The organism is Luteolibacter sp., from assembly GCF_039920825.1.
In the GTDB taxonomy this organism is placed as follows: domain Bacteria; phylum Verrucomicrobiota; class Verrucomicrobiia; order Verrucomicrobiales; family Akkermansiaceae; genus Luteolibacter.
In genome coordinates this window covers 1-56,996 of the sequence record NZ_JBDSCX010000084.1, presented here as the reverse complement: position 1 = coordinate 56,996, position 56,996 = coordinate 1, and the positions used below count along the sequence as shown (strand labels likewise).

50 protein-coding genes and 1 pseudogene (1 of these 51 running past the window's edge) are annotated in these 56,996 nt (G+C 59.2%); 28 read left to right on the top strand and 23 right to left on the bottom strand.

Annotation, left to right across the window (positions count from 1 at the left end):
* From ABIQ96_RS24240 to ABIQ96_RS24210, 7 genes are all read left to right on the top strand, one after another.
* A protein-coding gene (locus tag ABIQ96_RS24240; RefSeq protein WP_348217242.1) for a tyrosine-protein phosphatase crosses the window boundary here: on the top strand, positions 1–243 show its end. Its footprint begins 330 nt before the window's first position; the window shows 243 of its 573 coding nt (coding positions 331–573); the start codon falls outside the window, past its left edge; the stop codon is at positions 241–243.
* Positions 244–284: 41 nt separating this feature from the next.
* Positions 285–470, top strand: coding sequence for a CPXCG motif-containing cysteine-rich protein (locus ABIQ96_RS24235; RefSeq protein WP_348217241.1), 186 nt, complete (start codon positions 285–287; stop codon positions 468–470).
* A gap of 77 nt (positions 471–547) precedes the next feature.
* Entirely contained in the window at positions 548–2,941 is a 2,394-nt protein-coding gene (locus ABIQ96_RS24230; protein ID WP_348217240.1) for a beta-L-arabinofuranosidase domain-containing protein, read from the top strand.
* A gap of 85 nt (positions 2,942–3,026) precedes the next feature.
* The gene (locus tag ABIQ96_RS24225; RefSeq protein ID WP_348217239.1) at positions 3,027–7,793 is read left to right on the top strand and encodes a LamG-like jellyroll fold domain-containing protein; all 4,767 of its coding nucleotides are present in this window, start codon (positions 3,027–3,029) and stop codon (positions 7,791–7,793) included.
* A gap of 93 nt (positions 7,794–7,886) precedes the next feature.
* Positions 7,887–8,507, top strand: a complete 621-nt coding sequence (locus ABIQ96_RS24220; RefSeq protein WP_348217238.1) for a hypothetical protein — start codon at positions 7,887–7,889, stop codon at positions 8,505–8,507.
* Between the two features lie 57 nt (positions 8,508–8,564).
* A complete protein-coding gene (locus ABIQ96_RS24215; protein ID WP_348217237.1) occupies positions 8,565–8,834 on the top strand; it encodes an AbrB/MazE/SpoVT family DNA-binding domain-containing protein in 270 nt (89 codons plus the stop codon).
* On the top strand, positions 8,834–9,241 hold the full coding sequence (locus ABIQ96_RS24210; protein ID WP_348217236.1) for a type II toxin-antitoxin system VapC family toxin: 408 nt from the start codon (positions 8,834–8,836) through the stop codon (positions 9,239–9,241). Before ABIQ96_RS24215 ends, ABIQ96_RS24210 begins: the two co-directional genes overlap by 1 nt.
* 25 nt (positions 9,242–9,266) lie before the next feature.
* Here the strand turns inward: ABIQ96_RS24210 and ABIQ96_RS24205 are convergent, their stop codons facing one another.
* The gene (locus ABIQ96_RS24205) at positions 9,267–9,932 is read right to left on the bottom strand and encodes an HNH endonuclease (protein ID WP_348217235.1); all 666 of its coding nucleotides are present in this window, start codon (positions 9,930–9,932) and stop codon (positions 9,267–9,269) included.
* A gap of 44 nt (positions 9,933–9,976) precedes the next feature.
* Positions 9,977–10,909, bottom strand: a complete 933-nt coding sequence (locus ABIQ96_RS24200) for an ABC transporter ATP-binding protein (protein WP_348217234.1) — start codon at positions 10,907–10,909, stop codon at positions 9,977–9,979.
* A 139-nt stretch (positions 10,910–11,048) separates the two neighbouring features.
* Between ABIQ96_RS24200 and ABIQ96_RS24195 the strand changes: the two genes are divergently transcribed.
* Together ABIQ96_RS24195 and odhB are read left to right on the top strand one after the other, a co-directional pair.
* Complete coding sequence (locus tag ABIQ96_RS24195; RefSeq protein WP_348217233.1) at positions 11,049–13,823, top strand: 2-oxoglutarate dehydrogenase E1 component; 2,775 nt, start codon at positions 11,049–11,051, stop codon at positions 13,821–13,823.
* 39 nt (positions 13,824–13,862) lie between these two features.
* A complete protein-coding gene (gene odhB, locus ABIQ96_RS24190; protein WP_348217232.1) occupies positions 13,863–15,338 on the top strand; it encodes a 2-oxoglutarate dehydrogenase complex dihydrolipoyllysine-residue succinyltransferase in 1,476 nt (491 codons plus the stop codon).
* A gap of 20 nt (positions 15,339–15,358) precedes the next feature.
* Here the strand turns inward: odhB and ABIQ96_RS24185 are convergent, their stop codons facing one another.
* The 8 genes from ABIQ96_RS24185 to ABIQ96_RS24150 form a co-directional block, all read right to left on the bottom strand.
* Complete coding sequence (locus ABIQ96_RS24185) at positions 15,359–15,739, bottom strand: hypothetical protein (RefSeq protein ID WP_348217231.1); 381 nt, start codon at positions 15,737–15,739, stop codon at positions 15,359–15,361.
* Positions 15,740–15,898: 159 nt separating this feature from the next.
* Positions 15,899–16,300, bottom strand: coding sequence for a type II toxin-antitoxin system VapC family toxin (locus ABIQ96_RS24180; protein WP_348217230.1), 402 nt, complete (start codon positions 16,298–16,300; stop codon positions 15,899–15,901).
* Entirely contained in the window at positions 16,297–16,590 is a 294-nt protein-coding gene (locus ABIQ96_RS24175; RefSeq protein WP_348217229.1) for a hypothetical protein, read from the bottom strand. The genes ABIQ96_RS24180 and ABIQ96_RS24175 overlap by 4 nt, the downstream gene beginning before the upstream one ends.
* Positions 16,591–16,598: 8 nt before the next feature.
* Positions 16,599–19,721, bottom strand: coding sequence for an error-prone DNA polymerase (locus ABIQ96_RS24170; RefSeq protein WP_348217228.1), 3,123 nt, complete (start codon positions 19,719–19,721; stop codon positions 16,599–16,601).
* 5 nt (positions 19,722–19,726) lie between these two features.
* Positions 19,727–21,199, bottom strand: coding sequence for a DNA polymerase Y family protein (locus tag ABIQ96_RS24165; RefSeq protein WP_348217227.1), 1,473 nt, complete (start codon positions 21,197–21,199; stop codon positions 19,727–19,729).
* Between the two features lie 3 nt (positions 21,200–21,202).
* Positions 21,203–21,841 (bottom strand): hypothetical protein, encoded by a 639-nt coding sequence (locus tag ABIQ96_RS24160; RefSeq protein ID WP_348217226.1) that lies wholly within the window; start codon positions 21,839–21,841, stop codon positions 21,203–21,205.
* Positions 21,842–21,884: 43 nt separating this feature from the next.
* Positions 21,885–22,355, bottom strand: a complete 471-nt coding sequence (locus ABIQ96_RS24155) for a hypothetical protein (protein ID WP_348217225.1) — start codon at positions 22,353–22,355, stop codon at positions 21,885–21,887.
* A 160-nt stretch (positions 22,356–22,515) separates the two neighbouring features.
* Positions 22,516–23,451: a ThuA domain-containing protein gene (locus ABIQ96_RS24150; protein WP_348217224.1), complete on the bottom strand. Its 936-nt coding sequence runs from the start codon at positions 23,449–23,451 to the stop codon at positions 22,516–22,518.
* Between the two features lie 131 nt (positions 23,452–23,582).
* On the opposite strand from ABIQ96_RS24150, the gene purD reads away from it, so the two are divergent.
* From purD to ABIQ96_RS24110, 8 genes are all read left to right on the top strand, one after another.
* Positions 23,583–24,833, top strand: a complete 1,251-nt coding sequence (gene purD, locus ABIQ96_RS24145) for a phosphoribosylamine--glycine ligase (RefSeq protein ID WP_348217223.1) — start codon at positions 23,583–23,585, stop codon at positions 24,831–24,833.
* 3 nt (positions 24,834–24,836) lie between these two features.
* Positions 24,837–25,367 (top strand): bifunctional pyr operon transcriptional regulator/uracil phosphoribosyltransferase PyrR, encoded by a 531-nt coding sequence (pyrR, locus tag ABIQ96_RS24140; RefSeq protein ID WP_348217222.1) that lies wholly within the window; start codon positions 24,837–24,839, stop codon positions 25,365–25,367.
* Positions 25,364–26,167, top strand: a complete 804-nt coding sequence (locus ABIQ96_RS24135) for a hypothetical protein (RefSeq protein ID WP_348217221.1) — start codon at positions 25,364–25,366, stop codon at positions 26,165–26,167. Before pyrR ends, ABIQ96_RS24135 begins: the two co-directional genes overlap by 4 nt.
* Positions 26,157–27,092, top strand: a complete 936-nt coding sequence (locus ABIQ96_RS24130) for an aspartate carbamoyltransferase catalytic subunit (RefSeq protein ID WP_348217220.1) — start codon at positions 26,157–26,159, stop codon at positions 27,090–27,092. The genes ABIQ96_RS24135 and ABIQ96_RS24130 overlap by 11 nt, the downstream gene beginning before the upstream one ends.
* 36 nt (positions 27,093–27,128) lie before the next feature.
* Positions 27,129–28,310: a DUF418 domain-containing protein gene (locus tag ABIQ96_RS24125; RefSeq protein WP_348217219.1), complete on the top strand. Its 1,182-nt coding sequence runs from the start codon at positions 27,129–27,131 to the stop codon at positions 28,308–28,310.
* A 230-nt stretch (positions 28,311–28,540) separates the two neighbouring features.
* Positions 28,541–28,780 carry an addiction module protein gene (locus ABIQ96_RS24120; protein WP_348217218.1) on the top strand — a complete coding sequence of 80 codons (240 nt, stop codon included), beginning with the start codon at positions 28,541–28,543 and terminating at the stop codon, positions 28,778–28,780.
* On the top strand, positions 28,777–29,097 hold the full coding sequence (locus tag ABIQ96_RS24115; protein ID WP_348217217.1) for a type II toxin-antitoxin system RelE/ParE family toxin: 321 nt from the start codon (positions 28,777–28,779) through the stop codon (positions 29,095–29,097). Before ABIQ96_RS24120 ends, ABIQ96_RS24115 begins: the two co-directional genes overlap by 4 nt.
* Positions 29,098–29,109: 12 nt before the next feature.
* Positions 29,110–30,387: a dihydroorotase gene (locus ABIQ96_RS24110; RefSeq protein WP_348217216.1), complete on the top strand. Its 1,278-nt coding sequence runs from the start codon at positions 29,110–29,112 to the stop codon at positions 30,385–30,387.
* Positions 30,388–30,406: 19 nt separating this feature from the next.
* Here the strand turns inward: ABIQ96_RS24110 and ABIQ96_RS24105 are convergent, their stop codons facing one another.
* From ABIQ96_RS24105 to ABIQ96_RS24085, 5 genes are all read right to left on the bottom strand, one after another.
* On the bottom strand, positions 30,407–31,777 hold the full coding sequence (locus tag ABIQ96_RS24105; RefSeq protein WP_348217215.1) for an L-serine ammonia-lyase: 1,371 nt from the start codon (positions 31,775–31,777) through the stop codon (positions 30,407–30,409).
* A gap of 166 nt (positions 31,778–31,943) precedes the next feature.
* Positions 31,944–33,296 (bottom strand): ATP-binding protein, encoded by a 1,353-nt coding sequence (locus ABIQ96_RS24100; RefSeq protein WP_348217214.1) that lies wholly within the window; start codon positions 33,294–33,296, stop codon positions 31,944–31,946.
* A gap of 42 nt (positions 33,297–33,338) precedes the next feature.
* Complete coding sequence (gene folK, locus ABIQ96_RS24095) at positions 33,339–33,809, bottom strand: 2-amino-4-hydroxy-6-hydroxymethyldihydropteridine diphosphokinase (RefSeq protein WP_348217213.1); 471 nt, start codon at positions 33,807–33,809, stop codon at positions 33,339–33,341.
* Between the two features lie 2 nt (positions 33,810–33,811).
* Positions 33,812–35,272, bottom strand: a complete 1,461-nt coding sequence (locus ABIQ96_RS24090) for a trypsin-like peptidase domain-containing protein (RefSeq protein ID WP_348217212.1) — start codon at positions 35,270–35,272, stop codon at positions 33,812–33,814.
* A 63-nt stretch (positions 35,273–35,335) separates the two neighbouring features.
* Positions 35,336–35,896 (bottom strand): pyroglutamyl-peptidase I, encoded by a 561-nt coding sequence (locus tag ABIQ96_RS24085; protein ID WP_348217211.1) that lies wholly within the window; start codon positions 35,894–35,896, stop codon positions 35,336–35,338.
* A gap of 75 nt (positions 35,897–35,971) precedes the next feature.
* Between ABIQ96_RS24085 and ABIQ96_RS24080 the strand changes: the two genes are divergently transcribed.
* Entirely contained in the window at positions 35,972–36,196 is a 225-nt protein-coding gene (locus ABIQ96_RS24080; protein WP_348217210.1) for a cysteine-rich CWC family protein, read from the top strand.
* Here the strand turns inward: ABIQ96_RS24080 and ABIQ96_RS24075 are convergent.
* Positions 36,174–37,832: a glycoside hydrolase family 5 protein gene (locus ABIQ96_RS24075; RefSeq protein WP_348217209.1), complete on the bottom strand. Its 1,659-nt coding sequence runs from the start codon at positions 37,830–37,832 to the stop codon at positions 36,174–36,176. The genes ABIQ96_RS24080 and ABIQ96_RS24075 overlap by 23 nt on opposite strands.
* Before the next feature lie 63 nt (positions 37,833–37,895).
* Here ABIQ96_RS24075 and ABIQ96_RS24070 point away from each other — a divergent pair, with 63 nt between their 5' ends.
* Positions 37,896–38,195, top strand: coding sequence for a Dabb family protein (locus ABIQ96_RS24070; protein WP_348217208.1), 300 nt, complete (start codon positions 37,896–37,898; stop codon positions 38,193–38,195).
* A 3-nt stretch (positions 38,196–38,198) separates the two neighbouring features.
* On the opposite strand, the gene ABIQ96_RS24065 is transcribed toward ABIQ96_RS24070, so the two are convergent.
* The gene (locus tag ABIQ96_RS24065; RefSeq protein ID WP_348217207.1) at positions 38,199–40,970 is read right to left on the bottom strand and encodes a tetratricopeptide repeat protein; all 2,772 of its coding nucleotides are present in this window, start codon (positions 40,968–40,970) and stop codon (positions 38,199–38,201) included.
* Between the two features lie 52 nt (positions 40,971–41,022).
* Positions 41,023–41,547 (bottom strand): hypothetical protein, encoded by a 525-nt coding sequence (locus tag ABIQ96_RS24060; protein WP_348217206.1) that lies wholly within the window; start codon positions 41,545–41,547, stop codon positions 41,023–41,025.
* A 39-nt stretch (positions 41,548–41,586) separates the two neighbouring features.
* On the opposite strand from ABIQ96_RS24060, the gene ABIQ96_RS24055 reads away from it, so the two are divergent.
* The 3 genes from ABIQ96_RS24055 (at position 41,587) to ABIQ96_RS24045 (ending at position 46,080) form a co-directional block, all read left to right on the top strand.
* A complete protein-coding gene (locus tag ABIQ96_RS24055; RefSeq protein WP_348217205.1) occupies positions 41,587–43,353 on the top strand; it encodes an ABC transporter transmembrane domain-containing protein in 1,767 nt (588 codons plus the stop codon).
* Positions 43,354–43,431: 78 nt separating this feature from the next.
* A complete protein-coding gene (locus tag ABIQ96_RS24050) occupies positions 43,432–44,835 on the top strand; it encodes a hypothetical protein (RefSeq protein WP_348217204.1) in 1,404 nt (467 codons plus the stop codon).
* 168 nt (positions 44,836–45,003) lie between these two features.
* Positions 45,004–46,080: a putative zinc-binding peptidase gene (locus ABIQ96_RS24045; RefSeq protein ID WP_348217203.1), complete on the top strand. Its 1,077-nt coding sequence runs from the start codon at positions 45,004–45,006 to the stop codon at positions 46,078–46,080.
* An 11-nt stretch (positions 46,081–46,091) separates the two neighbouring features.
* Here the strand turns inward: ABIQ96_RS24045 and ABIQ96_RS24040 are convergent, their stop codons facing one another.
* The gene (locus ABIQ96_RS24040) at positions 46,092–46,481 is read right to left on the bottom strand and encodes a hypothetical protein (protein WP_348217202.1); all 390 of its coding nucleotides are present in this window, start codon (positions 46,479–46,481) and stop codon (positions 46,092–46,094) included.
* Between the two features lie 222 nt (positions 46,482–46,703).
* Between ABIQ96_RS24040 and ABIQ96_RS24035 the strand changes: the two genes are divergently transcribed.
* Together ABIQ96_RS24035 and ABIQ96_RS24030 are read left to right on the top strand one after the other, a co-directional pair.
* Positions 46,704–50,195: a hypothetical protein gene (locus ABIQ96_RS24035; protein ID WP_348217201.1), complete on the top strand. Its 3,492-nt coding sequence runs from the start codon at positions 46,704–46,706 to the stop codon at positions 50,193–50,195.
* A complete protein-coding gene (locus ABIQ96_RS24030; protein WP_348217200.1) occupies positions 50,185–50,970 on the top strand; it encodes a hypothetical protein in 786 nt (261 codons plus the stop codon). The genes ABIQ96_RS24035 and ABIQ96_RS24030 overlap by 11 nt, the downstream gene beginning before the upstream one ends.
* 4 nt (positions 50,971–50,974) lie before the next feature.
* Here ABIQ96_RS24030 and ABIQ96_RS24025 read toward each other — a convergent pair whose 3' ends face one another.
* The 4 genes from ABIQ96_RS24025 to ABIQ96_RS24010 are packed head-to-tail and all read right to left on the bottom strand — an operon-like array spanning position 50,975 to position 54,442.
* On the bottom strand, positions 50,975–51,541 hold the full coding sequence (locus ABIQ96_RS24025; protein ID WP_348217199.1) for a PqiC family protein: 567 nt from the start codon (positions 51,539–51,541) through the stop codon (positions 50,975–50,977).
* Positions 51,538–52,548: an MlaD family protein gene (locus ABIQ96_RS24020; protein ID WP_348217198.1), complete on the bottom strand. Its 1,011-nt coding sequence runs from the start codon at positions 52,546–52,548 to the stop codon at positions 51,538–51,540. Before ABIQ96_RS24020 ends, ABIQ96_RS24025 begins: the two co-directional genes overlap by 4 nt.
* Positions 52,545–53,306, bottom strand: a complete 762-nt coding sequence (locus tag ABIQ96_RS24015) for an ATP-binding cassette domain-containing protein (RefSeq protein WP_348217197.1) — start codon at positions 53,304–53,306, stop codon at positions 52,545–52,547. Before ABIQ96_RS24015 ends, ABIQ96_RS24020 begins: the two co-directional genes overlap by 4 nt.
* A gap of 2 nt (positions 53,307–53,308) precedes the next feature.
* Entirely contained in the window at positions 53,309–54,442 is a 1,134-nt protein-coding gene (locus ABIQ96_RS24010) for an ABC transporter permease (RefSeq protein WP_348217196.1), read from the bottom strand.
* A gap of 310 nt (positions 54,443–54,752) precedes the next feature.
* Between ABIQ96_RS24010 and ABIQ96_RS24005 the strand changes: the two genes are divergently transcribed.
* The 4 genes and pseudogenes from ABIQ96_RS24005 to pyrG all read left to right on the top strand — a co-directional run.
* Complete coding sequence (locus tag ABIQ96_RS24005; protein ID WP_348217195.1) at positions 54,753–55,292, top strand: DUF3341 domain-containing protein; 540 nt, start codon at positions 54,753–54,755, stop codon at positions 55,290–55,292.
* Positions 55,289–55,870: a DUF892 family protein gene (locus ABIQ96_RS24000; protein ID WP_348217194.1), complete on the top strand. Its 582-nt coding sequence runs from the start codon at positions 55,289–55,291 to the stop codon at positions 55,868–55,870. The genes ABIQ96_RS24005 and ABIQ96_RS24000 overlap by 4 nt, the downstream gene beginning before the upstream one ends.
* 155 nt (positions 55,871–56,025) lie before the next feature.
* Entirely contained in the window at positions 56,026–56,799 is a 774-nt protein-coding gene (gene kdsB, locus ABIQ96_RS23995) for a 3-deoxy-manno-octulosonate cytidylyltransferase (protein ID WP_348217193.1), read from the top strand.
* A pseudogene (pyrG, locus tag ABIQ96_RS23990) lies at positions 56,796–56,996 on the top strand (CTP synthetase); the annotation flags it as partial. The gene kdsB and the pseudogene pyrG, both read left to right, overlap by 4 nt.

The following is a 56,996-nucleotide window of genomic DNA, read 5'->3' as shown; positions in this document are numbered from 1 at the left end:
ATCGTCACCGACCCGACCCGGACGCCTGTGTTGCTGCATTGTCAGCACGGTGCGGATCGCACCGGAACGATGTCGGCGATCTATCGGATCGTGGTCCAGGGGTGGACCAAGGAGGAGGCTGTCCGCGAAATGACGACCGGCGACTTCGGATTTCATGAAGTGTGGAAGAACCTGCCGCCGTGGATCATGGCGCTGGATGTCGAAGCCCTGAAAAAGGCGTCGGGACTCACGCACGGGCCTTGACGGGAAATCGACAACTCCGCGATTGGAAATTTTCCCGGGCAATGCGAATCTCCGACATGGAACTCGCCCAAGTCACCTGCCCGACCTGTTTCGAAGTCTTCGAAGTCGCCGTCCCGCACCCGGATGAAATGCCCGCCGAGGTGGACTACGATTGTGAAATCTGTTGCCGCCCAATGATCATCGTTTTCACTGAAAACGAGGTCTACGCCAAAGGGCTGGGCGAGTAGCCCGCGTGGAAAATGGAATAGGTTCTGGTGCATCGGGAATATTCCCAACGGGTGGATTTGCTTCATAGTTCATCTGCTTGAAGATCAAAACCCATCGCTGCGCAGGCATCTTCGCCGCCATTGGATCCGTGTTGTCCGCGTGGCTTCCCGCGTTTGCCGCGGAGCTTTCATCCGATGGCGCGACCAATCGTCCGCCGCTTCAGCCGACACCATTTGTCGCGCTTGACCTCGGTTCTGTCAAAGCGCGCGGATGGCTGGAGAATCAGCTCCGCCTTCAGACCGACGGTCTAACTGGTAACGCCGAGGAGGTCATCCCCGAGCTCGGCCCTGAAAACGGCTGGCGCGGTGGCAACGGCGAAGGTTGGGAAAAGGGTCCGTATTATCTCCGCGGACTCGTCAGCCTCGCGTATGTCAGCGGCGATCCGAAATTGAAAAAGCAGGCGCAGGTATGGATCGATTCGCTGCTCGATACGCAGCGCGAGGACGGACAGATCGGGCCAAAATCCAACAACGACTGGTGGCCGCGCATGGTCATCACTTGGACACTGCGCGACTATTACGAGGCGACCAAAGATCCGCGCGTGATTCCGGCGCTGTTGAAATACTCGCGCTTCATGCTGGCTAGGCTACCGCAGCAACCGCTTCAGGAATGGGCGAAGGCGCGGGCCGGCGATCAGATCGACACACTTTACTGGCTCTACAACCGCACGGGCGAAAGTTTCCTGCTAGAGGTCGTCGATCTTCTCCGCAAGCAGGCGAACCAATGGAATTCTTTTTTCACTTCCCTGCACGGCTCGCCCGGAGACTTCCGCATCGATCATGGCGTGAATGTTTCGCAGGCGATGAAATATCCCGTGGTCAACTTCGAGCGCACCGGTGATCCTGCTGATAGAACTGTGTTTGCCGAAGCATGGAACCTGCTGCCGCAGAAACACGGCCTGCCCATCGGCATGTGGAGCGGCACCGAGGCGCTGGCCGGGCGTTCCACCACCCAGGGCGTGGAAATGTGCTCGATCGTCGAGCAGATGCTCAGCAGCGAGGTCGCGATGAAAGTGCTGGGCGATCCGTTGATCGGCGATCAACTCGAACGCATCGCCTTCAATCTCCTTCCCGGCGGCACCACCAAGGATTTCAAGCAATTTCAATACTACACGCTTCCCAATGTCCCGGCCGCCCGCCACGGGCCGAAGGGCGAACTTCCATTCTTCGACGATCACGGCGACGATTTGTTAGTCAGTCCGCATTCGGGGTTTCATTGCTGCTGTTATAACCTGCATATGGGTTGGCCGAAATACGTGCAACATTCTTGGATGGCCACCAGCGATGGCGGGATCGCCGCCGTTGCCTACGGACCGACCGAAGTTTCTGCGAAACTCGGCGGCACTCCGGTTACCATTCTTGAGGAAACGGATTATCCTTTCGGCGATGTGCTTCGTTTCACGATCAATCCCGCCAAGCCGACAACCTTCCCATTCAAATTGCGCATCCCCGGTTGGAGCGTGAAGCCCCGTGTGGCGGTGAACGGCGAATTCATTTCCGATATCAAGACCGGAGGATTTCTAACGATCAGCCGGACTTGGAAACCGGGTGACAAGATCACCGCCGAGTTTCCCGCCGCGCTTGAAACGCAGAACAGCGTTAAAGGTTCCGCCGCGATCTGGCGCGGGCCGCTCGTTTTCTCACTCCGCATCGGAGAAAATCGCCGGTCTGTCACCAGGATCGCCGGCGGGTTTGACGAGATGGATTTCCTGCCAACGACACCATGGAACTACGCCCTCGATATCGACCGCAAGGACCCCGCTGCGAACGTAAAACTCAGCCGGGGAAAAATGCCGGAGAATCCATGGCTGCCGGAGACGACACCGCTCAAACTTACCGTCCCGGCGAAGCGGCTGCCCGGTTGGGGCCTCGTCCGCAACGATCGTATGGCCGACGAAGTTCCGGAAAGCCCGGCTTCCAGCGATCAACCGCTTGAGCAGGTGACGCTCGTGCCGTTTGGCGCGCAGACCCTGCGGATCACGGCATTTCCGCTCCTGCGCGGCGAGGCGGTTCCTGACCCGGGCTTTGCGGTTTCGTTTGAGGGACATGTCGCGCCGATCGACGCGATTGTAGGGAAATCCCAGCCCTCATCATCGCGAGGCGAGGGCGTTCCGCGTTTTACTTTCTGGGACCATACCGCCACCAGCGAATGGATCGAATGGAATTTCGAGCGTCCGGAGAAAGTTTCCTCCGTCTCTATTTACTGGTTCGACGATACGGGTTTCGGCCGCTGTCGGGTGCCCGCTTCGTGGAGGCTGCTTTGCCGCAAGGGCGGAAAGTGGGTCCCCATTTCCAATCCCCCCGAATGTGGTGTGGAACAAAACCGCTTGAATGTGGTAAACTTCACTCCGTTGGAAACCAGTGCCCTTCGGATCGAAGTGCATTTGCAACCCGGCTTTTCCGCCGGACTTCTCCAGCTCACGCGCGAGTAAGTGCGCGGGAGAACATCGTGAAATCATCACCCGCAATGGTGATTTCGGCTCCTTGCCCCCAAGGAGGAATGAAAAACCCCTATCCATGAAAATCCCCCGGTTCGGCCTTCCCATTGCCGTTGTCATTCTCGCAGGAGCGCTCGTCTGGAACGCTGACCGGAATTACCATGTGAAAATCAAACCGGTCCCCGTGGCGGGTCCGCAACCATCGCGGCCGGAAGCAGCTTCCGAGGTTGTGGCGGTGCCGGAGTCGGCGGTTCCATCTCCGGAAACCGTCACCACTTCCACCGCTTCTCAACCTTTGAGTGGTGAAAAACTCCGCGAATGGGTTGCTGGTCTTGCGGTGCCAAACAGCCCGTCCACGCCCGCTGAAGTTGTGATGCCCGATGGCAGGTTGTTCCGTTTGCTCGTCAAGCCCGGCTCATCGTCTAACAGAATTCAGGGCGATGTGCTTTCGCCATCACCGGGGCATTTCGCATTCACCACCCATCCTGTCACGGGTGCCGTGACGTCCGGCGTTTTGTTAGCGAACGATCGTTCCTACTCCTACCACACCGAGCGCTCGGACGATGGCGTAGTCACCCTGGTCAACGCGCCGCTCGGCAAGGTCATTTGTGCCACCGACGACGGCGTGGGGATGCCGCTTCCTCCCGCTGCGCAGGAAATCCCAATTCCCGAGGACCATCCCGACACTTCGGGAAATATCCCGGACTCGCAGAACGGCATCATCTCTCTCCAAAGCAATCCCGGTGCTCCGGCGGTCGTTTATCTCGACTTCGACGGCCAATCCGGCCCGCACGGCGGTTGGGGCGACTTCGAAGCCGCGCCCGCCGGCTTCACCAACGCGGAGATCAAGGAGGTGTGGCAGGGCGTCGCCGAGGCCTATCTAACATTCTCTATCAACGTTACGACCGACCAGACCGTCTACGACAACGCGACCTTCCGTCAGCGCTGCATCATTACCGATACGAAAAATGCAATCGGCACTGCCGGTGGCATCGCCTTCCTCAACTCGTTTGATTCGGGCGGAAACAATCCCTGCTGGGCGCTTCCGTATCGGGGGGAAGCAGGCGTCGCCGTCATCACCCACGAGGTTGGTCATACCCTCGGCCTCAGCCATGATGGGACATTGGCACATGACACCACCGCTGCGTCGGAGTATCTCGGTGGCAACGGCAACTCTGTCGAATCCTGGGCGCCGATCATGGGTGCCGCCTATGGAACGGTATTCAAACATTGGTCGAATGGCGATTACCAATATGCCTCGCAAACGCAGGACGACTATACGGTCATGGCAGGCGGGCATTGGCCGCAAGTCACCTTCAGGGCCGATCAGATAGGAAACACCATCGCGACTGCGGAAGCCTTGCGCGTGTTCTCGGGAGGAAATGTAGATGACAGCCAGATCCTCGAAAACCGGACGGACAAGGACTTCTTCTATTTCCGGACTAACGGAGGAAACGCCACCCTGAATTTCTCCCGCGGTGCTCTGAGTGGCGCGGTCAATTGCGAGGCGACATTGTATAACTCCGCGGGCACGGTCATCACCACCGTCAACGATCCCAACTTTCCGGACGCCACCATCAACGCCAGCCTCGCGGCGGGTGACTATTTCATCTCCATCGACGGAGCCGCCCGCACGGGAACCGGCGCCTTCAGTGACTACGGTTGCATCGGTGCCTATAACATTACGGGCACCATCGCCAACGTCGTCGCGCCACAGCGTTTCACGGTCAATGAAGGCACCGCGCCGGGCACCGTCATCGGCACGGCCACCCCGTGGCTGAACCACTCGCCCTCGGCTCCGACCTACAGCATCGCCAGCGGAAACACGGCGAATCTGTTTGTCATCAATTCCTCGACGGGATCGATCAGCGTGGCACCCGGAGCCGTGATCGATTACGAAACCCTTGCCGCGAACTGGCGCACGCCGCCGGAGTATCTGCTTCACATCCTCATCACCGATGCCACGGCGACGGAAACCCGCACGGTCTTCGCGGTGGTGCTGAACGTCAACGAAGCACCCGTGCTCGTCTCGAGCTTCTCAGCGGATCTGCTCAATCTAACGAAGTCGGGTGCTGCCATCGGCACCATCGTCACCACCGACCCGGACCTGCTGACAACGATGAGCTATGGCATCACCGCGGGTGATCCCGGCGGTGGCACTCCGTTTTTCACCGTCGATTCGAAAGGCGTCGTCCGCACCGCGCGGCAGACGCAGTTGGCGACGGGGACCGTGGTTACTCTCGGCATCACCGCCACCGATAACGGCACTCCGGCGCTGGGCGTCAGCACGACGGCAACCATCACGGTGAAGGCGAATCCCGGCTCCTATGGGATTGGATTCATCAAGGAGCGTTTCTATCGAAACATCACCGGCGACACGCTGGCCACGCTGTATGCGGCCGCGGCCTATCCCGGATTTCCGGATACCGTTCTCCTGCGCGACCGGGCGGACTGGCTGGGCTACTCCACCAACACCAGCAAATACGGCACGGTGATGAGCGGCCAGTTCATCGCCCCGTCCTCCGGCTCGCATCAATTCTGGATCGCCGGTGACGACCAGACCGAGTTCTACCTCAGCACGGACGGCACTCCCGCCAATATGCAGTTGAAGGCGTCGTTCACTCCCTACACCGCCTATCAGAATTTCGACACGGGTGCGGGACAGGCCACCGGACTGATTTCCATGGTTGCCGGACAACCGTATTATTTCGAAGCGCGGATGAAACAGGGCTACTACGGAAATCATCTATCTGTCGCGTGGCAGGAGCCCGGGAAATCCCGGATCATTCTTCCCGCCCGCTTCGTGGCCCAGCCTGCGGACAACATCGACGTTCGCTATGATTTCGATGGAAACACGAATGACGCGCTGGGATCGGCGAACGCCATTTCCGCAGGAGGGCCGGTGTATGTCGCCGGGAAAAGCGCGCAGGCTATCGACTTGGACGGTGTGGATGACGTGGTCACCGCTCCTTACAATGTTGGAAATTCCGCTGACATCACCGTGGCGGCTTGGATCAATTGGGATGGGACCGCCAGTTGGCAGCGTGTTTTCGATTTCGGTAACAGCACTTCGCAAAACATGATGCTGACTCCCAAATCCTCGGACAACACGATGCGTTTCGTCATTGTCAACGGAGGAGCCGAGCAACGTTTGAATACGACCGTGCCCGCCACCGGCCAGTGGGTTCATGTCGCGGTGACATTGAGTGGCGACACTGGAAAACTCTATGTCAATGGCGTGGTCAAGGACACCCAGACGATCACGATCAACCCGACGGATTTCGCGCCAACGAAAAACTACATTGGCAAAAGCCAATGGCCGGATCCACTCTACAACGGTCGGATCGAAGACTTCCGGGTTTATAGCAGGGCGCTCTCCGGCACCGAGATTCTCGCGCTCCAGACGGTGAATCAGCCGCCGGCGTTCACCAGCAACCCGATCGTAAAAACCGCTGCCACCCGCGGTCAGTCTTACAGCGGGACGCTAACCGACAGCGCCACCGATCCTGACAACACTATCGCATCGCTCATATTTGCGAAAACCTCCGGACCGGCGTGGTTGAAGGTGGCTTCCAATGGTCAGCTCTCCGGCACGCCCGGGGAAGGGGACATAGGCTCGGACAGCTTCACCGTGACCGTTAAGGACCCGCAACTGGCGACCGCGACCGCTACGCTCAAGGTGCCGGTCAACGGCGCCGGCATGGCCGCGCATTATGAATTCAGCGATAATGTGGCTGATAGAACCGGCGCGTTCAACGGTACGGCGGTCGGCTCGCCGGTGTATGCCGCCGGACAAGTCGGCCGTTCCATCGCTTTCGACGGCGTCGATGACACGGTGACGCTGCCCGCCGGGGTGGCGAACACAGCGGACATCACCATCGCCACGAAATTCATGTGGGACGGAGGAAATCAATGGCAGCGTGTCTTCGATTTCGGCAAGGGCAACACCACGCAATATTTTTTTCTAACGCCGAGATCCGGTGGTGAGACCATGCGCTTCGGCATCGTCAACGGAGGAGGCGAGCAGCAGTTGAACACCACCGTCCCCGCCACCGGTACGTGGGTGCATGTCGTGGTGACGCTCATCGGCAACACCGGAACGATGTATGTGAATGGCACACAGGCCGCTACGGGCACCATCAACATTGATCCGTCCGCCTTCAACCCGACGGTGAATTATATTGGTGACAGCCAATGGGCGGCTGATCCGTTCTTCAAGGGCAGGGTCGATGACCTCCGCATCTATCACCGCGGTCTATCTGTTTTCGAGGTCACGACCTTGGCCAACCCCGCCACCGACACGGACGGCGACGGTTTCTCCGACGGCGCGGAAGGCAATGCCGACACGGATGGCGATGGTATGGCAAATTACCTCGATCTCGACAGTGACAACGACGGCATCAACGACAGCGCCGAGCTGTTTGTCGATACCGACGGAGACGGAAAGATGAACATCGTTGATTCCGACAGCGACAACGACCATGCTCCGGACGGCTGGGAAGTGGCCAACGGTTTCAATCCGCTCAACGCCGCCGATGGTGCCTTGGACCTCGATGGCGACGGCCAGACAAACGCCGCGGAATATGCCGCCGGCACAAATCCCAACCAGGCAAGCAGTGTTCTGAAAGTGACCTCGGCCACACGGACACCCTCGAATTTCACCCTAACTGTGAGTGGGATCGCGGGCCGAACTTACGTGCTGCAACGCCGCGCCAATCTCACGCCGGGCGTTTGGACGAACATCACCACGCAAGGCCCGTTGGTATCGAATGCGGTCGTCACGTTGACTGATTCCACTCCGCCGGCAGGGCAGGGGTTCTATCGAGTTCTCGTGAGTTTTCCCTGATCGAATGTCGTCGTCCTCCCGACGGGTTGGATTTTCTCCTCGTCTTTCCTAACGAAAGGATTCAGCTTTGAAAGTCAATCCTCCCTGAAACCCATGAAAACCCTATCACTGATCTCGATGGCCGCGGCGTGCGGCCTGCTGGCGAATTGCAAATCCACAGTCGCGATGAGCAGCGGGGAACTGGCAACCGTCATGAAACAAAGTCCGCTGGGCGCGAAACGCGTTTCGGTTTCCGTTCAGATCAAATCACCCGGTGAAAAAGCGGTGAGCTTCCCCGCGAAGACGGTCCGGCTGGGCGAGGATTTCTGCATCCGTTCCACCCGCGAGTTCATCTATCCGGCGGCGTATGACCCGGCCGAATCCGCTGGCGGGAACGGCGCGGTCACACCGGCGACTCCCCGCGACTTCACAAAGTTCGATACCGGACTCACGCTGAATCTGAAGGCGGAAAGCAAGGGACAGGTGGTGATCCTCAGCGGTAAGGCGACCTATGTGAATTTCGACCGCTTCATCCCGATGGGTGGGGAAATCGGACGCCCGATTGTCAATGATCGGGGTGCCTTGATCACAGAAAACCGTGTCGAACTTCCGGCGATCCGCACCTATGAAACGCCGGTGTTTTACGGAGTGAAGCCGGGCGAATCCGGCACGTTTGAAATTGACCACCCGAAAAAAGGCACGCGCATGACGGTGACGGTCAAGGAGGTGAGGTGATGTCGCTTGTCCGACCGTTTCCTTGACGCGAGGAGAATCATGGATCAATTTATTTCCATGATTACCACCGTGACAGGAAAAAACCAGATTTCCATCCCGACAGCGTTGGCGAATGAGCTCGGCCTCAAGCCGGGAAGTCGGATCGACTGGAGTTTGTCCGATCAACCGGACCAACTGGTGTGCCGCATCCTGCCGGATCCCGCGACCGTTGCCGCCGGGCTGCGTGGTGCGGGCCGGAAGTATCTGAAAGCGGGCAAACCGCATCCCTTGAAAGCCTTGAGGGATGAGCGAAGCGCCGGGGACAAACAGCGTATGGATGTTTTGTAATGACCCATCTGCTGGATACCTCGGCCCTGCTCACCCATTATCTCGACGAATCGGGAGCGGAGGAATTGGACCAGTTGTTTGCAGGTGGTCCGTCCAGGATCGCAGTGAGCGTGATCACCTGGGTGGAGCTGGAACGGCGACTGGCGGAATTGGTGGATGACGTGAAGGAGCGGAACCGCGTCTTCCATCTCTACACCGAAGTGCTAACAAGCGCGGTGCCGGTGAGTGCCGATGTTGCGCGAGAGGCGATCCGTGTGCGGGCCGCCTGTCCGTCAAGGATCCCGATGGTGGATTGCCTGATCGCAGCAAGCGCGGTTAGCTTGGGACTGGTTCTCGTCCATCGCGACAAGCATATGGACGGCATCTCTAGCAAAAATCTGAAAGTGACGAGATTGCCGGAGAAGTGACGCGGAATTGCTTACTCATCTTCCCTTACCTCTTCAACAAAAGTGTAAGCCCATCCCATGTTTCAAATCCGGTGGGAACAATAGGTGAACGTAATCTTGGGTCAGCTAATCCCATCTCAAACAACGTGTGGCTTCCTCTGCCACAATTGCAGGGCGCGCAAGTAACTACGAGATTATCAAGTGTGTTCTCTCCCCCGAGGCTTCGCGCGAGGATGTGGTCCAAGTCAAGGTCTAGCGCTTGAAACGTAGCATGCTTGTCGACGTTTCGCGGCCCCCAACGTAATGCATCTGGATAGGCTTTTCGGAAAAGCAATTGGGCCTTCTGTTCGATGACGGGCACACCGCAGAATCTGCAAAAATAACCGTCTCGATTTACAACTTCAGTAGCTATCTGTTTGACTATTGTTCCAGATGCGCGCTGATCGGACGTGACCGAAGCTGGCTTTTCAGGATCATCCGTATATTTGAAGATTGAGTTTTTGATGTCTGCTGCAATCTGTTTTCCTCCCGAAAGTCTGTTTCCACCAAAAAGTGACTCGCTCCAATCAAAGATCACGGGCATGTCTGATTTTCTGATCAACGCTTTCGCACTCGTGTGATCTCCGCATTTATGAGCAAGCGCCGCTTGGTGCAGAAGCTCGGCAGCCTCGAAAAGTTCCGGGATCGGGGCAAGAAGATGATTACGTAGCATGGGTAGGTTTTTGTAATCGTTCTGATTCGCCTGTTTCCTGAATCCTAATCCTTCCGCGTCAGCTCCACGAACACATCCTCCAACGTCGCGACGTGGCGGAAGAGCGAGCGCAGCGGCCAGCCGTATTGGGCGGCGAGTTGGGCGATGCGTTCGCGCGAGTCGGTGCCGGAATCGACCCAGACGGTGTAGCGGGTCCAGTTGTCATCGAGTGGCTCGGGGGTGACTTTTTTGACTTTTTCCAACCGGTTGAGGGCGCCGGCGACAACTTCCGGGTCGGCTTGGATTTCCACCTGGATGCGGCCGGCGGCACGCATTTCGCCGATGAGATTGGCGGGGGTGTCGGCGGCCTTGATGACGCCGCCGTCGATGATGATCACGCGGTTGCAGATCATTTCCACTTCGGAAAGGATGTGGGTGGAGACTAGCACGGTGTGGGTCTCGGCGAGCTGGCGGATGAGCTGGCGGATCTGCCGGATTTGGTTCGGGTCCAGACCGTTGGTGGGTTCGTCGAGGATCAGCAGTTCGGGATCGTGGACGAGGGCATCGGCGAGGCCGACGCGCTGGCGGTAACCTTTGGAGAGGGTTTTGATCATCTTGCGGCGGACGCTTTCGAGCCCGCAGGTGTCGATGACGTCGCCGACCCGGCGGCGGCTGTCGCTGTTGCCGAGTCCCTTGAGCTGGGCGCGGAATTTCAGATATTCCTTCACGCGCATGTCTTCGTAGAGCGGGACGTTTTCCGGCATGTAGCCGATTTTCCGGCGGGCCTGGATGGACTGGCGGAAGATGTCGAAATCCGCGATGGTGGCGGTGCCGGACGTGGGTGGCAGGTAGCCGGTGAGCATGCGCAGCGTGGTCGTCTTACCCGCGCCGTTGGGGCCCAAAAACCCGACGATTTCTCCCTGTTTCACGGAAAAAGTGATGCCGCGGACCGCTTCGTGGCGGGCGTATCGTTTGGTGAGCTGATTGACTTCGATCATGATTCCTATGGGCCCGGCGTATGGGTGAAATTCACGCTTGTACGGTTGACGTGGCGTGGCGTGCCCTTTAATGAAGCCCCGTGCGTGGCGGGCCAAGCGGGAAATTCGCGGGCTCGCCACATCATTCTACCCATTTCTCATGAACTCTTCGGTTTCGGCGCGACACAACGCAGACTTGATGGAAGCAAAATATGCCCAGTGGTGCGAGGACCCGAAATCGGTCGATGCGACATGGGCGGCCTTTTTTGAAGGATTTGAATTGGGATCCGCGCAACTGAAGCGCAAAGACGAAGCACCTGCCGCCACCTCCGTGGTCTCGCATCCGGTCATGGACGGGGACACGGCATTTTACGGCCGGGTCACGAGCCTGATTTACAACTACCGGACGCTCGGCCACACGCAGGCCCACATCAATCCGCTGGAGGAAAGCCCCGAGCGGAATCCGCGGTTGCGCTTCGAGCAATTCGGACTCTCCGAAAGTGATCTCGACCGCGAGGTGTCCAACTCGTTTTTCCGCCACGGCGACAAGATGAAACTGCGCGACATGGTCGCCGGACTGGAAGCGACCTACTCTTCGAAGATCGGTTTCGAGTTCATGCACATCAACAACACGACCGTCCGCCATTGGATTCGCGAACGGATCGAAATGCATGCGCTGCGCTCGACCGCCACTCCGGAAAAGAAGCTCAACTGCCTTTGCTGGGTGCTCGAGTCGGAGGCATTTGAAAATTTCCTCGGCAAGCGTTTCCTCGGTGAAAAGCGTTTCTCTAACGAAGGTGGCGAGGGCGCGATGATCATCCTCAACGCCCTGCTCGAATCCTGCCCGTCCAATGGCGTGAAGGAAATCGAAATGGGCATGTCCCACCGCGGACGGATGAACGTGCTCGCTAATTTCGTTAGAAAGGCGCTCACCACGGTGCTCTACGAATTCACGCCGAACTACGAGCCCGGCCTCGTCGCGGGTGATGGCGATGTGAAATACCATCTCGGCTACGAGAGCGTCCGCGAACTGGCAGACGGAAAGGTCCGCATTAGTTTGGCGGCAAATCCCAGCCACCTTGAAGCCGTCAATTCCATCGTCGAGGGCAAGGCCCGCGCCCGCCAGCGGGTCCTCTCCGAGATCGACGGTGGTGAGATCGATCGCAACCAGGTGCTTCCGATCCTGCTTCATGGCGACGCCGCATTTGCCGGACAAGGCTCCGTCGCGGAGGTTCTCAATCTCTCCCAGCTCAAGGGCTATCGCACCGGAGGCACGATCCATCTCATCATCAACAACCAGATCGGATTCACCACCTCGCCGGCCGACGCGCGGTCATCCGACTACGCGACCGACATCGCGAAAATGATCGACGCGCCGATCCTCCACGTGAATGGCGAGGAGCCGATGGAGCTTTACTGGACCGCGATGTTCGCCCTCGAGTTCCGCCAGAAGTTCGGCCGCGACATCGTCATCGACATGTATTGCTACCGTCGCCAGGGCCACAACGAGGCGGACCAGGCGGCATTCACCCAGCCGATCGTCGCGAAGAAAATCGCGGAGCGCCCGACGTTCGGGAAAATTTACAAACAGCAGCTCATCAGCGAGGGCGTCATTCCCCAAGCCGATGTCGAGGAACTGGAAACCGCGATCTGGGGGCGCTTCGAGGCGGGCTATCAGAAAATGCTGCAGCTTCAGGAAGCCGGCGACCGGACCGCTTTCAGCGGATCGACCGGCGTCGTCCAGCAGCCGTATTCGCACGCTCCGGTTCCCACCGGCATCGACCGCGATATGCTGCAGAAAATCGGCAGTGTCCTCACGACGATTCCCGCAGGATTCAATCTGCACCCCACGTTGGAGAAACGTTTCATTCCGCGGCGCGTGGAAGCGCTTGCCAACGGCGGCCCGATCGATTGGGCGTTCGCCGAGTCGCTCGCATTCGGCTCGCTGCTGATGGAAGGCATTCCCGTCCGTCTATCCGGTCAGGATTGCCGCCGCGGAACGTTCTCCCAGCGTCATGCGGTTTTCTACGACTACGAGACTCGCGACCGCTACATTCCCTTGGAAAACCTCGATGGCGCGCAGGCGAAATTCTGCGTGCACAATTCATTTCTATCGGAATTCGCGGTGCTTGGCTTCGACTACGGCTACTCGCTTTCCTATCCGACGATGCTCACGCTGTGGGAAGCGCAGTTCGGCGATTTTGCGAACGGCGCGCAGGTCATCATCGACCAGTTCATTTCCTCCGCCGAGTCGAAGTGGCAGACTCCGACCGACCTCGTGATGCTGCTGCCGCACGGCTACGAAGGCATGGGCCCCGAGCACTCCAGCGCCCGCCTCGAACGTTTCCTCCAGCTTTGCGCGGAGAAAAACCTCGTCGTGGGAAACTTCACCACGCCCGCCCAATACTTCCACGCGCTGCGTCGCCAGAAGCACCGGGATTTCCGCAAGCCGCTCATTCTGATGACGCCCAAGAGCTTGCTCGGCCGTCCCGAAGCCGTCTCCCAGGATTTCGATTTCCTCGAAGGCACCTGCTTCCAGGAAATCCTGCCGGACACCAAAATCTTCGCGAACCCCGCGGATGTCAGCCGCGTCATTTTCTGCAGCGGCAAGGTTTATTACGACCTCATGGCCAAGCGCCAGGAAGACGGCATCGAAAATGCGGCCATTGTCCGCATCGAGCAGCTTTATCCCTTCCACGACGAGATGGTCCAGGCCATCATCAGCCAATATTCGAATGCCAACAGCTTCGTCTGGTGTCAGGAAGAGCCGCTTAACATGGGTGCCTGGTCCTACATTTTCCCGCGTCTCGAACAGGCCGTCGGCGCGAAAATCCACTATGCTGGCCGGGGGACTGCTTCCAGTCCCGCACCCGGCTCCAAGGCCATCCACTACCGCGAGCAAAAGGCTCTTCTCGTCCAGGCCTTCGAAGTCTAACATCGAATTCGTTTTCCCAACTCTCAACACGCCTCATCCATGTCACTCGACGTCAAAGTCCCCGCCGCCGGCGAATCCATCACTTCCGCCAATGTCGCCCGCTGGCACAAGAAGAACGGCGATTCCGTCGCCAAGGGAGAGATTCTCGTCACTCTTGAAACGGACAAGGTTTCCACCGAGCTCGAAGCCGCCACCGATGGCACGCTCGAGATCCTCGTCGGCGAAGGTGAGGAAGTTTCCATCGGCACCGTGATCGCCCGCATCTCGGGTGAAATCGCCGCCGCCGCTGCTGCCGCACCCGTGGCTGCCCCGGCACCCGTGGCCGCTCCTGCCGCAGCTTCCGGTGGAGTTATCGAACTCAAGGTCCCCGCCGCCGGCGAATCCATCACCTCCGCGAACGTCGCGCAATGGCGCAAGAAAGACGGCGAGCAAGTCACCCAGGGCGAAATCCTCGTCACGCTTGAAACCGACAAGGTCTCTAACGAACTGGAAGCGCCTGCTTCCGGGCGCTTGAAAATCCTCACCCCTGAAGGTGAGGAAGTTTCCATCGGGGCGATCATCGCCACCATCGATACCGGTGCCACGGCCGCTGCCGCTCCTGCGACTCCAGCCCCGCAGCCCCCCGCACCTGCTCCCGCGCAACCTGCTCCTGCGCAACCTGTTGTCCCGGCACCCGCGCCGGTTGTTTCCACTCCGGTCGCCGCTCCCGTTTCCGCGTCTGCGCCGGTTGCCGCTCCGGCTGCGGCTGCGGCCAAGCCTGATTTCACCGCTCCGATCACTCCGGTCGAGCGTGTTTCCACCGAAGCTGTTAGCGACGGCCGCACCACGCGCAGGAAGATGTCGATGCTGCGCCGCAAGATCGCGACGCACCTCGTCAACGCCCAGCAAACCGCGGCGATTCTAACGACTTTCAACGAGGTGGACATGACCGCCGTGATGGATCTCCGCAAGGCGGTCCAGGACGAGTTCATGAAAAAGCACGGTGTGAAGCTCGGCTTCATGTCGTTCTTCGTCAAAGCCGTCGCCCAGGCGCTCAAGGATGTGCCATCCGTCAACGGCCGCATCGACGGCACCGACATCATTGAAAACCATTTCTACGACATCGGCGTCGCCATCGGCACCGACAAGGGCCTGATGGTTCCCGTCCTCCGCGACACCGATAAGAAGTCCTTCGCCCAGATCGAAAAGGATATCCTCGACTACGCCAAGAAGGCCAAGGACGGGAAAATGACCATCGACGACCTCAACGGCGGCGTCTTCACCATTTCCAACGGGGGCACCTACGGTTCGCTGCTCAGCACACCAATCCTCAACCCGCCCCAAAGCGGCATCCTCGGCATGCACACCATCCAGCAGCGTCCCGTCGCGCTCAACGGTCAGGTCGTCATCCGTCCGATGATGTATCTCGCCCTCAGCTACGACCACCGCCTTGTTGATGGCAAGGAAGCCGTCACCTTCCTCATCCGCATCAAGGACTGCCTCGAAAGTCCGGCGCGGCTTCTGTTGGAAATGTGATCCTAACTGGAGCGCGGAATTTATTCCGCCCGCTTGTTCTTCACACAGCTCACATACACCCATGCGATCATTACCGCTTGCAATGGCAGCCTCACCCACAGGACCCACTCCGGAACGATCTTCCCGTTCAGTGGCACCTGATGGGTCAGCATCTGAACATTCGCCGGGAAAACCGCGACCAGCAGCGCGATCAAGCCCCACCCCGCCAGCTTCCGCCACTTCGGAAAGCAAATGCCGATGCCTCCTAACACTTCGGCCGCTCCGCTGAGATAGATGAGCCCCAGGTGCCATGGCAAATAATCCGGCATCATCGGCAGATAGGTCCCGGGCGAAATGAAATGGTTCACCCCGGCCACCGTGAAGAAGACTGCTAGAATGGCGATGGAAACTTTTCTAAACATGACTGTTTTACCCTAGTGCCGATTTTGCCAAGCGCAAAACGGGTTTGAAAATCGAGACGAACGAACCTCGCATCCCGGGGCGGACGAATAGATTGATAGGTCGCCGCGTGCGGTGACGCGCAATCGCACGGATCGTCTCCGATATCCGCAGGGGCGGATTCACCAGATCGCCATCACCGGAGAATCCGTTTCGTGAAAACGCCGGTCCTTGGTTAGGATCGGAACGCTATGTCCAAGACCGGTGGCCGCGATGATGCGGTCCGCCGGATCGCGGTGCTGCCAGTCGAGTCCGGCAGCCTCCAGCCAGATTTCCGGAGTCGTTTCAAGCAACCGCATCCAGGGAATTTCGGCGATTTCCGGAAGCCAGGTTCTGACGGAGGATTGCAATTCCAGTTTTCCGCGCAGCCTTTTGTCCTCCAACTCCCAAAGGCTGACTCCGCAAATCAACGCCTCACCTGAACCGCTTTCCCAACTTTTGAAACACTCCGCTGCCTGGGTTGAGAGGGAATCGGGCGCACTCAGCCACCACAGAAGGGCGTGGGTATCGACGACCGCCGTCATTTGGCGTCCTCCACCCAGATTTCGGAACCATCCGCATCCCAATCCTTGCTGGCGGCCATCAATTCGGATTCATCCGGGAGTTTTGACAGGCGCGCTTTCTCACGGAGCCGTGAAATGACTTCATTCACATTTGCCTTTGGCCTCAAAGCTTTGATTTCCAATACTTCCCGCCCCCGATCCGTGACGATCAACGTCTCGCCGGTCTCTTCCACCTGCCGGAAATACTCCAGCATTTTCCCTTTTAATTTTCCCTTGGGAACCACCATGGTAAATTTTGTAACCGTGGTCACGACCATGGTCAATGGAAATCATGAGAAGTCACCGCGTGGTCTGGATTCGTTCCTGCCAATGGGGCGACTGCGGTGACATAGACGGTGGGCTGGTCGCCACGGGAACGTTGCAAGCGGCCGGCGACTAACAAGAATGCCTCGGTCACGATGATTTGCCGGAAATGATGGAAGGTGTCTCTCGGAACGAACAGGTTTGCGATGCCGGTTTCGTCTTCCAGCGAGATGAAGCAGTGGCCTTTTGCCGTGCCAGGACGTTGTCGGCAAATCGCCATGCCGCCGACAACGACGGGAATGCCTCCCGGAAGATTTTGGAGATCGGACGCGCGTTGGATTTTCCGGCTGGCCACGGAGGTCCGCCAGAGTTTCATCGGGTGGGGGCCGGAACTCGCGTCTTGGACGGCGAAATCCGAGGTCAAGCGCTCGGCAAGAGTCATGGCCGGAATCATGTCGGGAAACGCGCCGGCAGATCCTTGAAACAAATCATCGTGGAGCGGCAGTTCCGCCTGCCACATCGCCTGCCGCCGATGGATGACTTGCGGCAGTTCGTTGAGAGCGCCGGCGCGGGCGAGCGAGCGACGTTCCTTTTCCCCGGGCTTCACGCGGCGAAGGAAATTTTCCAGCGATTCGAAATCATGTTTTTCTCGCTCTCTAACGATTCTCCGGATCGTCGCGGTGCCGAGATTTTTCAAACGGTTCAGACCGAGCCGGATCGTCCGGTCATCGATAACTTGTGTTAGTTCCGCGCTGTGGATGCAGCACACCGGGAGGATCCGCAGGCCGTGGTGCTTCGCGTCCTGCAGCAACGTGTTCACCGAATAGAATCCCATCGGCTGGTTGTTGATGAGGCCGGTGTAGAACTCGGCGGCATGGTTCACCTTCAGCCAGCATGACGCATAAGCAAGGTAGGCGAAGGAAATCGCGTGGCTCTCCGGAAACCCATAGAGCGCGAAATTGCCGGTGGCCTGGATAATTCTTTCCTGCACGACTTCATCGATGCCCTTCGCCGTCATCCGCTCGCGCAGCTTCGTGGTGGCCCGCTGCATCTTGATGTGGGATCGGTTGAACGAAATCGCCCGCCGCAGGTCATCCAGTTCCGCGCTGGTGAAGTCCGCCATCACCTTGGCGATGCTCAGCATTTGTTCCTGAAACAACGGCACACCGAGCGTGCGTTTGAGAATATCCTTACAGTCGTCGTGAATCCATTCAACAGTTTCCAGTTTTAGCCGCCGGTTCAGATAGGGATGCATCAGATCGCCGGTGATGGGGCCCGGCCGGATGATGGCGACCTCGATGGCGATATCGTAAAAATTTATTGGCTTGAGAATCGGCAGCGTCGCCATCTGCGCGCGGGACTCGACTTGAAACGTGCCGATGGTATCCGCCTCATGGAGCATCTTGTAAACCTTCGGATCATCCGCGGGAATCGTCGCCAGATCGAAGTCCTTGCCGCGGGTTTGGCAAATGGAGATCGATTCCTGCATCGCGGCGAGAATTCCAAGTCCTAACAAATCGATCTTCACGATGCCTAGTTCTTCGCAATCGTTCTTGTCCCATTGGACGATGGTTCTTTTGGGCATGGTGGCGGGTTGGATCGGAACCACCGCATCCAGCCGGTTATCGCAAATGATGATGCCGCCGGAATGCTGGCCGAGATGCCGCGGCATTCCCAACACGCCGTCATATAATTTGAACAAGGCGGGCAGTCGCGGGTGGGACGGCGGTAGCAGACTTGCCATCCGATTTTCAAATTCGGCCTCCCGTTCCGGTTTCTTTCCTTCCTCGGCGAAATGGCGGAAGCCGGAGCTTTCCTTAGAGAACCTGTCGGCGAGCGAAGCGGGAAATCCCAACACCTTCGACATCTCGCGAAATGCCGAGCGCGGCCGGTAGGTGATCACGTTCGCTGTCATCGCCGCACCCCGCGCGCCGTATTTGCCGAAGACGTATTGAATGACTTTTTCCCGCAGTTCGCCTGATGGAAAATCGATGTCGATGTCCGGCCACGATTCGGATTTCTCATTGAGAAAACGCTCAAACACCAGCTTGTAGCCGATGGGATCGACCTTGGTGATACCGAGGGAAAAGCAGACGATGGAATTAGCGGCGGATCCCCGGCCTTGGCAAAGCATGCCCTCTCCTTTGGCATATTTGACGAGGTCGTGGACGATGAGGAAATAGCCGGGGAAGCCGAGCTTGTCGATCAGCCGGATCTCGTCATCAAGCTGCCTGCCAACCTTTTGCGGCAAGTCGGTGCCATAGAATTTTCGCGCGCCAACATAAGCCAATTCGCGCAACATCTGCGTTTGCCCCGTTTTACTCATGGGCTTGCCATGCTCATCGGGGAAATCGGGAAACGAGTAACCGAGGTTTTCCAAAGTGAAACCGACCCGATCTGATAGGACTCGGGTGTTTCTGATGGCTTCCGGCAAGTCGGCGAAGAGATCCATCATTTCCGCCGGTGATCTCAGGTGGCGTTCGCCGTTCGGAGTGAGCAATCCACCGGCTTGATCCAGCGTCACGTGATGGCGGAGGCAGGTGAACGCATCGGCCAACATGCGGTCGGCGCGGGTGGCGTGCAGTGGCGCGTTGCTGGCCAGCAATGGAAGCCGCAGATGGGCTGCCAGATCGACGAGATAGCGGTTCAACCGCCCGTCATCCCGCAGCCGGTGGCGGTTGATTTCCACATACACGTTGTTGCTGCCGAAGGTGGTGATCAAGCTCTGGGCGGCGGCGAGGGCCGCGGATTTGTCGTCGCGCAACAGGGGACGGATGAGAGGACCGTCGCGATCCCCGGTTAGGGCGATGAGTCCGGAGTTTTTCAAATCACGGGCTTTCCCCGCACCCTCGAGATGCAGGTCGGTCAGGTGGCGGCTTAGGATCTGATAGGCGATTTGATCCGTGCAAAGTACGGGGAGATGCGAACCGTCCGGCAAATCAAGCGTCGCGCCGACGATGGCCCTGATGCCGGATTCTTTCGCGGCTTCATGCGCGCGGGCCGAGCCGCAAAAACCGCCGTGATCGGTGATGGCGATAGCGGAATAGCCGAGTGCCGCGGCACGCTTGACCATTTCATCCGGCGGACTGGAACCGCGAAGGAACGAGAAAGCGGAGCGGGCATGGAATTCACAAAACATGGCGGTCAGGTGTAGGCTCCTTCAAGCTGCCAGCGATCGGCGGAGTGATAGACCAGCCGGAGAATCGGTGCGCGGTCGATCCGGATGTCCCATTCGATCCGCCTCCAACTGCCGTCGGGATTCCACCCGCCTCCGGAGGTTGGAAAGGGGCCGAGCTGTTCCAGGATTTCACCGCAGTGAGGTCCTGTTAGCAGTGCCAGCGGCTTCGGGAAATCGTTGGCGTTCGCATCGAACGCCACGGCGACATTCAGGGGCGGTCGATAACGGCGGAGAGGAATGGAGTAACGGGGCGGCAGGGAATCCACGGCAACCGGTTTGGCATGGTTGGGTGCGCGCATTTCAAAAGTATCAGGCCGGTGGGATGGCAAAGGCACCGGGATGCCGACGCGGTTCTCTCCTAACAACGCTTCAAGCCGTGCCATCGTATCGGCCCAGAGTTCCGGTCGCGGTAACTGGCGGTTGGTCCAGTCGCTTTGGCGGGAAAGGGGGAATGCGGCGGTGGCGTTCAGTTCGACACCGGTCACCGGCGATTTCAAAACCAGTGATTCGGCAAACGTTTGGATGGGTTTCAAAAGCGCCGAAGGGTCGGTCAACGGCTCGGGCAGGTGGATTTCACGCCGCATCTCTCCTTCCTCGAGCTTCAAGCGGATTTCCAAAACCGACGCCGCGACATGGCGGGCGGCGAGGCGCGAGGACAGGACGTGCAGAAGCCGGTTGAAAATGAAAACCAGCGCTTCGCTCGAGTGGATCGCGTCATCGAAATCCATCGACTGTGCCAGCGATTCCGGCGGCCGGTATAATCTCAGCAGTCTGCGGTATTTCCCCGAAACCAAATCATGCCAATGACCCGCTAGTGAGCCGAACCGTTCCGCCAGATCCTGCCGTGGCAAACGACGGTAATCTTGCAGCGTGCGGATGCCTAGCAGCTCAAGCAGCGGCAAAAAGGCATCGCCGCCATCAAGCGTGCCGAGCAAGGACAACGGCAATCTGCCAAGTTCGTCCGTGGAAACGAAACGTCCGCGGGTGGATGGCTCCAGCACGGCGAGGCGTGCGAGATCCGGCGTTTCCGCAAGGGCATGGCAGGCCTCTTCACAGCAGGATGAAATCATTTCAAAATCCCCGGTGGCGCGCGCGGGTGTTGCTGATAGATCCAGCAGCAGGGTGTCCGGCGATACGATTTCCACATCGGGCGTGAAGCTGTCCGCGAAAACGATCAGCTCGGAAAGCATGGCCGCCTCGGTCTGTGGATGGCGTGATAGAATTTTCAAATCCGGGCAGCGCACCAGAGCGCGGGCCAGTGGCCAGCCGGCGAAGATCCCGGTGTGGCGTGCTGCGGAATTCAGCGCAAGCAATGGAATTTTTCCGTCATCGCGGCCTGTTGATTCACGGAGAATACCACAAGGACGTTCGCGCCACTCGGGCTGTTCGCGCAGCGCGGCGGCGATCGGAAGACCGGCGATGTGAAAGGCGGCGAACATGGCTCAAGTGACATGACGAAGTCGGTTAGGTTGCGCCACCAGGCGGCGGAGAATTTCACTTCTCGGCAAATCGAAATCCGCGAGCGTCAACCGGCTGGAAAGCGACATGCGGAAACTCGCGCAAGGAACCAGCGGAAAAGGAGCCAGCACCACGAGCCGGCAAGTGTTGGTTTCCGCAAGCTGCTTCAAGCGCCACCATGCCGATGCGGGAATCGTTTTAAGCGACGCCACCGGCAATCCGCACAGATCGAGCATGATGAAAGGGACATTGCCGTCGCGCACCAGAAGATCCGCGGCTTTAAGGAGCTCGGGCACTCTCCGGCAGCGCACCCATAGAAGCCGTGAGCAGGACGCGGAAGTGTGGGAGGCCGGATCGAAGGTATCGCCGCCGTCCACCAGCACGAATTTCGGAAACTCGGCCGCTTCTTCGGGATCCGCCAGCAGGCCGGCGATCCATAGCGAAAGTCCGCCACCTTGTCCGGTTGGCACGATTTCGGAAATGGCTCCCGCGGGGAAAGAGGAGATTTCAAATGGCCGTCCGGATGGCTCGCTGGAGGCATCCGGCAAGATCGCATGCCCGTGCGCCTGCGGAAATTTTTCCCGCAGTTGCCGCCGCAGATCCTCGATCGTGGGTGGAGTCACGCCGGGAATTTAACGGGATTCGGAAAGTGTTCAAGTGAACAAATTAGCTTTGGATTTTACCAAGGTGATCGTTGAGGATTTCCCAATTTCCCGATGCCTCGGATACCGCGAGCAAAATCACCGCGACCATCGGATTGGTGACGGAGACGGACATCCCCAGCGCTCCAGCCAGCCACAGACCGAGGGTGGAAAGGAGAATTGGGGTGGAAGTCGTTTGCAGATTGCCCAGGCGTTTGCGGATGGCGTCGTATTCCGGTTGCCGGGTGGCGAGTACTGCGTGGATGAGTTGCTTGGCGTAGGACCATTCCGAAGCGTCCTTGGGATCCGACATGTGTGTCATGGTGCGGACGGTAGGGGCCGGGACTTGCAGTTCACGGACGAGTTTTTCGCCGTAGTCGTTCCAAGTGCGGTGCTTGCGCCTGACTTGGACGAGGGAGGGAACCTGGCGGAGGAGGAAACGGATATCGATCCGAATTCCGTCAGCGGATGGAGTTTGGGATTCGAGCGAGGTCATGAGACCGCGCATTCTGGTTTTTCCGCGGCCTAACGAAAGCCCGGTTGACAAACCAAATTGTCACAACCGGGCAGGACCAAGGGCGTGGAAAAAGTGAAGAGCTTCGCGCTTGAATTTCTCACACCATTGGCAGGTGGGCCGAAGTCCCACCCTCCTTATGTTAGTCGCCCTTCTCCGAGTCCTTCACCTCGACGTCGTAGTCGCCCAGCGCCCATTGAATGCCCGCCAGGTAATGGCTGAGGATTTTCGGGTTCCAATACATCTCGTGGTTGTGGCCGATGGAGCAATAGAAGACGCGGCCCTTGCCCCAGTGTCTTGCCCACGCGACGCCGAAGTCGCCGTCGGTGCGCTTGATGCCGGCGCGCGTCATGTCGGTTTTTTCGGTATCCAGTCTCAGGAGCATGTGGACGGATTTGGAATTGTAAGGTTCCTTGAACTGATAGATTTCCTCGGGGAACTCGACGTTTTCGCCGTTGAACATGGCGGCGAGCGGGTGCTTTTCCTGGCCGGGCTCGACCTTGATGCTGACCTTGACGTCGGCGGTCCAAGGGTGGCCGTCAAACAGGCCGTTGATCATTTGGTTATACTCGGGCCATTCGTAGAAGGTGTCGGTGGCGGCGTGGATGCCGATGAAGCCGTGACCGGATTTGACGAAGGCCATGAGATTGGCCTTGAGGCGGATGTCCTTTTCGTCGGCGTCCTTTTTTTCCTCCTCTGAAAGTTTTTTCATTTCCTCGGGGCTGGGAGAAAAGACGTTTTGGGTGGTGCTGAGGAAGCAGACGGCGTCGAAGTTTTTCAAGGTATCGGCTTCGAAGTTGGCGAGGTCGTCACTGATGACGGTTTCGAAGGCTCCGGTCTTTTTGCCCATCTCGGTGAGGGCGATTTTGCCGGTGGCGATGGAGCCGTGGCGGAAGCCGTTGGTTTTCGAGAAGACGAGGAGTTTGCGCTCCTTCTTCGGAGTGGCGAAGGACTTGGCCGGAAGGGCGGCGGTGATTTTTTCAAGCGCTCCGGCGGGGGCGTCTTCGGCAGGCAGTGTCTGGGTGGCGGCGAATAGCGCCAAGGCGCTTGCCAGTCCGGTGGGGATGAAGGATTTCATGGTGTTTTTCAGGGGCGGGGACGCAATTTTGATGAAATCCCGTTGTCCGGCAAGCTCCGGTGTTGCGACATTCGAGATTCGGCGTGATTCGGTGTTGAGTCTGTCGCCGGATTCCGCGAAAACCCCTGTGGATGAGAATTTTGGTCGTTGGCAAAGGCGGGCGCGAGCATGCGCTGGTGAGGGCTCTGGCGGAATCGCCAGGCAAACCCGAGGTGTTTTGTTTCCCCGGCAGCGATGCCATTTTCCAACTGGCGAAACCGGTCGAAGCCGATGGCCTGGAGTCGCTGGTGGCATGGATGAAATCGAACGCCATCGACCTCTGCGTGGCGGGCGAGGAAAGCTATCTGGTGAAAGGGGAGGGGCTTGCCAATCTCTGTGAGCGCAACGGGATTCCCTGCTGGGGGCCGCCGAAGGAGTCCGCACAGCTCGAGGCGAGCAAGGAATTCGCGAAGGAGTTTTTGGTTAGAAATGGAATCCCGACGGCCCGCGCGACGGCGACGGATACGCTGGAGGAGGCCGTGAGTGCGATCGCCGGCGAATACCCGACGGTGTTGAAATTCGACGGACTGGCTGCTGGAAAAGGCGTGGCGGTTTGTCCGGATGAGACGTCGGCCATGGATTTTCTCGATGAGGTTTTCACCCAACGTCGCTTCGGCGAGGGACGCGTGTTGGTCGAGCAATGTCTCACCGGCCCGGAGGTTTCCATTTTCGCGGCGATCATCGACGACCGCTATCTGATTTTCACTCCGGCCCGCGACTACAAGCGCGCCAACGACGGCGACCTCGGTCCTAACACCGGCGGCATGGGAGCGGTGGCGAGCCGCCAACTGGTCTCACCGGAATTACTCGCGCAGATCGAAAAGGAAATCGTCCAGCCGACCGTTGACGGACTCCGCAAGGAAGGCCTGCCCTACCGCGGGTTCCTTTACTTCGGCCTGATGCTCACGCCGACCGGCCCGCAGGTGATCGAATACAACTGCCGTTTCGGCGATCCCGAATGCCAGGCGGTGATGCCGCTGGTCCAAGGTGACCTCGCCTCCTTCTGCCTCGCCGGTGCGAAAGGCGAACTCCGCGAAGATCTTGTTAGTTTTGGCGATGGCTGGAGCGTCTGTGTCATCCTCGCGTCCGCCGGTTACCCGGAAACTTCACACAGCGGTGACAAAATTTCCGGGCTCGAAAAAATCACCACCGCCCGCGTCTATCACTCCGGCACTCGCCAGGCTGCGGACGGCCAATGGGAAACCAACGGCGGCCGCGTGCTCGCCGTGGTTTCCGGTGGCGACACGCGGGAACAAGCCGTCACACTGGCCCACGCCGCCGCCGATCATGTCGCATTCGATGGCTTGCAACGGCGCCGTGACATCGGCATCCTCAATTTTTGAATCATGGAAAAGACCCTCAACGCTGAAGACATTGCCGCCGGAGTCGAACGCCTCGCCACCGCCATTCGTGAAAAGCACGGCGGCAAGCACGTCGCCCTTGTCGGCATCCGCAGCCGTGGCGATGAAGTCGCCGAGCGCGTGCTCACCCTGCTTTCCGCCGACGATTGGGACCTCTCCTTCGGCGTGCTCGACATTTCGCTCTATCGCGACGATTTCGAACACCTCCACGAGAACCCGCTGCTTCAGGAAAGTGACATCGCGTTTCAAGTCGAGGGCGCGCACATCATTCTCGTGGATGACGTGTTGTTCACCGGCCGGACGATCCGCGCCGCGCTCGACGCGCTTTCCGACTACGGCCGCCCGGCCAAGGTCGAACTCGCCGTGCTGATCGACCGTGGCCACCGCGAAATGCCGATCCAGCCGGACTATGTCGGTATCACCCTCGACACCCGCCGCCTTGATCATGTATTGGTTTCCCTCGAAGGGACCGACGGGAAGGATGAAGTCCGGATCGTCGAAAAAGAAAAACCATGAGTCTCCTGCCGCAGCGCAAGAAATCCGCCGAGGAAATCGCGAAACTCCGCGAGACCCTCGGTATTCCCGGCCAATCGCCGGAGGATGAATTGCCTGCGGAAATTGAGGCTCCCGTGCCGGTCGCCGCGAACGAGCCACGGGTGGAGGCCTCCATTCCGATTTCTAACAAAATTCCGCAACCTGCCCCGACATCCTCGCTGGCACCCATTCCGGTGCCAGAGGTGCAGCCGGCCAAGCAGGTCAGTTCGCTTCGGCGTTCCGAGCGGATCCCGGTGCTTCCCGTCGATGATCATGAAATTCTCGACTACGTCCTGAGCCAGGCCGAGCGTCCGGAAATTCCCGCCACTTCTCCGCTTCCCGTTGCCCATGGGCCGAAGCAGGTCCGCTCGCTTCGCAAGTCCGAACAGGGTCCGCTGCCCGCGATTTCGCGGCTCGAACCTTCACCCGATTCCAAGCTTCCCTTCCAACGCCACAGCGACAGGGAGATCAGCGAAATCCGCCGCCAGGAAGCCATCGCCATGCTCGCCCCGCCGGTCCATCCGCAATCGCTAACAGCCCATCCGGCGCTCGTCGTTCCCGGTTACCTGTTCGCTCTGGCAGGTGCGGCGTGTTTCTACTACTACGAGCTCCAGCTTCCCTACACCGCGGTTTGCGTGGTGTTCTCGCTGATGTTCGCCGCGTTCATCTTCTACAAGAAACCCTTGTCCCGCCACCATGCGGCGTTCATTGCCGTTGCGGCCCTGTTCGTCATCGTTTTCGGCGCGCTCTATTATTTCCCCACACTCCGGCATGGCACGTAAGGACCTACTCGACATCGCAGCACTCGACCGGGAGGAAATCGATCTCCTCCTCGATCAATCCATCCCGTTCAAGGAACTCTTCACCCGCTCGGTGAAAAAGGTTCCAGCCCTCAAGGGCAAGTCCGTGCTCATGCTTTTCTACGAGCCCAGCACCCGCACCCACTCGTCATTCGAGGTCGCCGCCAAACGTCTATCAGCGGACGTTACGAATTTCGATGTCGCCCAGTCCTCCATCACCAAGGGTGAGTCCGTTAGGGAAACCGTCGAGACGCTGCAAGCCATGCGCACCGACTACATCATCGTCCGCCACGGCCGCTCCGGTCTGCCCGGCATGATCGCGAAGCAAACCAAAGCCTCCGTCATCAACGCCGGCGACGGTGCCCACGCCCATCCGACGCAGGCGCTGTTGGACGCCTTCACCATCAAGGAGAAATTCCCTGATCCTACGGGGAGAAAAGTCCTCATCATCGGCGACATCCTCCACTCCCGCGTCGCCCGCTCCACCAGCACCATCCTGAAAAAGCTCGGCATGGAAGTCGCCTACCTCGGCCCTGGCTCGCTCGTCCCGCTCATCGGTCCGGAGAACGTCCGCCGCTTCACCGACTACAAGGAAGCCATGGCCTGGTCGCCCGACGTCGTCTATCTGCTCCGCGTCCAGATGGAGCGCCAGGACGTCCAGTTCTTCCCCAGCCTCCGCGAATACCACCGGCTCTACGGCGTCACCGATGCCCGCCTCGATGAAATCCGCAAGCGCGGCCTCTACCTCATGCATCCCGGCCCCGTGAACCGCGGCGTCGAACTCTGCGACGCGGTTATGGACTACGAACGCAGCCTCATCAACGACCAGGTCGAAAACGGCATCGCCGTTAGGATGGCCGTCCTCTACTGGCTCAAGCCGGGTGGCGGAACGCTAGCGGGTTCCTGATGGAACCGGGCGAGGAATTGAATCGCGGAGGAACCCATGGATGCTGAATCAAGAGTCTGTGCGCCGGTTCCCGAAAATGAACGTCAGGCAGCGCTGGACGTGCTGCGCGGCGTCGCACTGTTCGGTGTGCTTTGGGTGAATCTCCTGACAGAGTTTCGCCTCTCATTGTTTGAGCATCTGTTCACTTTCCACACCCATCCGGGAATCGTGAATGAGTGGATCGATCTCGTGACAACGTGGCTTGTCGAATACAAGGCCTTCACGGTTTTTTCATTTCTCTTTGGCGTGGGCATCGGCATTCAGACGGAACGCAAGACGTTGCGCGGGGCGCGTGGATCCGGCTTTCTGCTGAGGCGCTTTGCCATTCTTTTCATCATCGGGATCGTTCACATGTTCCTGATCTGGAATGGCGACATTCTTTGCCTTTATGCCATTTGCGGCTTGCTGATCATCCCGTTCCTCCGGCTGCCCACGTGGCTTCTTGTCTGTCTGGGTGTCGCCGCCATTTCGTTCAACTTCACTCCGCTCTTCGGCGCATTCCTTCCGTCTGAGAAGATGATGCGCGTCCATGCCGCATCTGCCACGCCGATCTACGCAAGCGGAAGCTTCACGGAGATATTGGATTTGCGCAGAAGCGAGGCATGGAGCTTCATGATTCCGCTGTTGACCCACGCCTTGCCAAAGACCTTTGGCCTGATGCTGCTAGGCATGGCGACATGGCGTGCGGGTATCCTAAAACGACCTGCCGCGCATCGCCGGTTTCTAGCAATCTTCTTCGTCGTAGCGACCTTGGTCGGAGCATCCGCAACCTCATTCATTTTTTGGTCGGCCATCGTGGGAAAGGAGCTGCCTGCACCTGTGCTGGTGGACGCGCTCTCGTATATCCCGCTTGCTCTGGGGCTCGCCTCTGGATTGACACTCTGGTTGAGCTACCCGCGCACGGGATGCTTCATCGATCTACTGGCAGCTGCCGGTCGAATGGCTCTAACCAACTATCTTGTCCAATCCATCGTCTTCAGCCTCATCTTTTACGGCTACGGATTGCAGCTTTTCGGAAAGCTTTCCCCGGCACCGACAGCGATCATTGGCGTCGCCGTATTCAGCTTCCAACTCGTCGTCAGCATTACTTGGCTTCGCTGCTTTCATTTCGGGCCACCCGAATGGCTATGGAGATCATTGACCTACGAGAGTTGGCAGAGAATGAGGCGGACTGAATGAAAAACCGCGATGCCCGATGAAGCCGAACTGTGAGTAAGCCCTTTCCCGAGCGCTTCGAGCATTGAAGCCTTTGCCTCCGCTTTTTCCAAAAGCACCGGATCGGTCCGGACAGTGAGCACCTTGGTCATACGAAAATGAATTCGTTCCCCGGATGATTGGTCAAGATCGCTCCGGGTTCTGCGACCTGACAAACGGCTTGATCCTCACGTTCCTCCCGCTAACCTGAAGCCATGAGAGCCATCGCCGAGCAACTTTTCAACGAAGCGCAAGCTCTCGATTGTGATGAGCGCATCGCCTTGGCGGAAAAGCTCATCGAAAGCGTGTCTTCCGAGAGCGAGATCTTCGCCGCCCATTTGGTGGTGGCCCATGAACGGTTGGAGGAAATCCTGAGTGGAAAGGTCACTCCCGTCACTCGCGAAGATACCCTCAAACAGGTTCAGGAGCTGCTACGCAAAGGTTCCGCGGCATGACGCTTGAATTGCATCCGGAGGCAAGGAATGAATATCTCGCTTCCATCGAGTGGTATGAAAAGCAGGTGGATGGACTGGGCGCCGAGTTTTCCTTGGAAATTGAAAAATCCTTCGACCGGATATTGGCGGATCCGGAAAGATATCGGCTCGTCGACAAGGTCCTCAGGGTGATCAATGTGCCGCGCTTTCCCTTCTCGATATTTTACCAGTGGGACTCCGACCAATCCCATATTTTTGTCACCACGATTTTTCACCACAAGCGTCACCCCGGCTCGTGGCAAAATCGAATCCGCAACTTCCCAGAATCGTCCAACTAGATCTTCATTCCCATGCTCCTCATCCAAAACGCCCGCATCGCTTCCGAGAATTCGCCCGCTCTCACCGATGGCGATGTCCTGATTTCCGAAGGGAAAATCCAGCAAATCGGCAAAGGCCTGGCTGCTCCCGAAGGTGCCCGCGTTATCGATGCCAAAGGCAAAATTTTGCTGCCCGGGATGTTCGATGCCCACGTTCATTTCCGCGAGCCCGGCTTCGAGGCGAAAGAAACCATCGCGAGCGGCACCGAAGCGGCGATCAACGGCGGCATCACCGGTGTGGTCATGATGCCGAACACGAATCCGGCCATTGACTCGGCTACGGTGGTGGCGAACGTGCTCGACATCGCCAAGCGCACCGCCCGGATTCCGGTTTATACATCAGGCTGTGTCACCCTCGGCCGCCACGGAAAGGAAATGGCCGGCATCGACGGGATGCGTGCGCTGGGCGTGAAGATGCTCACCGACGACGGCGACACCACCGGCGATCCCGCCGTGCTGCTGCGCGCGATGCAGTACGCCACCGAGTTCGGCATGTTTTTCGCCAGCCACTGCGAGGTGCCGGAACTGGCCGGGCCACGCGCGCTCAACGAAGGTGCGATGAGTTATCGGTTAGGTATCAAGGGTTCGCCCGCGTGTGCCGAGGAAATCATCATCGACCGCGACATCCGCCTCGCCCACGCGACCGGAGCGCACATTCACATCCAGCATGTCTCCAGCAAGCTCGGCATGGAAACCATTCGCTGGTGGAAGCAACGCGGCGACGTGAAGGTCACCGCCGAGGTCTCGCCGCACCATCTGTTATTTTCCGACGAGGACATCGGCGACTACGACACGAACTACAAGATGAACCCGCCGCTGCGCACCAGGGCGGACAACGAAGGCTTGTTGCAAGGGCTCATCGAGGGCGTCTTCGACCTCATCGCCACCGATCACGCGCCGCACACGCCGTTTGAGAAATCGCAGGATTTCATTAGCGCGCCCAACGGCATCACCGGCATGGATACCGCGCTGGTCTCGCTCTATCACCACTTCGTCGCCACCGGGAAATTCGGCTGGGACCTCGTTGTAAAACGCTACAGCGCCGAGCCCCGCAGGATCATGGGCCTGCCCGCCGTGTCCATCGAAGTCGGACAACCCGCCGATCTCATCCTCTTCGACACCGAAGCGGAAACGACCTTCACCAAGGAGTTCATGAAGTCGAAATCGCAGAACACGCCGTTTATCGATCAGACGCTGAAGGGCAGCGTGGATCTGGTGGTGTTAGGAAACGAGATATTACTGGAGCGGTGAAATTCAATTTTTCGATCAGCTAACATTCGACCACGTTCACGGCCAGGCCGCCGCGGGAGGTTTCCTTGTATTTGGATTTCATGTCGCGCCCGGTGTCGCGCATGGTCTTGATCACCTTGTCGAGGGAGACGAAGTGGCTGCCGTCGCCGGAGAGGGCGAGACGCGCGGCGTTGATGGCTTTGACCGCGCCCATGGCATTGCGCTCGATGCAGGGGATCTGGACGAGTCCGCCGACGGGATCGCAGGTGAGGCCGAGGTTGTGCTCCATGCCGATTTCCGCGGCGTTCTCGACTTGTTTGGGAGTGCCGCCGAGGTATTCGACAAGACCTGCGGCGGCCATCGAGCAGGCGACCCCGACCTCTCCCTGGCAGCCGGCTTCGGCTCCGGAGATGGAGGCGTTCCGCTTGTAGAGCATGCCGATGGCGGCGGCGGTTAGAAGGAAGCGGTGTACTCCGTCGGGGTGGGAGGAGTTCCTGAATCGCACGGCATAGTGCAGAACGGCTGGGATGATGCCGGCGGCACCATTCGTCGGAGCCGTGACCACGCGGCCGCCGGCGGCGTTTTCCTCGTTCACGGCGAGGGCGTAGAGGTTCACCCAATCGAGAACGGTTAGGGGGTCGGTGAGCGAGGTTTCCGGCGTGCTGCGGAGGTTCTCGTAAATGGCCATGGCGCGGCGCTTCACCTTGAGTCCGCCAGGGAGGATGCCGTCGCGGGAGCAGCCGCGTTTCACGCAATCCTGCATGGCCTGCCAGATGCCATCAAGGGCGGTGCGGGTTTCGGTCTCGGGCCGGTAGGCGGATTCGTTTTCCAACAGCAGGGCGGCGATGGAGAGTCGGGTGCGCTCGGTGTGCTGCATCAGCTCGGTGCCGCTGGCGAACGGATGCGGGATGATGATTTTTGTCAGCGGGGGATTTATCATCTCTTCCTCGCTGGCGATAAAGCCGCCGCCAAGCGAGTAGATGACGGAATCCGTTAGGATCGCGCCCGTGGCGTCGAGGGCGGTGAAGTGCATGCCGTTCGGATGGAGCGGCAGTGGCTTGAGTCGTTTGAAATCGAGGTCGGATTTCTCGTCGAACGCGAGGTCGGCGCCCCACGGCGCGGTGAGTTTTCCCTGCCGAATGGCGGCAAGCTTGGTGGGAATGGAATCGATGTCGATCTTCTCGGGTTCTTCGCCGAGAAAGCCGAGCAGGATGGCGGTATCGGTGCCATGGCCTTTGCCGGTGGCGGCGAGCGATCCGTAAAGATCACAGCGGACCCGTGCGACCTGAGCGGTGAGTTGCCTCTCCGAAAGCTCGCGCATGAACCGGCTGGCGGCCCGCATGGGGCCCACGGTGTGGGAGGAGGATGGGCCGATGCCGATGGTGAACAGGTCGAGCGCGGAAAGTGTCATGAAGGCGTGTGGACCGGTTGGTGTTAGAAAACGAGATCCTGCTGGAGCGGTGGAAATAAGGAGCGTGGACGTCTCGTCCACGTGGCCAATGGGAAGCGGTCGAAGCAGCGCGAAGCTCTTCTCTTCCTCAACTCATTGTCCTGATGGACAGAAATGTCCATCCTCCTTATTCCGCGCCACCAAGGAGCTTCACGTTCAGGCTGCCGCCCGCGAACAACATTTCATCCAGGGCTCCCTCCACATGCCCGGCGTCCAGTTCGTCGGTGCCACCGGCGCGAACCATGAACTGCGCGGAGCGGCGCATGAGTTCCTTGATGAAGGCGGCGCTCGCTCCCTGTGTCTTCTTCACAATCGTGGCGACCACCTTATCGCCGACCTGCAACTGACCGGCATACAACCGGATCAATTTGCGTCGGCCATCGACATCCGGGAGTGGAAACTCGATCGCCTGATCGACACGACCGGGGCGTGCTGCCAGAGCGGCTTCCAGTTCCTCAGGTCGGTTCGTGGTGAGCACGAATAACAGTGCTGCATCTTCGCGCAGTCCGTCCATCTCGTTGAGTAGCTTGTTCAGCATGCCCTCCTCGCACGAATTGCGCATGGACGTGCGGGCACGGGCGATCAAGTCCACGTCCTCCAGAATCACCATCGCAGGTTGGAGAAAGCGGGCGAGTTGCATGTATTCATCCAGCAATCCCACTTGGTCCGCCGTGATCAGCAAGGTGGTATGATCAGGCAACTGGCTGGCCAGATAGTGAATGGTGTGTGTCTTGCCGGTTCCCGGAGGTCCGTAAAATAGCAGGCCCTTCTTGATGCTCATGCCCAGCTTGTGCAGTTGTTCGCGATGCTCGATGAATTCGGAGACGTTGCGTTCCAACAATTGGAGCGTCTTCTCTGGCAGAATCACCTGCTCGCGGGTCACGACGCGCAGTTTATGCACACGCACTCCTCCGGCTTTGCCTGAGTAGTTGTCACGCTGTTCCAGCGAAATGACCTTGCCGCGATACGATTGCGCCTGATTGATCTGGCGCTCCAGTTCGTGCAGGATGTCGTCGGTAAAATCATGGTCCTTGCCTTGCGGAAGCATCGCGATCTCCACCTGCCAGCCGCCCACTTCGTTGTGTTTCAACACGGGTGTTAGGAGGATGGCCAGACGACGGCTTGCCTGATTGCAGAGCCACACCGTGGACTTCAAGCAGCGCACGGGAACCGCCTCGCCAATGTCCACGTCCTCATATTCTAGCGGAGCAATGACAGGGGCATGATCCCGATCCAAGGACAGCATGCTGAAGGTAAATGTTTGAAAGGCGTATCCCGCTTGGACGCCCGAGCGATGCGTCACTTGGAAGCGTGCTTCGAGAATGTCCAGCAAGGCGCATTGCAGATCCACGCGGGCAGCGATGGGGAAAGATCGCGACGCGGTGACGAGCTGATGCAAGTTGGAGATCCGAAAGTGTTTGCGCAACAAACTCGCAACGCTGATCGGTTTGGACGGAGATTTCGCTTTCTTGGTGGCCATGGACTTGGGTGAAACGCAGATCTGTTCTTGTGCCTGTCATCCTTATTCCGGGAGACGATCCAGCAGCTCGGCAATCCTCAGCTTCTGCCCCGGCAGGATCAAGTCAGGCCGGATTTCCGCGAGCGGCTCCAAAACGAAACGCCGCTCGCCGATCCTTGGATGCGGCAGAACGAGGTCTTCGGTATCGACGATCTCATCGCCGAAATAGAGCAGATCGACATCGATAATCCGCGGGGCGTTGCGCTCGGGTGCCATGGTGCGACCTAACTGGCTTTCGATTGACTGGGTGAGTTCAAGCAATTCGAACGGATCGCCGTCAAAGCCGATTTCGACGACGGAGTTGCAGAAAAGAGGTGACCCGGGCGGACAATGCAGCGGCTCGGTCTGATAGGTCGATGCTGCCAGAAACGGCTCTCCCGGCATGGCGATTTCCCGCAGGCAGCCACGTGCCGCCTCAATGTTGGCGAGGCGGTCTCCGAGATTCGATCCGAGGGCGATGCCGACGCGTGGCATGGTCAGTCCTGGAGATTCTCCAAATGGCTGATCCCGTTCTGCTGCATCCGCTTGTTAGCTTCCACGACCATGGCCGATGGAATCACCACGGGACGTTCCGCGCCGAAGAGCTCGATCACAAAGAACTCAGGAGCTTTTTCCGGATTGAGCAGTTCATGGGCGTGGGCGAGATCGCGGACTTCGACGCCGTTGATCTTGTCCACCGCGTAGCCGGTGAAGTCGCCGAGCAGGCTGGTCACCGGATCGCTCTCGACGCGGGTCAGGACGACGATGTCCTTGTGTTTTTCGAACAATCCCTTGGGCACGTAGTCGGTATAGAGGCGGCGCAAGGTGACGTCGTCAAACTTCGAGGCGGCGAACAAATTGGTGTCCAACGGCTGGAAAACCAGACCGGCGAAGACGATGTAGCGCGGCTTCTTTTCATACTCCACCGCATACATTCTCGACCACGTGAGCGGCTTCAGCTCGACGTCCACGTCGTTGACCGCTCCGTCGCGAAGAAAGCGGACAGCAACCTTGTCGCCGGCGAATTTGCGCTCGACGATTTCATTGAGGTTCACGTTTTCACCGTCGATGGTGATCATTCCTGCGCTGTCAACCGGCTTGCCGTCGAGCGACATGAGGATGTCACCGGACTTGAGAATGCCGTCGCTGGAACTGGTGGGAACGACTTTGGTGATGAGCACGCCCTTGCCGTCGTTAGGGAGTCCGAGCGCCTTGCGCATCGCGGGGTTGAAGAGTGGAAACTCGCTGACGCCGAGGTCGGCGTAGGGATCATATTTTCCATCCTCGATGTCCTTGAGGAAACGCCGGATCACCGGAGTGGGGATGATGTAGCCGGTGTTGTCCGCCTGGCGCAGGCCTTGGAACGCCACGCCGACGACTTTTCCGTCCTGCACGCAGGGGCCGCCGGAGTTGCCCGGATTGATGGCGGCGTCGATCTGGACAATCAGATGCGAGTCGGCGCGGGAGTGCGAATAGGGTTGGAAATCGATGCGTGAAACGACGCCGCGAGTGACTGATAGACGCTCGCCGCCGACGGGGTAGCCGATCACGCGGACTTGGGATTCGAGGGTGGGAACCTCGCCGAGCTCGAAGGTGGGAAATGTATCGAAGTCCTTGAAATCCTCCACCGAAAGCAGCGCGAGATCGCAATCGTGCGCGATGAATTCGACCTTTGCCGGATATTTCACCGGGCTGCCGTGGATAGTGATCAACACGCGGCGGCCGTTGGAAACAACGTGGGCATTGGTGAGGATTTTGTTTTTACCGATGAGAAATCCGGTGCCGATGCCGCCGCTGAAACGTCCCGAATTCCAAGGTGTTTCGTAGTCAGGCACCTGCGTGGCCACCTCGACGCGAAGCACGGATTTATAAACATCCGACGGCAGGGATTTGGTTTGAGCCAGAGCGCCGGGCACGGCCAACACGACCAGGAAAAGGGAGGTGAGCAGACGGATCATGGACTTGCGGGCGATCTTAGGGGCAGGGTGGCTGGCCGCAAACGAAATCTTGGTGGCGCTATTTCAAAGGGCGCGGATGATTTGTTCGAGCGCGTCGACCGACCGGTTCGTCGGGTAGTCTTGTGCGAGTGGCAGGTGGATGAAGCCCGTCGGGATGGCGATGGAGTTGCGCTCCAAGTAGTCGAGGGCGACGTAGAAAAGCTGGTTGCAAAGATACCGCCCGGGATCGTCGGAGTAGGAAATGGCATGCCCTGTCGCCTGCAGTTGGTTGTGGATTTTTTCCAACGGCAGCGTGGAACTCAGCGACACTGCGGAGCCGCGTAGGATCGGCCGTGGGCAGAATTGGCGTCCGGCGATGTCCGGGATCCGGAAATCCAGTTCGTTCCACGCGGTCGTCTCAAGGCGGATGGTTTTGCTGCCCGCCGCTTCACCGAGCATGATGAGGCCGTCCGGCCGGATCGACCTCAGGGCTTGCTTCAATCTGGCGGGGGCGACCACGGCGTCCACCGGAAGAATGCGGGTGCGGAGGGCGGGAAATGTTTTTCGCAACTCGTGAAGAGCGAGCGACGAAGCGTTTTCCAAGCGTCCGGCAAACGGGCCAAAGGCGGTGGCGAGAAGGGTCATGGTGGCGGACGGAAGCGGTGGTTGATCTGCGGGAAGGGAAATGTATCATGCGCCGGATTTCAACCTGCTTGTGAAATGTCCCGCGCCTCCCGAGAAACTCCGTGCCCTTTCTGTGGCGAACCGAATCACTGTGGCGTAAGTGATCCCGGAGGATGCTGGTGTGGGAAAACGGAGATCCCGATGGAGTTGATCGACCTGCTTCCCGAGCAGGGGAAGACGTGTATCTGCGAGATTTGCGTGGAGGCCTACAAACAGAATCCGCGCGAGTTCATCCGGCTCAATCGAACAAACCCGCCCTGATAAGCGGCTGGTTGTTTTTCGAATCCCAATAACTGAACCCCGCCTTCCAATCCCAGAGCGCCCACGGGATTTTCCGCTCCTCGGCGAGGGTCCGGACGTCGTGTGAATAACGGGTACGGCTGGCTTGATCGCCGAGGTTGTGGCTACCGAATTCCCCGAGATGGACCGGCCTGCCGAAATGCACCGACCAATCGCGCGCAAGATCGAAGAGTTCTCTAACGGTGATAGCGGAGCAGGGATTTCTATCGGCGGGCAGCGTGTTGTAGCCTTCGACGAAATCGCGGATGCCGGCATTGTCCTTGAATTGTTCGGGCAATGCCAACGGTGTCGCCGGTGGTCCCGGATAGGTGACTCCCCGAAGCCCGCTGAGTTGAACCCAAGGGGCTCCCTGATGGGTGAAGTAGAAGGGTTCGTAACAATGAACCGTCACCACGATCCGATCGTCGCCATCGGGCAATCGGAGTTTGTCGAGCTCGCGGATGTCGCCCCATTTTCCCGGGCTGACAAAGAGGATGCGCCGCGGATCGATCTTGTGGATGGCGGCGATGGTATCCGCGTAGATCGGATTCGCCAACTCGGTGGTGAGCGCATCGCGGGGTTCGTTGAGCAACTCGAGGAAGAGTTCGGGCGGCCACGATTTGAAATGGCGGGCGATGGCTTCCCACGAGGCGACGAAGCGGGCGCGGTTGGCTTCGGGATTGGTGGTCAGGTCGTCGAAATGGTGCCAGTCCAGCAGGACGCGCATGCCTTTTTCAATCGCTCGGCGGAGGACCGGCTCCAGATCAGTTAGGATCGCCGGATCCACTTCATAGCCATCGCCGTTGGGTTTCAGATTGTAGCTCCACGCCACCGGCACGCGGATGTGGTCGAATCCCTGGGCTGCGATCCGATCAATGTCTTCGGTCGTGTAACGGATGCCCCACGAGTAGGGCGGGGGGGCGTCCCAACAGTTTCCCAGATTCATGCCGCGCTTGATTTTCGACAACGCCTGATGGGCCGGAGTGTTCTGACCGAGCAGTTTGGGTGCGACGAAATCCGGCAGGGTAGCGGCCATGGCGTGAAGTCGGAGGGTGACTTTTTGTCCGGCTTTCACTTGCAGCGTCTGAGAGAGTGTGCGGTTCTGCCATGAAGCGGCGACCGCGCTCCCTTGAAGTGGTGTCGCTTTCGCAAGAGGCCATGAATCGGCGGACGGATAGTTTTGATAGGGCGCTTTCCAACCAACGGGCTTTCCATCCGCTTGCTCCTCGAAGTCTCCGTTTTCAATCCGTGTCCCCTCGGCGGAAATCGAATCCCAGAGCACTTCCTTGCGGAAGGCGGTGCCGGGCTTTTCCTGCTCCCAAGGACCGTTGAGGACCAGATCGACGGTGCCATCATCTAACGGCATGAAGCTGAGAGACAATTCCCGCCAATCCCACCAGCGCACCGGGAAAATCACATCGGTCAGCCGTTCGCGCACGGCGGGATCTTTCTCCCACGGCGCGGGAGTGGCGCTGCCCGCGGAAACGCGGATGTCCTGGAGCGGAGCTTGACCGGCCGGGACTTGAAGCCAAAGCCTGGCTTCCGTCGTTTGCCGGACAGGCTCTTGGGCGCGGGTGAGAACAGCGAGTGAAATCAACAGGAGAATGGCGCGTGTCATGGAGTGATTTTCGGAGGGATCTTGGCTTGCGGTGGCTGCGGGCGGCGGGTATTCCCATACGGCATGGACCACCATGTATATTTCTGGCTGAAGGAAGATTATAAAAACGACGTTGACCGCGCGATTTTCGAGCAAGGTCTTGCCGCACTCTTCGACATCAAGCTCGTGGCGGGCGGCCGTTGGGCGGTCCCCGCGAAGGTGATGATCCGGCCGGTGATCGACCAGTCATGGGACTACGCCCTGACGATGAAATTCAACAGCATCGAGGAGCACGATGCCTATCAGGTGGATGCCGATCACCACGTCTTCATCAGCACTTTCAAGGATTGGTGGGAGCAGGTGCAGGTCAAGGACTTGGCGTGAAGGTCAGCGCATGAACTGGCTGAGGGTGGTTTTCAACTCCTCAGGCCAGTCGAGGGTGTCGAGCGTCTCCAATTTCGCCCACGCGGGGTCGATCCTCATCAGGTCGTTGAAATAAACGGTAGCGTCATCGTATGAACCGGATTGGGCGGCGGCGATGGTGAGCAGCGCGGTCGCGTTCTCAAGCTTGTCCTCGGGAAAGCCGATGCGCTTTCCGGCTTGGAGAAACTGATAACCGCGCTCGGAATTTCCTGTTAGCAAGGCCACCCAGCCCGCGCGCAGGGCGAAATTGCCGTCCTGCGGGTAGCGGTGCATGCCGGTGGTGAGGATGGTCATCGCCTGTTGGGGATCGGCGTTTTCAAAAGCGGTGTAGGCGGCTTCGGCGTAGTCGCCGGGAATCTGGGTTTCCAGCGGATGCTCGGTGATGAGTTCGATCCAGAGCGGGTGCGCCTTTTCATAATCTCCCATGGCGGTTAGAGCGAGCGCCTCGGCCCGCATGCAGGGTTCGGGTGGAGCGCCGAGATTGCGGGCGGTGTTGGCGAGTTGGAAGGTGGTTTCAGAATCCTCCTTGTGTGAGGAAAAGGCGAGGGCCGCATTCATGCAGGCGAGTGCGAAGCGGGGTTTGCCGACGGTGGCGATGGTTTCCGGATCGGCGAGGCGGTCGGCGACGGCCTTGCGCTGCTCGGGAGTCGAGTCCTCGGGGATTTCAATCGCGACGAGTTCGTCCTTCACGCACTGGCGGATGGCTTCCATCGCCGGTTGGAAATCCGCCTGCTCCCAGCCTTCCCAGTCCTCGCGCTGGCGGACTTCCTTCATTTCGGGAAATTTTTCAGGCCACGGAGACAGCGCCGTAGTTTTGTGTCCCTCCAGCCAGGCCGCGCGTGAAAGTGCGATCTGCCGGACGATCGGCGGCAGGTCCACTGCGGATTCGAGACTGGCCTTGATCCATTCCGGGTGCTTCGATTTCAACGCCAATGCCAGCGCCGCTGCGGCTGCCGGGCCTTTGCCGCCAGCTTCCTTGATCGCGGTTAGAACTACCGGTCCATCGTTCTGTTGGAAAATGGCTTCCATCTGCGCGGAGGCGTGCCATGAGGAATTTTCCAGATTCACCGGGTGATCCGGTGCCTTGCTGAGAACCGCCGCGGTGAGTTGCTGATACCACGGTGTGTTTTCGAGACCCTTGGACAGCTTCAGAATGTCGGGCCAAGATTTCCCCGTTAGGTCCGCCCGGGCCATCCGATTCCACAGAGGCTGGAATGATTCGGCTCCCGCTGCTCGTGGATGAATCTCTTTGAAATCCGCGAGGACGGGATTGAAATCCAACGTCGGGAAAATCACCCGGATGGTGGCGAAATCGCAATCGTTGAAGTCCTTGAACCGTTCGTCCGCTCCGATCCGTCCGAACGTGCGACCATTCTCGTCGTAGCGGATTCCGGAAAGGCTTTCGCAAAGGTTTTCCAAAGCGGTCTCATTCACGCCGCGGATCGCCGCCGGGGGCGTGGCGCTTTCGATTTTCAATGGCGGTGGCAGCAAATGATGGACTGTTAGCGTTCCGTCGGTTTCGCCGGTGATGACCTTGCCGCTGTCGAAGGCAACCGCTGAAATTTCGCCGGATACCTCGACGGGCGCGTGCGGATCCGTCAGGATTTTCAATGAATTGCCCTCGACCGTGTAGGGCGCGAATTCCGGTGCCGCCATCAGGCCGTTCCAGATGTTAGGTTGACGGCTCCAGGGAAACCGGTTGACCAGCGGTTTCAGTTCCAACGAACCGTCCTCCTCGTTCTGATAGGAAATGACCGACTGGACCGGCGGCTCGTGCGGACCCTGTTCGTGAAGTGTCAGCGCGGCGTTTCCATCCAGCGAAAATTGCGCGCTGAGAAGCTTCACCGGCTCGGGCATGGGGATGGATTTCGCAGGCTCCACCGGCGACACCGGCATTTCCATCAGGCTGCCGTCGGCATGGAGGACCCGCAGTTTTTCCCGGTCCAGACTGGCGGCTAACGGGCGAGCGGCGTTCGAAGCAGTCGGCTCGGATGAACGGATGATCTGCCCGGTGATCGCGTCGCGGAGATGCCAGACGATGGAATGATCGGCGTCCGAAACGAATCCGGGATGGGCCAGCAGCAGGCCGTCCGGAGAGAAAACAACCGTGGCGGATGGGGTGACGAAATCAGGTAAAGGTCCGAGGTCACAAACCGGTTTCAGGGTTTGCGAGTTGCAAAGCAAAGTCACAGGCCCGCGCTCGATGACGACGGATCGTGCCAGCCGGTCGAAAACCAAACTGCGGGTGATGCATCGTTCAACCGGGAAAAGCACGCTCTCGATTTGCAGCGTCTCCAGATTCCATCGCGCCGTTTCGTTAGAGTTGCCGCCCAGACTCACCCATAGCGATGACGGCGCGGCGAAAGCGATCTGCTCGACCGGCAACTGGTGCTGGATCGTGAGCGCGGGAAAATTCCAAACGGTTTCCGCGAGAATGGTCGCTGCCAGAGTCGCGGCCTCAACGGATGCAGGATCCGCTTTCAGGGCTGACACCAGCAAAGCGAGCGCTTCGCCGGGGCGCTTCTGATCAAGTTTCGTTTTCGCCTGATCGATCCGTGCACCGGCAAGCTGCTCGACGAGTTCGTTTTTGACTTCGGTTGCGGCCGGAGGTTTCGCCGCCGGTTTCACCTCGGGTTTGCACGCCGGACCGAGTGCCGCCAGTGCGAGCAACGAGCCCAAGAGAATCCCCCGGCTGCGATGATGCGCCGTGAGTGATCTACCGGACTGACTGGACATGTTCCACGAATTCAACGCCGCGGACGCGGTTTCATGTCTCCAAGGGTTGTCCTCAAAGCCCGCTTTTCTGGATCAAATCACGGAGTTGCTTCTGGAAATCCAGAATATCCTCTTGGGTCGGGCGATATCCCGGCGTGTCGGGATCGAGGCCCGGGCGGCCGGTTTGATCGAGCATCCAGATGGCCGTTTCACCATCGCTGAAGGTGACTTTTCCGCTGACCATCGCGCCGGGCAGCGTGAGCGAATCCATCGTCGTCGAGACGAAACCGGTCGGCACCGGTGGAGCTTTCACTTCCTCCTTGGGCACGACTTTCGGCTCCTCGATCAGTTCGATCCCGAGGTCGAGAATGAGAAACCGGGTATCCATGTAGGTGACCGTGTGGCCGAAATCGTCTTTCAAATGGCGTTGGAGGTCCGACATGGTGGCTCCCTCGGCGGCCCACTTTTTGAGCGCTTCTTTTTGTTCCGGGGTGAGTTGGCTGGCGCTGAACATGTCCTCTTTTCGGGTCCCGGCACCCGCTTGCCAAGCCTCAAGAGCGGGAAACTCGGTGTGAAAATCTCCGCCTTGCCATTTCACGCCATTGACGCGCCCCGCTCCATCGTTTCCCATCCGCCCATGCCCGAGCCGAAACTGAAGAAGCCCCTCTCATCCCACCGATGGGTCCTCAGCTACCTCATGCAGGAAAAAATGATTTTCCTCCCCTCGCTCGCCGCGCTTTTCTTCACCGCCATCCTCTCGCTGGCATTCCCGTATTACCTCAAGGAGCTCATCGGAAATCCCACCGACGCCCTGCGCCAGGGAGTCGATCCCGCCCACGTGTTGGAAAAATCCAACCACGTCGTGCTCATGCTGATCAGCGTGCTGGCCGTGCAATCCATCATCGCCTTCTTCCGCGTCCAAGGGTTCATCCGCTCCGGCGAGGCGGCGCTCAATCACCTCCGCCGCGACATCTTCGCCCATCTGGTGAAACTGCCGATGCGCTTCTATCAGGAGCAGCGTTCCGGCGCTCTCAGCAATCGCGTCTCCGCCGATCTCGGCATCGTCCGCGACACCCTGCTCAATGCCGTCCCCCAAGCCGTGCGCCACACGGTCATTCTGATAGGCGGACTTATTTTCATCTTCGTCGCATCGTGGAAACTCTCTCTCATCATGCTCGGCAGCGTGCCGATCGTGGTGCTCGCCATCGCGTTCTTCGGCCGGAAAGTCCGCGGTTTTTCCCGCGATGCGCAGGACTCCCTGGCTGAAGCCGGCACCGTCATCGAGGAAACCACCCAATCCATCGCCGATGTCAAAGCCTTCGGCAACGAGGCTTTCGAAGCCCGCCGTTACGACCGCGCGCTCGATTCGTTTTTCAAAGTCACCCTGCGCGGCGCCCGTCACCGCGCCGCGTTTCTATCATTCATCATCTTCGCGTTGTTCGGCACCATCGCCTTCGTCACCTGGTATGGCTCGCGCATGTATGCCAACGGTGAAATCGGTTGGACCAACTTCGCCGCGTTTATCCTCTTCTCCATTTTCGTGGGCGCGTCGTTAGGCTCGTTTCCCGAAATCATCTCCCAGTTCCAGCAAACCGCCGGAGCCACCGACCGCCTGCGCGAAATCCTCGACACTCCCACCGAGCGCAACAGCGGCGCGATGGACATCATCCTCCAGGGCTCGCTCGGCTTCAAGCGCGTCAACTTCCACTATCCCTCGCGCCCCGATGTCCAGGTGCTCCACGACATCGATTTTCAAGTCGAGCCCGGCCAGCGTATCGCTCTCGTCGGTCCATCCGGTGCCGGAAAATCCACGATTTTCTCGCTGATCCTCGGTTTTCACCACCCCGAATCCGGCCGCATCCTTTTCGACGACGTCAACTCCGCTGAAATCGGCCTGCCCTGCCTGCGCGCCCAGATGGCCATCGTACCGCAGGAAGTCCTGCTTTTCGGCGGCACGATTCTGGAAAACATCGAGTATGGAAATCCCGGTGCCAGCCGCGAAGACATTGCCCGCATCGCTGAAATGGCCAACGCCCATGAATTCATCAGCGCGCTCCCCGATGGCTACGACACCATCGTCGGTCCGCGCGGCACCAAGCTCTCCGGCGGCCAGCGCCAGCGCATCGCCATCGCCCGCGCCATCCTCGCCAACCCGCGGATTCTTCTGCTGGATGAAGCCACCTCCGCGCTTGATGCCGAGAGCGAACGCCAGGTCAACGAAGCGCTCGAACGCCTTATGACCGGCCGCACGAGCCTCGTCATCGCCCACCGCCTCTCCACCGTTAGACACGCCGACAACATCCTCGTTTTCAACCACGGCAAGATCGTGGAAAGCGGTACGCACGAGGAACTCCTCGCCCGCGACGGGACTTACAAGCTGCTGGTGGAGACGCAGTTGGTGTGATGGATGACGTTTCGCTGTTCCCCGGTCCATCAGAATTCAGGGCTTGCCGATCATGATCGGCCGTCATTTCATCCGTTCATGAAAATCGGCGGAATCACGATGGCTGCACTGGCAATGACTGCCAGTTGTGCTTGGAGTCAGCAAACACCAGTATCTGTCACGCGCGAATGGACCTCGGCGGATGGACGCAAGATCGTCGCCGGATATGAGGGCGTCCAAGGTGAGAACGTCATGTTGAAACTGCAGAATGGGAAGGTCGCTCCCATCCCTCTCCTGAAGTTGTCTGAGCCGGACAACGCGTTTGTTAAGAGTCATCCTCTGGACTACCGCGAACCTTGGACCGCATGGCCGGTGGATCCACAGATTACTCCCTCCACCATTGATGTTACGGAGACCGCCGTGGCGGGTGGTGGCTATGAGTATACAACTCCCCATTTCCGATTTAAGACCAACGTGAATCTTGGAAAAGCGCTGATGAAGGATCTGGCGGTCGTGTTCGAACTGACCTATCGGCTGCATTCGAAATCTCCGTTCGGGATCCTGGCGAAACCCGCGAACGACCTATTTGAAGCGAAGCTTTTCGCGACATCCGATGAATACAAAGCGGCCGGAGGTCCCCTGCTAACAGCCGGAGTCTATCTGCCCAAGGAAAAAGTCTTCCTCGCGCCGTTGGATCTTATGGGGGTGAAATCCGGAAGCGCCGGATTGAGGCGCGTTTCCAGGGACGATTATGACACGTCAACCATTGTCCACGAGCTTACGCACATGCTTACCCACGACATGTTGCAAAACCTCCCGCTGTGGGTGAACGAGGGCTATGCGGAATATGTTTCTTCAATCCCGATCGAAGGGAACAGCTTTCGTGTTAGCGCGGAGAAGATCGAGGAAGGCGTGTTGGATCGCTTCGCGCGCGATTACGAACGGGGAACTAGCGGGAATGTGAAGCTCAGCACCTCCGCGCGCCGGGATTACCTGAAGGGAGACAAATTGCCTAACCTGGTCCGTGTGGAGAAGGTTTTGAAAATGACTGATGCCGAATGGGCGGGACACCGTTCCGGTTTCTCATCCCCCGGAGAGCTTGCGGATTTGCCGAGACTTTACCGAACAGCCCATCTCATCATCTACTATTTTATTCAGATCGAAGGTGAGAAGGGCGTCGCCAAGATCAGAAAGTTCCTTGAAGAAAACCGCGTGCAGCAGGCCAGATACGATGCCTATGTCGCGGCCTACTCGAACTACCAGAAGCAACTGCTGGCTTTCATGAATCTTCCCGGTGTCACCAAGCTGCCGGATGGTCGTATCCAGTATCCTTCCAATCTTACGCCCCCGGTAGCTCCCGAGGCTCCGTTCACCGATCCGAATCTGGTGAAAATGGGAGGTTTGGGCGCTCTTCTCGATGGTGAGACCGCTGAGGTCGTTGGTGCCAGGATTGAGAATACCCTCCGGGAGAAACTGGCGATCAACCTCAGATTCGCAAACTAGCCGGCGCTCCCGGAAATCGGACACCTATCGCCCACCACCATTTCGACTTTGATAACGATGGGTTTTCGCATGGACGGGATGTCCATCCTCCCTATCAGGAAAACCCCGCTTGCGGAGCGCGGAAAATGTCGGAAGGTCCTCATGCGTGAAAAAACGCGCGAATGAATCATGATCAATTTCCAATGTGGCAACTGCGGCGGGCGCGTGTTTTTCGAGAACTCGCGCTGCCTTTCCTGTCAGACGGATCTCGGCTTCGTGCCGGGGGATCTCTCGATCGGCACCTTCCAGCCCGCGGCACCCGATTTCACACTTCAGCGGATTGACGCGGCGGGTCTTTTCCGCCGCTGTGGAAATCACCTAACCGCCGGAGCTTGCAACTGGATGGTGCCCGTGGATTCGCCGGTGCCGTTTTGTCCTTCGTGCCGCCTGAGCCACATCATTCCGGATCTATCAAAACCACGCAATCCGCGGGCGTGGCTCAAACTCGAAGCCGCGAAACGCCGCTTGATATACAGCCTGCTTTCTCTCGGATTGCCGGTCCGGTCGAAGGAGGAGGATCCCGCGACCGGTCTTGCTTTTGATTTCCTCGAAGACACTCCGCCCGGAACGCCTGGCGACGACCACGTTTTCACCGGGCACGCCAACGGACTGATCACCATCAATCTCGATGAGGCGGACGACCCGAAGCGGGAGCGGGCTCGTGAAATGATGGGTGAAATGTATCGCACGGTGCTCGGCCATTTCCGTCATGAGGTGGGCCACTATTACTGGGACGTGCTCGTGAACGGAACTCCGAGGCTCGAGCAGTTCCGCAATGTGTTCGGCGACGAACGGGGCGACTACGCGTCCATGCTGGCAAATCACTACGCGAACGGAGCGCCGCCCGATTGGCAGCAGCGCCACGTTTCGCCCTATGCCGCTTCGCATCCGTGGGAGGATTGGGCGGAAACGTGGGCGCACTACATGCACATCATGGACACATTGGAAACCGCCGCGACCGAGGGATTGATCATCCAGCACGCCCAGGACCAGACGATTGTGTTAGCTCCGCTCGGCCGGCCGTTTTCCGACATCGCCGCACAATGGCTGGATGTCAGCGTGTTGCTCAACGGGCTCAACCGCAGCATGGGTTTGCCGGATCCGTATCCCTTCGTGCTGGCGGAAACGGTGATTCAAAAACTCACCCTCATCCATGACTGGATCGCGTTCCGGGATCCATTGCCCGCATCTGGGTTACCGGGATAGACGAGCGACAATCACTCGATCAGCTCCGTTCGGATATCAGTTTGGTATTTCAAAAGCCTTTGGACGACGAGGAAGGTGGCAACACAGCCGAGGCCAATGAGATTTTCCCGGACAACGGGAGGAAAAATCAGCAGGAATCCCTTGCCTTTGATGAGCGCGGAGTAGCTGGAGACGCAGAACGGCATGAGAAACAACCGGAAAATCGTCCAGCCGTCCGGGCGCGAGCCATTTCCCGAAGTGCTCAGGAGCAGGGCCAATCCGATGATGCCGCTCATGCCGACCGACGAGAGCCACAACACGGGCGAGGCATCGAAATACAGCGAAACCATGCAGACATACCAAATCAGGTAACACCAGAGGACCAACCGTCCGGTGGAGATCGCGGCGAAATAGCGGAGCATTTTCAAGGCCGGATGAGCCTCTTGCGTGCCATTCTCGAAGCAAATTGAAAATCAGGGAATTCACCACAAGCCAGGCTTTGTCGTTGATATTCAACTCTTGTGCCGGGAGAAAATCGCTGGCGGATGCAGGGATCCGCGTGTAAAAAGCCCGTTGTGATTGGAACGGGTCAACGTCGCCCCCTGAGGCGTGGGTCGGAGAAGGGATTCGCGTTGATCGTCTGCGTGGTTCTCATGGTCCTGATGGTGATGGTCGCTGTCGGGTTGATGACCTTGTCCTCGATCGAACTGCGCAAAACCGCGCGTTCCGAACCCGCGGCCGAAGCCAAGGCCAACGCCCGGCTCGCCTTGATGCAGGCGATCGGCCAGCTCCAGAAAACCATGGGGCCGGACCAGCGGATTTCCGCCACGGCGGAAATTCTCCGCAAGGACGTCAAGCAGCCGCATTGGACCGGTGTCTGGCGGACGACTTTGGACAACGGCGATCCCATTTTCACCCGCAACGATCTGGAGGGCAGTCTGCGTGACGAACGCTGGGAGCGGAAATTGAATCCGGCGGACCGCGTGATGGAGTGGCTGGTCAGCGGCAAAGGCGATCCTTCCGCAACTCCCGCCGCCGATGATGTGGCGATCTATCGGAACGACCCCACCTCCGCCGTGACCGTGCCGCGGGTTGCTGTTGCCGGTCTAACTGGGGAAACCTCGGGCCATCTCGCCTGGTGGACCGGCGACCTCGGAGTGCGGGCGAACGTGCGGACCGGCGATCCGCGCGAAGCGATCGCGGCCAACCGCAAGTCACCCGGCGATGGAGGACTCTATCGCGTGATGACCTCGCAGTCCGCGGACATGAAGATGATGGACGGTGGTGTGGACTTGGAAAATGCGAAGCTTGGCAAGATTGTCAGTCCGGGAATGATGGCGCTTTCCGGAGTGAAGGCGGACTGGGCGAAGACGCATGCGTTCGACTTTACGACGGAATCCAGCGGCGTGTTGGCGGATGTCGTGAACGACGGACTGAAACAGGATCTAACCGCCTACTTCGAGAACGGTGAGACGAAGGCGTCGGGTAATCTGAAGGGACTGACGGACGATGAGCCTCTGGTCGGCGCCGGGTCGGCCAAGGACGCCGCGAGCAAGGATTCGCGCTATGATTCGGCAGGCCCCCGCTTTGGACTTCTGCGCGACTGGGCGAGGTTGTCACTGCCGTTCTCCGGGAAGAACGTGGACGGGAGATCTCCGGATTTCGACACCTCGGCCGGCAAGGACAGCAGCGCCCGCGCGCTGGCGAATGAAAATCCTGTGAAACTCGCCGGTAACATGCACGCCGGACTCCAGCCGATCCTGGTGGAGGCCACCAACTTCACGCAGATGAGCACCTACTCCTTGCAGGCCGGAGTCTATCAGCTGCGACAGTTGATGTATCCGCGGGTTGTGTTGTGGAATCCCTACAATTGTGACCTCAAGTTCGACCGCTCGATCATCATGATCCAGGGCAATGGAAGGCAGGAGATGTGGACACTCAATGTGGGCGGTTCGATCACCCAGTGGCTGAATTTCGAAGGCGGGCGCAGCACTTCGTTCAACGGGCCCGGTGGGATCATGGGTTCGTCCGGATACAACGACCCCTACATGGGTTCCTACTATTTCTCGATGCCCGCCACCACGTTCGGACCGGGCGATTGTCTGGTGTTCTCGCCCGCACGTTCCGCCGAATACGACGGACTCAGCGCCTATCGATCCGGTTCCTACAACCTTGACTCGAACGTGCTGAGTTGCCAGGTCTCGCCGGATCCGTCCAGAGCCTACTACGTCTCGGCGTCGGATCTCGACGGCGGAATGACCTTCCTGCCGAAGGAATTCTGGTATGCTCCGACCCCGTATATTTTCGGCTCCGGCGCGAATGGCATCAATTTCCAAGGCGATGATTCGCGGGCGATTCTCAAATTGGTGGGAAACGCCAGCAAGGTGACCTTCGAGAATTTCGACAAGCTGCCTCAGGTTTGCGTGCTCTCCGGGTCCCTGCAATATGGCGCCGGCCGCGAGCCGCGGATTTCGTGGAACAAGAACGAGAGAATGCCTATCCAGATGCTGGATCGCTTCTCCCCAAAGCCCACCGTGGTCCCCAACGTAAGGACCCGCGAGGGGATTCGGCTGCGTTGGTTCGACGAGCACCCGTCGAATCTGGGCTCGGGGTCGCTGGCGGGAACTTCCTATTTTCAGGACGCGCTGTTAGCGAATTGGAACCCGCGTGCGTCCTTCATTATCCGCTCGCCATGGGAGAATATCGGCGGGATCGCACCGTGGTTTTTCGGTGCCTACACGCGGGATCTGTTTGATCAGGCGGTGGGCTGGGACGAGCAGATGCCGGTGCCGCGAAACGGCCGCTTCCACGGAAATCCTTTCGGGCCGCCGCAGGAGGGAAGCAGCAAGTATGTGTTGTTCGACGTGCCGCGCTCCGAGACCGGACTGGTCTCTCTCGGTCAACTCCAGCATGCGAAACTATCAGAACTCATCTGGCATCCATCCTATGCCGTGGGAAATTCGCTGGTCGATCCGCGCCTTGGCACAGGCGGCGTGAAGGGCTTGAATCGGACCGCCGCCGCGGCCTCGACCTCCCAGGCGGCGAAGTCGGGTGGTTTCAATCAGAGTGAAATCGGCTGGCCTAACGAGGCCCAGCGTTCCGCCGGCAAGGACGATTGGGCTGCCACCGCGCGGGCGATTCTCGGCCAGGTGCCGGAGCGCGACAACGTGGTTTACGACCTTTCGTTTGAGGTGAATCAAAAGCTCTGGGATCGCTTCTATCTGTCGAGCGGCTCTCCCGCCGCGAAGCGCGAGTTTCTCGCGGATCCGGTCGGCAAGCCGCTTCCTAACGGACGAATGCGTCTGGCTCCTGCCACGCGCGCCTCGGCGACCGCGGACGGCCTCGGGGATTTCAACCAATCCGCCCGTCACCTCATGGTGGACGGTGCGTTCAACGTCAATTCGACCAGCGTGGAGGCTTGGAAGGCGTTGCTCGGCTCGACCCGCAAGTCGGGTTTCGGCAATGGTGAAAACGTTCCATTTCCACGGGTGTTGGATCCCCAGGACGGAGCGTGGAAGAACGGTGAATCGGCGGATGGCGACAACGTTTGGTCCGGATATCGTGAATTGAATGTGGATGAAATAACCCGGCTGGCGGTGGCGATTGTCGCCGAGGTGAAATTACGCGGTCCGTTCCTGTCGCTTGCCGATTTCGTCAACCGCCGACTCGCCGAGGATGAAACCGGGCGTATGGGCGCTCTCCAGGCCGCCATTGAAAAAGCGCAGTTGAACTCCGGCCTAACGGATGAATACCCGTTGGACAACGGAAAGTCCCTACCAAACTACTCCCATCCCGACCACCTGCCAGACGCCACCCGCATGGAGCAAACGCTCAAGCCCGCTTCGAAAGCCTGGGGTGCACCCGCCTATTTGACGCAGGCGGACGTTTTGCAGGTCCTCGGCCCCGCTCTATCAGCCCGGTCGGACACCTTTGTCATCCGCGCCTACGGTGATGCGGTCGATGCTGCGGGAAAGATCCAGGCGCGGGCATGGTGCGAGGCTGTGGTTCAGCGGACGCCGCGGCCATTGACACCTGACGCCAGCGGCCTCAACTCCAGCCTTGTCGGCAAGTCCAATGACTTCGGCCGGGAATTCATCATCACCTCGTTCCGCTGGCTTTTACCCGATGAAGTATAATCCGACTCCCGTCTTAAGATTTTGTTTTCTAACACCCTTTTTCGCGTTGGTGATTTCCGGCGCTCTCCACGCGGAGCCGGCAGCTGAAAAAGGTCGCACGGTGCGGTTTCTCGCAGTGGGCGAGCTTCCTCCGTTCCGCCAGGAAGTCCGAGACGACGTTCGCTACGAACTCGAGCCTCCTGCCGGCAGCATTCCGCCGCGTGAGGTTTTGTTGGGTTTCGGCGGCGACAAGACCGAAGCCGCTCCGCTGCGCCTCGGCCGGATCAGCGAGCCGCTCAAGGCTCCTGCCGGAATCGGTCCACTGCTCCTGAAACGTCGCGAAGCCGCCGCCGATGCGGAGCCGTGGCTTCGACTTGTTAGGCCCGAGTCCGGTGATTTCCTGGTCCTGCTCTGGCGCGATGCGAAAGGCGGCACTTGGGACAAGGCGCTTTCGCTGGTTTTGCCCGATGATCCGGTCAGCGTGCCGGCTGGCAGCGTCCGCGTCGTGAATATCTGCCCGGCGGAGGTAAGAGTCGTCATCGGCGAAGAGAAGCTCCTCCTCCAAGCGGGGAAATCGTTCAAACGCACCGTGCCACCCGGAGTGGAACAACCGCTTCAGGTTCTTCTCCCCGATACCACCGGCACCTTGAGGAGCCTTCATTCCGGCGTCATCACCCAGAATCCCGGCGAGCGCTCGCTGGTTCTCATTTTCCGGGCCGATGGAGAATCACCACGCCGCCCGGTGAAGGTCTCCGTCCAGCGCGAGCCCGCTCCCGCCCCACCACCGGAACATTAACCGATTAGAGGCTGTTAGCGATTTGTCGGGCGATGCGTTCGAGCGCTTGGTTCATGGCGTTGACACGTCCCGTTGCGGTTGGCGACGAGATTGGTGCCGCGATGCTGAAGAAGTGGTCGCGCGCGTCACCGCCGCTCACGGGCTGGAGTTTCCAAGTTCCTTCGAGGATCATTTGATTGGAGTCATCCGGCTCGAAGCGGGCGATTCTCATTTCCAACAGGGTCGTGTAGTCGAGCGTCGTGAAATTTTCCACCGGCTGGATGTTCATTGATCCGGTGAGCCGGCTCAGGTTGCTGGCGGTAACCCGGGAAAGCGAGGCATCCAGCGGCTCGCCCCAGAGGTCCGCATTGCTGATCTGGAGTTGTCCGCCGGAGCGGGTGACGAGTTGTTGGCGGTCGAGGTAGCTGGGAATGGACGGCCGGTTGATGGCGATTGACGGCGAGGACGATGACAGGCTCCGATAGGGAACCAGAGGATCGAGCACGTGATGGACCGCGGAGTCCTTGACGGGCTCAAGCACGCCGCAGTTTGTTAGGGAAAGCAGGATGGGCAGGATGAAAAGCATCTTCATGGTTTCGGGTCCTTTCCGCCGAGCAGGGCGTTCGGGTTTCGTTTGAGATCGTTGGCGAGTTCCTTGACGGCGCGCGAGGCGCGTTCCACTTCATCCAGCGTGTTCTGCATGCGCATGAGCACGGGCGCGCGCGGGTTGGTGGCCTTGGAAATGTCTGCGGTGGCCTCGTCGATTTTTGCCAGTCCTGCGTTGGCTTTTGCCATGACATCCTCCAGATCCTTCATCAGGGGATCGAAACCTTCGTTGGCTTTCTTCGTCAGCTCGTCGATGCCGGTGAGCGCTTCGTCAAGACTGTCGATCGCCTTGGCCAACTTCTCGTTTCCGGTTAGGGCACGGATGTCTGTGGTGATGCCGACGAGGTTGTCATTGATCGCCTTCAAATTCAGCGCGGCGATTTGGGCTTTCGCGCCGGCGAGGACATCCCGCAGATCCTTCGTGGCACTTTCAAGATCGAGGGCATTGAATTTTTTCAGTCCGTCCGCAATTCCGGCGATGAGTTCATCCATCTCCGTGCCGATGGTGGGAACCGTGGGGTAGGGAGATCCGGCATCGGGTCGATAGGTGAAGCCCGGGGTGTTGGGAGCGATGTCGAACTCAATGTAGAGTTGCCCGGTGAGCAGGCTTTGTTGTTTCATTCCCGCTCGCAGTCCATCGGCGACGGCCTTTTTCACCCCTTCTTCAGTGGCGAAATCGATGCCCGCGCCCGAGGTTGATCCGACATCCTTCAGATCCTTCTCCGAGAGTTGGACGACGACCGGAATGACCTTGCGGTTCGCCTTTTGATCGATGAGCACCTTGATGGAGGTGACGCGGCCGATGCGGACGCCGCCGAATCTAACTTCCGAACCGACGAGCAGGCCGTTGGCGCTTTGGTCGAAATAAAGAATGATGCTGCTGCTTTTCTCGAAGATTTTCCCCGCGCCGAAAAGCACGACGGCTGTGGCGGCCATCAGCAGGCCGACGAGGGTGAAAATCCCGATCAGGGTGGGGCTGGCTTTTTTGCTCATGGTGGTGAGTCCGGCATTTCGCCGCGGTTGAGAAAGAGGCGCACGGCGGGGTTTTCCGAATGATCGCGAAGATCGACGGGGTTCCCGAGCGCGCCCTGGGTGCGGGTGGCAGTATCGAGGAACAGCGCTTTGTTAGCGATGCTGAAAATGCTGGCGAGTTCGTGGGTGACGACGACGATGGTGGACCCCTGGCTGTCGCGCAGGCGGAGGATGAGGTCGTCGAGGCGGCGGGCGCTGAGCGGGTCGAGGCCGGCACCGGGTTCGTCGAGAAAAAGAATATCGGGATCCAGGGCCATGGCACGGGCGATGCCGGCGCGCTTTTTCATCCCACCGCTGATCTGGGCCGGATAGTAGTCCTCGTAACCCGCAAGGCCGACGAGCGACAGCTTGTAGGAAACGAGTTCGCGCACCGTCTTCGCAGGCAGTTTGCCGCTTTCCTCCAGCGGCATGGCGACGTTCTCGCCGAGTGTTAGGGATGACCACAGCGCGCCGGATTGATACATCACGCCGAAACGCCGGATGAACGGACCGCGCTCGGCGGGATCGGTGGCGGTGAAGTCCTTGCCGTCGTAGAGGATCGATCCCTTCGCCGGTTCCTGCAGTCCGATAAGGTGGCGAAGCAGGGTGCTTTTTCCACAACCGCTGCCGCCCATAATGACGAAGATGTCCTTGTCCTCGATTTCGAAATTGAGGTCATGCATGACTTCGAACGACCCGTAAGCCATCGTAAGATCCCTGACTGTGATTTTCGCGGCCATGGTTAGACATCGAGGAGGGTGAAAATGACGGCGAAGGCCGAGTCGATGACGATGACCGCGGTGATGGAAGCGACCACCGACCGTGTGGTGGCTTCGCCGACCGCGGACGATGAATTTCCCGCCCGCATTCCCTGCATACAACCGCTGATGGCGATGGCCGCGCCGAAGAAGACGCTCTTGATGACGCCGAGCGACGAGTTCGTCAGATCCACCGCGTAGAGGGTTTCCGTCCAGTAGAGCACGGGCGGAATTCCGACGAACGCGCCCACCAGCATGCCGCCGAGAATTCCGACGACGTTCGCGTAGATGGTGAGAAGCGGCATCATCAGGATGAGGGCTAACACACGCGGCAGCACCAGGAAATCGAAGGGGTCGAATCCGAAGGTGCGCAGGGCGTCGATTTCCTCGTTGGCCTTCATGCTGCCGATCAGCGCGGCGAAAGCGGCCCCGGTCCGGCCGCTCATGATGATGGCGGTCATGACCACGCCCATTTCACGGACCATGGCGATGCCCACGAGATCCGCGACGAACAGGTTCGCGCCGAAGTTAGAGAGCTGGACATTTCCTACGAATGCGAGAATCAGGCCAATGAGAAAACTGATGAGCGAAACGATGGGCAGCGCCTGCACGCCGCATTGCTGGAGGATCATCCAGAAATCTGTCGGGCGGAAGCGGGCTCGTCCGGTGAAGAAGCGGCCGAGCGAGATTACGGTTTTCCCGGTGAAGTCGGCCAGTGCGCGCAGGCTCTCCCAGACTTCCAGGGTGATCTTGCCGAGTTTGCGGATTTCCGAAGAGTGAGTCGGTGCGGATTGATTTCCGATTTCCTCCGGCACCGACAGAGCGAGCTCCAACAGACCACGAAGGTTGTCGGGCAGGCCGTCGAAGGAGGGACTTTTTTCCTTTTCGCCATCGGTCACGGGGACGGAGCGGTGAAGGCAAAGCAGGAAGGCGGGCAGGGTGGAATCGTAGGTTCCCAGCTTGTCCACCTGATAGCGGCTGGGAAGGCGGTCCGGCGGGTTGCCTTCGATTTCCACGGCCGGCCCGTCGCGCCGCCAATCTCCGGACACCTCAAGGACGAAATCGTCCCCGTCCTGCTGCCAGACAGCGCGTGGTGGAGGATGATCGGAGGAGGGCATTTTGAAACTTGGCCTGCTGAGGGAGGTCGGCAACCGGAAATTCCAACGGATGGGAACGTCCCACGCTCAAACCATGTTGCGGCGGACCTGAATCCACAAGACCAAATGCCGCATCCCACGTGCGGCCCGTCCGCTTGCTTCTCCACCGGCAGGAAAATCTCACGGGGTAGGGAAACACCCCATGGCCAATACGAGGCCACTGCTGCTAGCATCCTATCACTGGAAAAGGAGGTGAGCTCCTCCCGGAATTCGCGGTGGATAGGCAGCCGTTTCCCGACATTCATCAACGCCCGAAAGAAATACCGAAACCGTGTCCCATCAATCGATCTTCTGCATCGCGACGTCCCATTTCCAGGCCAACCACATTGTAGATCAGCTCAAGATCGCCAACATTCCGGATGACGGGATCTCGGCTTTGTTAGCCGATCAAAGTGCGAGCCGCCGCTTCAACGGGGGAAATAACCTTGCGAATGCCACCATCGCCGCAGCCGGAGCGGGTGCCATCATCGGCGTGACGTGGGGATGGATCGCCGGAATCGGTGCGTTGGCGATACCGGGAGCGGGCCTGTTCATCGCCGCAGGGCCGATTATTTCCGCGATGAGCGGAGCCACCATCGGCGCGGCATTGGGAGGCATCTGCGGCGGGCTGATAGGGATGGGGATTCCGGAAATGGATGCGAAACGCTATGAAGGGAAAATCCTGAAAGGGGACATCCTTCTTTCCGTTCGAACCGAAGACTCCGGCGACATCCATCTGGTGGAAGACATTTTCAACCATGCCGAAGCTCTGGACATCTGGACCACCTGCTTGGCCGTTGCTCCTTCACGCGCATTCATCGAACCATCATGAACACTGCATCCGGAGCGGCCGTGAAAACCCTGGACGATTTGTTTCTCAGGGAACTCGAGGAAATCCATGACGCCGAGCACCGGATCGGTGCGATGCTCGTCAAGATGGCCACTGCCAGCCGGTGTTGGAAAATGAAAAGAGCGATCCTCAACCATCTTCTGGAAACCGAACGGCACGTGATGAAACTGGAGCAGGTCTTCGGTTGCTTTGAACTGCCGGTTACCCGAAGAACCAGCAAGGCCATCGTGGGACTGGTACACGCGGGTGCGGAAATCGAGGCTGATTTCGGAGAATCGCCCGCCATCAATGCCGCGCTGGTCTCCTTTTTGCAGAAGATCGAGCACTTCGAAATCGCGGGCTATACCAGCCTGCTTCAGTGGGCACAGTTACTGGGCAATCCCGATGCCGCCGAACTCCTTGAGGACATTCTGGACGAGGAACAAACCGCCGCTCAAACTTGGTGCGAGATGGCCCGGTCCACAAGCAATGAAGAAGCGCTCGGTAAACAGGGCTGGGAGGATTCGGAGGATTCGGAGGAAGACGAGGGGATTCGCCGGTCGTCTTCGGTCGCGACCTGATGCCTGTCGATGGAGGGATGGAAAGGGCTTGGATCGTGGAAAATCGGCGAAAAGCGTGGAAATTTCCGACGATTTCCGGGCCAAAATCTTTTTTCCGAAACCGCTCTTGTCCGCGGGCTTGTCCCTGACTTACGCTCGCCCAACCTTTGCCAAGCGTGTCCCTTTCCTCAGCTCCCACCTACATCCTCGGTGTTCTTCCGTCCCGCTGGGGCTCCACGCGCTTCCCCGGAAAACCGCTTCATCTCATCGCCGGGAAACCCTTGATCCAGCACGTTTGGGAGCGTTGCGGACAATGTTCCATGCTGGATGAAATCATCGTCGCGACCGATGACGAGCGGATCCGCGACGTGGTCATCGCCTTCGGCGGCAAGGTCGCCATGACCTCGCCGGACCATCCCACCGGGACCGACCGCATCGCCGAGGCGGCGAAGGCCGTTCCCCAAGCGACGCACATCGTCAACATCCAGGGCGACGAACCGCTCATCGATCCCGCGCTGATCGACGAACTCGCCGCCGCCATGGCTGCCGATCCCTCGCTCGACATGGCCACCGCCGCCAACCCGCTCGATCCGTCCGATCCCGCCGTCCAAGATCCGAACGTCGTCAAAGTCGCCGTCGCCCTCGATGGCCGGGCGCTTTATTTCTCCCGTTCGCCGCTGCCGTTTTTTCGCAATCCTGTCGAAGGGTTGCCGGTCCTCCGCCACAAGGGAATCTACGCCTATCAGCGGAATTTCCTCGAACGCTTCGTCACTTGGCCGCCTTCGCCGCTTGAAAAGGCCGAGTCGCTCGAACAACTCCGCGCTCTCGAAAACGGTGCGACCATCAAGGTCCTTCTCACTTCCGACACCTCGCCAGGCGTCGATACCCCGGAACAAGCCCGAGAAATCGAGCGACTCTTATCATCACCTGCTCACTCACTACTTCCATGAAATACATCTTCGTTACCGGCGGCGTCGTCTCCTCACTCGGCAAGGGGCTTGCCGCAGCCTCCATCGGCACGCTGCTGGAGCATCGCGGCCTGACCACGCTGATGCAGAAATTCGATCCCTATCTCAATGTGGATCCGGGCACGATGTCCCCCTATCAGCATGGTGAGGTTTACGTGCTGGACGATGGTGCCGAGACC

Excerpts from the sequence above, each read along its gene's own strand:
- folK (WP_348217213.1), bottom strand. The coding sequence starts at position 33,809 with ATGCCACGCGTCGGCATCGCCCTCGGATCGAATCTCGGAGACCGCCTC.
- ABIQ96_RS24210 (WP_348217236.1), top strand. The coding sequence starts at position 8,834 with ATGACCCATCTGCTGGATACCTCGGCCCTGCTCACCCATTATCTCGAC.
- ABIQ96_RS24110 (WP_348217216.1), top strand. The coding sequence starts at position 29,110 with ATGCTCCTCATCCAAAACGCCCGCATCGCTTCCGAGAATTCGCCCGCT.
- ABIQ96_RS24030 (WP_348217200.1), top strand. The coding sequence starts at position 50,185 with ATGAAGTATAATCCGACTCCCGTCTTAAGATTTTGTTTTCTAACACCC.
- ABIQ96_RS24100 (WP_348217214.1), bottom strand. The coding sequence starts at position 33,296 with ATGGCCACCAAGAAAGCGAAATCTCCGTCCAAACCGATCAGCGTTGCG.
- ABIQ96_RS24070 (WP_348217208.1), top strand. The coding sequence starts at position 37,896 with ATGGACCACCATGTATATTTCTGGCTGAAGGAAGATTATAAAAACGAC.
- ABIQ96_RS24055 (WP_348217205.1), top strand. The coding sequence starts at position 41,587 with ATGCCCGAGCCGAAACTGAAGAAGCCCCTCTCATCCCACCGATGGGTC.
- ABIQ96_RS24130 (WP_348217220.1), top strand. The coding sequence starts at position 26,157 with ATGGCACGTAAGGACCTACTCGACATCGCAGCACTCGACCGGGAGGAA.
- ABIQ96_RS24220 (WP_348217238.1), top strand. The coding sequence starts at position 7,887 with ATGAAAACCCTATCACTGATCTCGATGGCCGCGGCGTGCGGCCTGCTG.
- ABIQ96_RS24045 (WP_348217203.1), top strand. The coding sequence starts at position 45,004 with ATGATCAATTTCCAATGTGGCAACTGCGGCGGGCGCGTGTTTTTCGAG.
- ABIQ96_RS24085 (WP_348217211.1), bottom strand. The coding sequence starts at position 35,896 with ATGACCCTTCTCGCCACCGCCTTTGGCCCGTTTGCCGGACGCTTGGAA.
- ABIQ96_RS24155 (WP_348217225.1), bottom strand. The coding sequence starts at position 22,355 with ATGACCTCGCTCGAATCCCAAACTCCATCCGCTGACGGAATTCGGATC.
- ABIQ96_RS24080 (WP_348217210.1), top strand. The coding sequence starts at position 35,972 with ATGTCCCGCGCCTCCCGAGAAACTCCGTGCCCTTTCTGTGGCGAACCG.
- ABIQ96_RS24105 (WP_348217215.1), bottom strand. The coding sequence starts at position 31,777 with ATGACACTTTCCGCGCTCGACCTGTTCACCATCGGCATCGGCCCATCC.
- ABIQ96_RS24195 (WP_348217233.1), top strand. The coding sequence starts at position 11,049 with ATGAACTCTTCGGTTTCGGCGCGACACAACGCAGACTTGATGGAAGCA.
- ABIQ96_RS24025 (WP_348217199.1), bottom strand. The coding sequence starts at position 51,541 with ATGAAGATGCTTTTCATCCTGCCCATCCTGCTTTCCCTAACAAACTGC.
- ABIQ96_RS24225 (WP_348217239.1), top strand. The coding sequence starts at position 3,027 with ATGAAAATCCCCCGGTTCGGCCTTCCCATTGCCGTTGTCATTCTCGCA.
- ABIQ96_RS24170 (WP_348217228.1), bottom strand. The coding sequence starts at position 19,721 with ATGTTTTGTGAATTCCATGCCCGCTCCGCTTTCTCGTTCCTTCGCGGT.
- ABIQ96_RS24165 (WP_348217227.1), bottom strand. The coding sequence starts at position 21,199 with ATGTTCGCCGCCTTTCACATCGCCGGTCTTCCGATCGCCGCCGCGCTG.
- ABIQ96_RS24075 (WP_348217209.1), bottom strand. The coding sequence starts at position 37,832 with ATGACACGCGCCATTCTCCTGTTGATTTCACTCGCTGTTCTCACCCGC.
- ABIQ96_RS24125 (WP_348217219.1), top strand. The coding sequence starts at position 27,129 with ATGGATGCTGAATCAAGAGTCTGTGCGCCGGTTCCCGAAAATGAACGT.
- ABIQ96_RS24135 (WP_348217221.1), top strand. The coding sequence starts at position 25,364 with ATGAGTCTCCTGCCGCAGCGCAAGAAATCCGCCGAGGAAATCGCGAAA.
- ABIQ96_RS24020 (WP_348217198.1), bottom strand. The coding sequence starts at position 52,548 with ATGAGCAAAAAAGCCAGCCCCACCCTGATCGGGATTTTCACCCTCGTC.
- ABIQ96_RS24235 (WP_348217241.1), top strand. The coding sequence starts at position 285 with ATGCGAATCTCCGACATGGAACTCGCCCAAGTCACCTGCCCGACCTGT.
- ABIQ96_RS24215 (WP_348217237.1), top strand. The coding sequence starts at position 8,565 with ATGATTACCACCGTGACAGGAAAAAACCAGATTTCCATCCCGACAGCG.
- odhB (WP_348217232.1), top strand. The coding sequence starts at position 13,863 with ATGTCACTCGACGTCAAAGTCCCCGCCGCCGGCGAATCCATCACTTCC.
- ABIQ96_RS24000 (WP_348217194.1), top strand. The coding sequence starts at position 55,289 with ATGAACACTGCATCCGGAGCGGCCGTGAAAACCCTGGACGATTTGTTT.
- ABIQ96_RS24120 (WP_348217218.1), top strand. The coding sequence starts at position 28,541 with ATGAGAGCCATCGCCGAGCAACTTTTCAACGAAGCGCAAGCTCTCGAT.
- ABIQ96_RS24185 (WP_348217231.1), bottom strand. The coding sequence starts at position 15,739 with ATGTTTAGAAAAGTTTCCATCGCCATTCTAGCAGTCTTCTTCACGGTG.
- purD (WP_348217223.1), top strand. The coding sequence starts at position 23,583 with ATGAGAATTTTGGTCGTTGGCAAAGGCGGGCGCGAGCATGCGCTGGTG.
- ABIQ96_RS24115 (WP_348217217.1), top strand. The coding sequence starts at position 28,777 with ATGACGCTTGAATTGCATCCGGAGGCAAGGAATGAATATCTCGCTTCC.
- ABIQ96_RS24205 (WP_348217235.1), bottom strand. The coding sequence starts at position 9,932 with ATGCTACGTAATCATCTTCTTGCCCCGATCCCGGAACTTTTCGAGGCT.
- ABIQ96_RS24015 (WP_348217197.1), bottom strand. The coding sequence starts at position 53,306 with ATGGCCGCGAAAATCACAGTCAGGGATCTTACGATGGCTTACGGGTCG.
- ABIQ96_RS24150 (WP_348217224.1), bottom strand. The coding sequence starts at position 23,451 with ATGAAATCCTTCATCCCCACCGGACTGGCAAGCGCCTTGGCGCTATTC.
- pyrR (WP_348217222.1), top strand. The coding sequence starts at position 24,837 with ATGGAAAAGACCCTCAACGCTGAAGACATTGCCGCCGGAGTCGAACGC.
- ABIQ96_RS24065 (WP_348217207.1), bottom strand. The coding sequence starts at position 40,970 with ATGTCCAGTCAGTCCGGTAGATCACTCACGGCGCATCATCGCAGCCGG.
- ABIQ96_RS24010 (WP_348217196.1), bottom strand. The coding sequence starts at position 54,442 with ATGCCCTCCTCCGATCATCCTCCACCACGCGCTGTCTGGCAGCAGGAC.
- ABIQ96_RS24090 (WP_348217212.1), bottom strand. The coding sequence starts at position 35,272 with ATGATCCGTCTGCTCACCTCCCTTTTCCTGGTCGTGTTGGCCGTGCCC.
- ABIQ96_RS24180 (WP_348217230.1), bottom strand. The coding sequence starts at position 16,300 with ATGACGGCGGTCGTCGATACCCACGCCCTTCTGTGGTGGCTGAGTGCG.
- ABIQ96_RS24040 (WP_348217202.1), bottom strand. The coding sequence starts at position 46,481 with ATGCTCCGCTATTTCGCCGCGATCTCCACCGGACGGTTGGTCCTCTGG.
- ABIQ96_RS24200 (WP_348217234.1), bottom strand. The coding sequence starts at position 10,909 with ATGATCGAAGTCAATCAGCTCACCAAACGATACGCCCGCCACGAAGCG.
- ABIQ96_RS24050 (WP_348217204.1), top strand. The coding sequence starts at position 43,432 with ATGAAAATCGGCGGAATCACGATGGCTGCACTGGCAATGACTGCCAGT.